The 44,265-nt window shown below is 48.1% G+C and carries 38 protein-coding genes and 2 pseudogenes; 23 read left to right on the top strand and 17 right to left on the bottom strand.

What is annotated here, in order from left to right:
* Positions 1 to 662 (bottom strand): AMP-binding protein (locus AC6R10_RS04375; RefSeq protein WP_500671570.1); only part of this gene is annotated, 662 nt, incomplete at its 3' end.
* A gap of 225 nt (positions 663 to 887) precedes the next feature.
* Between AC6R10_RS04375 and phhA the strand changes: the two genes are divergently transcribed.
* Both phhA and AC6R10_RS04365 read left to right on the top strand, forming a co-directional pair.
* Positions 888 to 1,682, top strand: a complete 795-nt coding sequence (gene phhA, locus AC6R10_RS04370; protein ID WP_500671569.1) for a phenylalanine 4-monooxygenase — start codon at positions 888 to 890, stop codon at positions 1,680 to 1,682.
* The gene (locus tag AC6R10_RS04365) at positions 1,672 to 1,998 is read left to right on the top strand and encodes a 4a-hydroxytetrahydrobiopterin dehydratase (RefSeq protein ID WP_334552079.1); all 327 of its coding nucleotides are present in this window, start codon (positions 1,672 to 1,674) and stop codon (positions 1,996 to 1,998) included. Before phhA ends, AC6R10_RS04365 begins: the two co-directional genes overlap by 11 nt.
* Positions 1,999 to 2,066: 68 nt before the next feature.
* Here AC6R10_RS04365 and AC6R10_RS04360 read toward each other — a convergent pair whose 3' ends face one another.
* Positions 2,067 to 2,381: a hypothetical protein gene (locus AC6R10_RS04360; RefSeq protein ID WP_334552078.1), complete on the bottom strand. Its 315-nt coding sequence runs from the start codon at positions 2,379 to 2,381 to the stop codon at positions 2,067 to 2,069.
* A 225-nt stretch (positions 2,382 to 2,606) separates the two neighbouring features.
* Here AC6R10_RS04360 and AC6R10_RS04355 point away from each other — a divergent pair, with 225 nt between their 5' ends.
* From AC6R10_RS04355 to AC6R10_RS04335, 5 genes are all read left to right on the top strand, one after another.
* Entirely contained in the window at positions 2,607 to 3,272 is a 666-nt protein-coding gene (locus tag AC6R10_RS04355) for an SH3 domain-containing protein (RefSeq protein ID WP_487902304.1), read from the top strand.
* Between the two features lie 241 nt (positions 3,273 to 3,513).
* Positions 3,514 to 5,289 (top strand): extracellular solute-binding protein, encoded by a 1,776-nt coding sequence (locus tag AC6R10_RS04350; protein WP_500671572.1) that lies wholly within the window; start codon positions 3,514 to 3,516, stop codon positions 5,287 to 5,289.
* Positions 5,290 to 5,330: 41 nt separating this feature from the next.
* Positions 5,331 to 6,419: a microcin C ABC transporter permease YejB gene (locus AC6R10_RS04345; RefSeq protein ID WP_334552076.1), complete on the top strand. Its 1,089-nt coding sequence runs from the start codon at positions 5,331 to 5,333 to the stop codon at positions 6,417 to 6,419.
* Positions 6,419 to 7,456, top strand: a complete 1,038-nt coding sequence (locus tag AC6R10_RS04340) for an ABC transporter permease (protein WP_334552075.1) — start codon at positions 6,419 to 6,421, stop codon at positions 7,454 to 7,456. The genes AC6R10_RS04345 and AC6R10_RS04340 overlap by 1 nt, the downstream gene beginning before the upstream one ends.
* A gap of 2 nt (positions 7,457 to 7,458) precedes the next feature.
* The gene (locus tag AC6R10_RS04335) at positions 7,459 to 9,051 is read left to right on the top strand and encodes an ABC transporter ATP-binding protein (RefSeq protein WP_500671568.1); all 1,593 of its coding nucleotides are present in this window, start codon (positions 7,459 to 7,461) and stop codon (positions 9,049 to 9,051) included.
* Positions 9,052 to 9,133: 82 nt separating this feature from the next.
* Here AC6R10_RS04335 and AC6R10_RS04330 read toward each other — a convergent pair whose 3' ends face one another.
* The gene (locus AC6R10_RS04330; RefSeq protein WP_500671567.1) at positions 9,134 to 10,912 is read right to left on the bottom strand and encodes an EAL domain-containing protein; all 1,779 of its coding nucleotides are present in this window, start codon (positions 10,910 to 10,912) and stop codon (positions 9,134 to 9,136) included.
* A gap of 303 nt (positions 10,913 to 11,215) precedes the next feature.
* On the opposite strand from AC6R10_RS04330, the gene AC6R10_RS04325 reads away from it, so the two are divergent.
* Complete coding sequence (locus AC6R10_RS04325) at positions 11,216 to 12,112, top strand: LysR family transcriptional regulator (protein ID WP_500630727.1); 897 nt, start codon at positions 11,216 to 11,218, stop codon at positions 12,110 to 12,112.
* An 11-nt stretch (positions 12,113 to 12,123) separates the two neighbouring features.
* On the opposite strand, the gene AC6R10_RS04320 is transcribed toward AC6R10_RS04325, so the two are convergent.
* From AC6R10_RS04320 to AC6R10_RS04300, 5 genes and pseudogenes are all read right to left on the bottom strand, one after another.
* Positions 12,124 to 12,738: a response regulator gene (locus tag AC6R10_RS04320; RefSeq protein WP_500671566.1), complete on the bottom strand. Its 615-nt coding sequence runs from the start codon at positions 12,736 to 12,738 to the stop codon at positions 12,124 to 12,126.
* Positions 12,739 to 13,174: 436 nt separating this feature from the next.
* Positions 13,175 to 13,412 (bottom strand): annotated as a pseudogene (locus AC6R10_RS04315) (RNA-binding S4 domain-containing protein); the annotation flags it as partial.
* Between the two features lie 95 nt (positions 13,413 to 13,507).
* Complete coding sequence (gene cueR / locus AC6R10_RS04310) at positions 13,508 to 13,894, bottom strand: Cu(I)-responsive transcriptional regulator (RefSeq protein WP_500637411.1); 387 nt, start codon at positions 13,892 to 13,894, stop codon at positions 13,508 to 13,510.
* Between the two features lie 170 nt (positions 13,895 to 14,064).
* Positions 14,065 to 15,192 (bottom strand): porin, encoded by a 1,128-nt coding sequence (locus AC6R10_RS04305; RefSeq protein ID WP_500671565.1) that lies wholly within the window; start codon positions 15,190 to 15,192, stop codon positions 14,065 to 14,067.
* A gap of 364 nt (positions 15,193 to 15,556) precedes the next feature.
* Positions 15,557 to 17,170 carry a putative bifunctional diguanylate cyclase/phosphodiesterase gene (locus tag AC6R10_RS04300; protein ID WP_500671564.1) on the bottom strand — a complete coding sequence of 538 codons (1,614 nt, stop codon included), beginning with the start codon at positions 17,168 to 17,170 and terminating at the stop codon, positions 15,557 to 15,559.
* Between the two features lie 377 nt (positions 17,171 to 17,547).
* Between AC6R10_RS04300 and AC6R10_RS04295 the strand changes: the two genes are divergently transcribed.
* Positions 17,548 to 18,741: an acetate/propionate family kinase gene (locus AC6R10_RS04295; RefSeq protein WP_500671563.1), complete on the top strand. Its 1,194-nt coding sequence runs from the start codon at positions 17,548 to 17,550 to the stop codon at positions 18,739 to 18,741.
* Positions 18,742 to 19,023: 282 nt separating this feature from the next.
* Here AC6R10_RS04295 and phnX read toward each other — a convergent pair whose 3' ends face one another.
* From phnX to phnW, 3 genes are all read right to left on the bottom strand, one after another.
* Positions 19,024 to 19,839 (bottom strand): phosphonoacetaldehyde hydrolase, encoded by an 816-nt coding sequence (gene phnX, locus AC6R10_RS04290; protein ID WP_500626696.1) that lies wholly within the window; start codon positions 19,837 to 19,839, stop codon positions 19,024 to 19,026.
* 76 nt (positions 19,840 to 19,915) lie between these two features.
* A complete protein-coding gene (locus AC6R10_RS04285; protein WP_500671562.1) occupies positions 19,916 to 21,295 on the bottom strand; it encodes an aspartate aminotransferase family protein in 1,380 nt (459 codons plus the stop codon).
* Between the two features lie 26 nt (positions 21,296 to 21,321).
* The gene (gene phnW, locus AC6R10_RS04280) at positions 21,322 to 22,425 is read right to left on the bottom strand and encodes a 2-aminoethylphosphonate--pyruvate transaminase (RefSeq protein WP_500671561.1); all 1,104 of its coding nucleotides are present in this window, start codon (positions 22,423 to 22,425) and stop codon (positions 21,322 to 21,324) included.
* A 266-nt stretch (positions 22,426 to 22,691) separates the two neighbouring features.
* Here phnW and AC6R10_RS04275 point away from each other — a divergent pair, with 266 nt between their 5' ends.
* The 9 genes from AC6R10_RS04275 (at position 22,692) to yjjG (ending at position 33,544) form a co-directional block, all read left to right on the top strand.
* Complete coding sequence (locus AC6R10_RS04275; RefSeq protein WP_005384363.1) at positions 22,692 to 23,702, top strand: putative 2-aminoethylphosphonate ABC transporter substrate-binding protein; 1,011 nt, start codon at positions 22,692 to 22,694, stop codon at positions 23,700 to 23,702.
* Between the two features lie 101 nt (positions 23,703 to 23,803).
* Positions 23,804 to 25,216: an FAD-dependent oxidoreductase gene (locus AC6R10_RS04270; RefSeq protein WP_500671560.1), complete on the top strand. Its 1,413-nt coding sequence runs from the start codon at positions 23,804 to 23,806 to the stop codon at positions 25,214 to 25,216.
* Between the two features lie 148 nt (positions 25,217 to 25,364).
* Positions 25,365 to 26,471 (top strand): putative 2-aminoethylphosphonate ABC transporter ATP-binding protein, encoded by a 1,107-nt coding sequence (locus AC6R10_RS04265; RefSeq protein WP_500671559.1) that lies wholly within the window; start codon positions 25,365 to 25,367, stop codon positions 26,469 to 26,471.
* An 8-nt stretch (positions 26,472 to 26,479) separates the two neighbouring features.
* Positions 26,480 to 28,204, top strand: a complete 1,725-nt coding sequence (locus AC6R10_RS04260) for a putative 2-aminoethylphosphonate ABC transporter permease subunit (protein ID WP_500671558.1) — start codon at positions 26,480 to 26,482, stop codon at positions 28,202 to 28,204.
* Between the two features lie 9 nt (positions 28,205 to 28,213).
* Positions 28,214 to 28,918, top strand: coding sequence for a phosphonate utilization transcriptional regulator PhnR (phnR, locus tag AC6R10_RS04255; protein WP_005442366.1), 705 nt, complete (start codon positions 28,214 to 28,216; stop codon positions 28,916 to 28,918).
* A 66-nt stretch (positions 28,919 to 28,984) separates the two neighbouring features.
* Entirely contained in the window at positions 28,985 to 29,887 is a 903-nt protein-coding gene (locus tag AC6R10_RS04250) for an EamA family transporter (protein ID WP_500626691.1), read from the top strand.
* A 16-nt stretch (positions 29,888 to 29,903) separates the two neighbouring features.
* Positions 29,904 to 30,602: an HAD family hydrolase gene (locus AC6R10_RS04245; protein ID WP_500671557.1), complete on the top strand. Its 699-nt coding sequence runs from the start codon at positions 29,904 to 29,906 to the stop codon at positions 30,600 to 30,602.
* A gap of 365 nt (positions 30,603 to 30,967) precedes the next feature.
* Positions 30,968 to 32,536: an ATP-binding cassette domain-containing protein gene (locus AC6R10_RS04240; protein ID WP_500671556.1), complete on the top strand. Its 1,569-nt coding sequence runs from the start codon at positions 30,968 to 30,970 to the stop codon at positions 32,534 to 32,536.
* 333 nt (positions 32,537 to 32,869) lie between these two features.
* Entirely contained in the window at positions 32,870 to 33,544 is a 675-nt protein-coding gene (gene yjjG / locus AC6R10_RS04235; RefSeq protein ID WP_500671555.1) for a pyrimidine 5'-nucleotidase, read from the top strand.
* A 33-nt stretch (positions 33,545 to 33,577) separates the two neighbouring features.
* On the opposite strand, the gene AC6R10_RS04230 is transcribed toward yjjG, so the two are convergent.
* Positions 33,578 to 34,945, bottom strand: coding sequence for an L-serine ammonia-lyase (locus tag AC6R10_RS04230; RefSeq protein ID WP_500671554.1), 1,368 nt, complete (start codon positions 34,943 to 34,945; stop codon positions 33,578 to 33,580).
* 220 nt (positions 34,946 to 35,165) lie between these two features.
* Between AC6R10_RS04230 and AC6R10_RS04225 the strand changes: the two genes are divergently transcribed.
* Positions 35,166 to 36,038: a YdcF family protein gene (locus tag AC6R10_RS04225; RefSeq protein WP_500671553.1), complete on the top strand. Its 873-nt coding sequence runs from the start codon at positions 35,166 to 35,168 to the stop codon at positions 36,036 to 36,038.
* A gap of 86 nt (positions 36,039 to 36,124) precedes the next feature.
* A pseudogene (locus AC6R10_RS04220) lies at positions 36,125 to 36,316 on the top strand (hypothetical protein); the annotation flags it as partial.
* 41 nt (positions 36,317 to 36,357) lie between these two features.
* Here the strand turns inward: AC6R10_RS04220 and AC6R10_RS04215 are convergent.
* The gene (locus AC6R10_RS04215; RefSeq protein WP_500626685.1) at positions 36,358 to 36,615 is read right to left on the bottom strand and encodes a putative hemolysin; all 258 of its coding nucleotides are present in this window, start codon (positions 36,613 to 36,615) and stop codon (positions 36,358 to 36,360) included.
* Between the two features lie 198 nt (positions 36,616 to 36,813).
* Here AC6R10_RS04215 and AC6R10_RS04210 point away from each other — a divergent pair, with 198 nt between their 5' ends.
* On the top strand, positions 36,814 to 37,746 hold the full coding sequence (locus tag AC6R10_RS04210; RefSeq protein WP_500671552.1) for an exopolyphosphatase: 933 nt from the start codon (positions 36,814 to 36,816) through the stop codon (positions 37,744 to 37,746).
* A gap of 152 nt (positions 37,747 to 37,898) precedes the next feature.
* Here the strand turns inward: AC6R10_RS04210 and AC6R10_RS04205 are convergent, their stop codons facing one another.
* Together AC6R10_RS04205 and AC6R10_RS04200 are read right to left on the bottom strand one after the other, a co-directional pair.
* The gene (locus AC6R10_RS04205) at positions 37,899 to 38,915 is read right to left on the bottom strand and encodes a GGDEF domain-containing protein (RefSeq protein WP_334552045.1); all 1,017 of its coding nucleotides are present in this window, start codon (positions 38,913 to 38,915) and stop codon (positions 37,899 to 37,901) included.
* Between the two features lie 184 nt (positions 38,916 to 39,099).
* On the bottom strand, positions 39,100 to 40,035 hold the full coding sequence (locus AC6R10_RS04200; protein WP_500671551.1) for a chemotaxis protein: 936 nt from the start codon (positions 40,033 to 40,035) through the stop codon (positions 39,100 to 39,102).
* A gap of 204 nt (positions 40,036 to 40,239) precedes the next feature.
* Here AC6R10_RS04200 and AC6R10_RS04195 point away from each other — a divergent pair, with 204 nt between their 5' ends.
* Positions 40,240 to 40,518, top strand: coding sequence for a peptidylprolyl isomerase (locus tag AC6R10_RS04195; protein ID WP_500671550.1), 279 nt, complete (start codon positions 40,240 to 40,242; stop codon positions 40,516 to 40,518).
* 53 nt (positions 40,519 to 40,571) lie between these two features.
* On the opposite strand, the gene AC6R10_RS04190 is transcribed toward AC6R10_RS04195, so the two are convergent.
* Positions 40,572 to 42,191 (bottom strand): methyl-accepting chemotaxis protein, encoded by a 1,620-nt coding sequence (locus AC6R10_RS04190; protein WP_500671549.1) that lies wholly within the window; start codon positions 42,189 to 42,191, stop codon positions 40,572 to 40,574.
* Positions 42,192 to 42,402: 211 nt separating this feature from the next.
* Positions 42,403 to 43,644, bottom strand: a complete 1,242-nt coding sequence (locus tag AC6R10_RS04185) for an MFS transporter (RefSeq protein ID WP_500671548.1) — start codon at positions 43,642 to 43,644, stop codon at positions 42,403 to 42,405.
* A gap of 125 nt (positions 43,645 to 43,769) precedes the next feature.
* Between AC6R10_RS04185 and soxR the strand changes: the two genes are divergently transcribed.
* Positions 43,770 to 44,234 carry a redox-sensitive transcriptional activator SoxR gene (gene soxR / locus AC6R10_RS04180; RefSeq protein ID WP_500671547.1) on the top strand — a complete coding sequence of 155 codons (465 nt, stop codon included), beginning with the start codon at positions 43,770 to 43,772 and terminating at the stop codon, positions 44,232 to 44,234.
* Positions 44,235 to 44,265 lie beyond the last annotated feature (31 nt).

Below are 44,265 nucleotides of genomic sequence, written 5' to 3'. Positions count from 1 at the left end.
ACCATAGAGTGGGTTTTGCCACCGAATTGATAGCCATTGCAGCAAAACAAGATCTTAGGTTGTACCTGACCAAAGCGCTCGACCACACTGTCTACGCCAAAATCAGGAGAGGTAGAGGTCCACACCGCGCCGAGGCTGGTGGTTGCCAGCATAGCAATCACCGCTTGAGGGCAGTGTGGTAGGTAGCCAGCAACCACGTCACCTCGCTCGACGCCATTGTGACGCAGCCACTGCTGTACGATGGAGACTTGATCGCACAAGGCTTGCCAACTCAGCTGCGTTTCTACGCCAGATTCATTGTGAAACCAAATCGCCGGACTATTTGGACGTTGATACGCATAGGCGAGTAAGTTTTCTGCGTAATTGAGCTGTGCTTGAGGGAACCAGATGGTGTCTCGACTGGCACTAAATTGACCGTGTTTCGCTAGACCTTCTCCCTTAATACACTCACCGCGATAGCCAATCACGTCACAGACTTGCCAAATTTCGAGCCAAAACTGGTTAGGGTTTTCAACAGACCAAGTATGCAAATCCTGATAAGACTCAATAGCTTGGCCTTGCATGTTGATGTGCTGAATGAATTGCGCCATGTTGGCGTTGCGTTGTCGCTCAGTCGTGGGTGACCAAAGCAGTTCGGGGGAGAGAGCAGAAGAGTCAGTCATTGGCGTATCCAGCGTGTTTATTGTTTTCGTTGTTTTGATTTTTGGTGCAAATATCGCCAAAGTCAAACCTTGCACTTCTTTTCATATCCATGAAAAACAAGTAAAAAATTGGGAAATGTAAAATATTTGTTACATTGGGTTGGGCGGTGATTGAACAAGCCATGATTGTCACTCAATGTCGGTATGGATACGCTTTATGTAACAAAATTGTTATGGATTAACATCATGACCTCGTATCACTCTAAGCCTGTCGATGCGCAAGGGCAGATCGACTGGACGGCAGAAGAACATCAGATTTGGCAAGCCCTGGTTGAGCGCCAGTTGGCGGTCGTACAAACCCGCGCATGCCAAGCCTACCTAGATGGCCTTAAGCTGCTGGATTTGCCCCGAGACCGAGTCCCGGCACTGAGCGACATTAACCGCGTACTCGCCAGAGAAACTGGCTGGCAAGTGGAGCCAGTGGCAGCGTTGATCAGTTTTGATAAGTTCTTTGCGCTCTTGGCGCAAAAGAAATTTCCTGTCGCGACGTTTTTACGCTCACGACAAGAGTTCGACTACCTCCAAGAGCCAGACTTTTTCCATGAAATATTCGGCCATTGCGCCATGCTTACTCATCCCGATTTTGCCGCTTACACGCACACCTATGGCCAAATGGGGTTAGCGGCAACACCAGAAGAGCGTGTCTATCTCGCAAGATTGTACTGGTTTACGGTTGAGTTCGGCTTAGTTAAAGAAGCCGGGGCCACCAAGATTTACGGCGGGGGGATTCTCTCTTCGCCTGGTGAAACTGTGTATGCATTGGATGACGCGAGTGCAAAACGAACCCCTTTTGATCTCCATACTGTGCTGCGTACGCCCTATCGAATTGACATCATGCAGCCACAATATTTTGTTTTAGAGGATCTTCAGCAGTTGTATACCCTGAGCAACATGGACTTAATGGCCCACGTCAAGCAGGCAATGCAAGCTGGCTTACTCCCTCCACTATTTGAACCAAAGGAAATCTCCCATGTTGAATGAATTGCGTTGTGAAGCGTGCCACAGTGATGCCACCCCCCTCGGCCCTGAGGAACGAAGATTGCTATTAACGGAGTTGGAGGGATGGAAAATCGTTGATCGAGACGGCATCCCGCAATTGGAAAAAGAGTATCGCTTTAAAAACTATCAACTGGCGTGGGCCTTCGCCAATAAAGTGTCTCAGCTTGCTGAAGAGGAGTTCCACCACCCCTCGCTACTGCTGGAGTGGGGAAAGGTCACCGTCACCTGGTGGAGCCATTCCATCAAAGGCTTGCACCAAAACGACTTTATCTGCGCGGCCAAGTGTGACCGCTTTTAACGGATAGCATAACGCCCCTCACTAGCATTCGGCTTGTGAGGGGCGTCGTCTTTTCTCAGTGCGGCGTATTAGTTTGCGGTCAGGTAACGCTGCTCTTTGGCGAGTGTTTTATCGCCATCAATAATTTCGAACGTGAAAGTGCGGCCGTTATCAAACAAGTTAGCGGCGTAGAATGTTCCTTTTGAACCACTGACGAAATGTTTGACACCGTTGCCACGGACTGTGACGTCAACACCACTGACGGGTTGTCCGTTGTCAAGTACCGTGACGATTGCGCCGTGATTTGCTGTTGCTACATCAAGGGTGTAGTTGTGGCTGTCGGCAGCAAATGCTGATGTTGCAGTAACCAAAGAGAGTGCAAGAGTGGTGATGATAGTTTTCATAGAGTATTCCTCAACAAGTAGGTGGAATTAAGTTTGCTGGAGTCTGTCTCAGCGCTTGATAGGAATATTAAATGTGATTTCGGTCACGAAAAATCATGGTTTTTAGTTGGACTAGTTCGAAAAAATTGAACGTAATTTTGTTTAACTTGTGTACAAAGCTAAAGAGTTACTGATAATGGTCGCTATACTCTTTACAGTAACGACAAAGCGCTTGCGTATGGAACTATGAAAAAAATCATCATGGTGTTGTTGCTGCTTGTCGGTATTGCTTGTGCCGGTGGCGGTTATTACATCTTTTATTATAAGCCTCAACAAGATGCGTTGGCACTCGCCGCACAAGAGTCGGAGCCCGAGGCACCAAAGCCTGTGGAAAAAAAAGCGCCACCTGAGCCAGAACCCGAGCCCATCACAGATTATTACGTGAACCCAGTCAAACTTGGGGTGCGTGAGCAACCCGATGAACAGGCGTTTATCGAGAGTGTTGTGTATCGCGGCGATAAACTGCATGTTTTGGAAAAAAAAGACGGTTGGGGACGCATTTCACCCTATTACGTGTATGAAGAAGGGGGGCCGGAAGTCGCTGAATGGGTGCCGATGGAGGCACTGCTCGAGGTTGCGCCCACGATTACTCGTGAAGAGCGTATTGAGACGGTCAGTGGCTACATCGAAAATTCCGACGATTTTAAAACCTTTTTTGACCGCTTTATCCAGTCCACCGACAGTTTGCTCAAAGAGGGGACGTGCTCGCCAGAAGACTTTGAAGAGTTGGGCGGTTGGGTGCGTTCTGTTACCTTCAGTAGCGACGATATCTACTTTGTCTATTGCGGCGGTTTGAAACAGGCGAACAAAATTTACCTCAACGCGCAAACGGGCGAAATTTTCTACCGCTGATCCCCAAACACATTGACGAAACCATGACGCACAGATGCTTACATCTTGGCGGGAGTTAGTTATATACTTATCCAAGTATTTGAATTGCTAAACTATGTGCTCTGAGTACGGTCTTGTGCTCGTGGTTTGATGGACATAGTAGTCTTAACGAGGTCGAGTTGGCCTCGTTGACAGGAAAGGATAATAAAGGGAGAGAACGATGGGCACGATCACGCGCACCCTAGTTGCCGTCGCGTTTGCGATGCACATGGCCACGTCATATGCGGCTATCATTGAAACCACGACACTGGTGGGATTTGGTGAAGCAAAATATCCGCAAGATTTCACCCACTTTGATTATGTCAATCCAGACGCCCCAAAATATGGCAAAGTGACGTATGGACAAGTCGGCACGTTCGACAACTTTAACCGTTACGCTTCTCGCGGGGTTGCGGCGGCGGCCAGTGGCGAGCTATACGATCCCTTAATGTTCTCTCCAAGCGATGAGATCGATGCTTATTACCCCTTAATTGCACAGCGTGTCCGATACTCGGATGACTACCGCTGGTTAGAGCTCGACATCAACCCGAAAGCACGCTTTCACGACGGTCAGCCTATTACTGCGCACGATGTCGCCTTTACCTTCGATAAGTTTATGAAAGAGGGGGTGCCGCAATACCGCGTCTATTATCAAGACATTCAATCTGTGACCGCTAAAGATGATCTCACGGTGCGCATTGAGATGGCGACGCCCAATCGAGAAAAGTTGTTTAGCTTTGCGCAGTCCACGCGCGTGCTGCCTAAACATTTTTGGCAGGACAAAAACCTCTCCGAACCATTATCGACGCCACCTATCGGCAGTGGTGCCTATCAAGTCACCGATTATCAATCTGGCCAGAGCGTCACCTATTCACTGGTAGAAGATTACTGGGCACGCGATCTTCCCGTCAATGTGGGGCGCGATAACTTTGCGCAAATCCAATACGACTATTACCGCGATGACACCGTGATGCTCGAGGCGTTTAAAGCGGGCGAATTTGATTTTCGTCTCGAGAATTCCGCCAAGTTTTGGGCGAATTCTTACACTGGGGTCAACTTTGATAAAGGATACATTGTCAAACAAGAGATCCCTCATGAGAAGCCAGAGAACACCCAAGGGTTCGTGTTTAACACCCAGCGTGATCTGTTCAGCGACCCTAAGGTTCGAGAAGCACTCTCTTACGCGATGGACTTTGAGTGGATGAACAAAAACATGTTCTATGGTCAATACAGTCGCACGCGCAGCTACTTTCAAAATACTGACTATGAAGCCAAAGGGCTTCCTGATGAGGGCGAATTAGCGGTGCTTGAACCTTATAAAACTCAAGTGCCGGCGCGAGTGTATACCCAGGAGTATCAGCCGCCAGTCACCGACGGCAGTGGTCGAATTCGCGCCCAGCTTAGAGTCGCGTTTAAACTGCTCGATGAGGCGGGTTGGGCACTTAAAGACAAAGTAATGACCAACAAAGAGACCGGTCAACCGCTCACCTTTGAGCTGTTGATTTATAGCCCAACCACGGAGCGTATTGCGATTCCATTGCAAAAAAATCTCAAGCTCATGGGCGTAGAGATGAACATTCGCTCGGTGGATACCACCCAATATATCAAACGCTTGCGTGACCGAGATTTTGACATGGTGTCCTCGTCTTACAGCGCCAATCCTTATCCAAGTCCGAACTTAATGATCGTTTGGAACTCCAACTACATTGACTCCACCTACAACACTGCCGGTGTGATGGACCCTGTCGTGGATGCGTTGACGCTTGAGATTTCCAACAGTCAGCAAGATACGCAGGCGTTGTTGTCACTGGGTAAAGCGCTCGATCGCGTATTGCAATGGAACTTTTATGTGATTCCACAGTGGCATGTTGGCGAGTACCGCGTTGCGATGTGGGATAAGTTTGGACGCCCATCTGTGACGCCCAAATACGACCTTGGCGTTGACACTTGGTGGGTCGATAAACAAAAAGCGGACAAATTGCCAGAAAAACGCCGCTAAACCTGTAGGGCGATATTGAGCAAGGCCAATTCGAGGGAAACATGGCAGCGTATATATTTCGACGACTTTTGTTGGTGATCCCCACCTTGTGGGCGATCATCACCATCAATTTCTTTATTATTCAAATAGCGCCAGGCGGCCCTGTCGAGCAAGCGTTAGCCCAGATGGAAGGGCTCGGTTCCGGTATTATGGAGCGTTTTGCCGGCGGTGGGAGCGAAGTCGACCTGAGTGTCTCCAATGACAATGCCGTGAGTGGTTATAAAGGCTCTCGCGGCTTGGATCCAGAAGTGGTGGAGGCGATTAAAGTCCAGTTTGGTTTTGATAAGCCGCTGCTTGAGCGCTATGTTGAGATGCTCAAAAACTATGCGACCTTTAATTTTGGTGAAAGTCTGTTTAAAGGCGGTAACGTCATTGATTTGATTGTCGAGCGGTTGCCCGTCTCCATCTCCCTCGGGCTTTGGAGTACGTTGATCATCTATCTGATCTCGATTCCTTTGGGGATTCTAAAAGCGATTCATCATGGTAGTCGCTTTGATATTTGGTCCAGTGCACTGGTGATCATCGGTTACGCCATTCCCGGTTTCTTGTTCGCCATCATCCTTATTATTTTGTTTGCCAGTGGCAACTACTTTAGCTGGTTTCCCTTGCGTGGTTTGGTGTCGGCCAACTTTGAGCAGCTGAGTTGGTATGAACAAATCCTCGACTATTTTTGGCATTTGGCGCTGCCGATTTGTGCGATGGTGATTGGCGGCTTTGCGACGCTCAGTATGCTGACCAAGAACTCGTTTCTGGATGAGATCAACAAACAGTATGTAGTGACGGCGCGGGCAAAAGGATTGGACGACCGCTCTATCTTGTACAAACACGTATTTCGTAACGCCATGCTTATCATTATCGCGGGTTTTCCTGCGGCATTCATCAGCATCTTTTTCACTGGTTCGATGCTGATTGAAGTCATGTTCTCTCTTGAGGGCATAGGTCTACTCGGTTTCGAATCGACCATACAGCGGGATTATCCGGTGGTGTTTAGCTCGCTTTACATCATGACGCTGCTCGGACTGCTGCTGAGTATTATTTCCGATCTGACCTATACCTGGGTTGACCCAAGAATTGATTTTGAGGCGCGCTAATGCAAGCGAAGAAAAGACGTAACCCGCTCAACGAAGCTCGCTGGCAACGCTTTAAGGCTAATAAGCGCGGATTTTGGTCGTTGTGGATCTTCTTGGTTTTATTTACCGTGAGTTTGTTTGCCGAGCTGATTGCCAACGATAAGCCATTGCTGGTGGAGTACGATCAGCAGTGGTATTTTCCTATCGTTCAACAATACGCAGAAACGGAATTTGGCGGTGAGTTTGAGACCGAAGCCGATTACACCGATCCGTATGTGATCGAGCTTATTGAAGAGAAGGGCTATCTGATTTGGCCTCTGATCCGTTTCAGTTACGATACGATCAATTTTGATATTTCCGGTAGCGTGCCATCGGCGCCCGATAGCGTCAATTGGCTCGGCACAGATGACAAAGGCCGCGACGTACTGGCCCGAATCATTTATGGTTTTCGAATTTCGGTGCTGTTTGGTTTTGTGTTGACCATCATTTCCAGCGTGATTGGTGTTGCCGTCGGCGCGACGCAAGGCTACTACGGTGGTTGGCTGGATCTGTTGGGTCAGCGTTTTATCGAAATTTGGTCCGGAATGCCGACCCTATTTTTACTGATCATTTTGTCGAGCTTTGTCGAGCCGAATTTCTGGTGGTTACTGGGGATTATGGTGGCCTTCAGTTGGATGAGCTTAGTCGGCGTGGTGCGCGCCGAATTCTTACGTTGCCGAAATTTTGATTATGTCCGCGCCGCGCATGCGATGGGCGTCAGCGACGGGCGCATCATGCGTCGCCACATGTTGCCCAATGCGATGGTCGCCTCACTGACCATGATGCCGTTTATCTTATCCGGTTCGGTCACAACATTAACCTCGCTTGACTTCCTTGGCTTTGGTTTACCGGCCGGTTCGCCATCACTGGGTGAGTTACTGGCGCAAGGTAAAGCCAATTTGCAGGCGCCGTGGCTCGGTTTTTCGGCCTTCTTTGTTCTCTCTATCATGCTAACCTTGCTCGTTTTCGTCGGCGAAGCGGTACGTGATGCGTTTGACCCCCACCACCAAGGACGATAATCATGAGTGCTCCTATTTTACACATAGACGGTTTATCGGTGGGCTTTGGCGCCGGTGATGCGCCTCTGACCGTCACCCATCAAGTGTCACTCAATGTCGCCAAAGGGGAGACGCTCGCCTTGGTCGGCGAGAGCGGCTCAGGTAAGTCGGTGACAGCCAATTCGATTCTCAAGCTGTTGCCAAAAGGTTCAGCCCATTATCTAGAAGGCCGTATTCAGTTTGATGGCATTGACATGCTCAGTTGTTCGGAGCGTCAGTTACGTGGTATTCGCGGCGGTCGAATAGGGATGATTTTCCAAGAGCCTATGGTGTCGTTAAATCCGCTACATAAGGTGGGCAAACAACTGGTTGAGACCTTAGCGATTCACCGTGGCATGCGTACGACTCAAGCGCAACAGCGAGCCATTGAGTGGCTAGGAAAAGTCGGAATTCGTCATCCTGAGCAAAAAATACAGGCCTATCCGCATGAGTTGTCGGGGGGAGAACGTCAGCGCGTAATGATTGCGATGGCGTTAATTAATGAGCCTGAGCTGCTGATTGCCGATGAGCCTACAACAGCGCTCGATGTCTCTGTCCAAGCGCAAATTCTGGATCTGCTCAAAGCGCTGCAACAAGAGATGGGCATGGCGATGCTGTTTATCACTCATGATCTGAGTATCGTTCGCCGTATTGCGGACCGAGTGGCCGTCATGCAACACGGACATTTAGTCGAGACGGGGGAGTGCAAAGCGATCTTTCAAAACCCGACCCACCCCTACACGCAAAAGCTGATTCACTCAGACCCGAGAGGCTTACCTGTTCCGGTTGAACCTGACTCGCCCGCTTTGTTGACAGTGGATCAGTTGAGAGTGTGGTTTCCCATCACGGGTGGTCTGTTTAAGCGGGTAGTGGATCACGTGAAAGCCGTGACAGAGATGAGCTTTACTTTACGCAAAGGTCACGCCATTGGATTGGTTGGCGAGAGTGGCTCGGGGAAATCGACCACAGGTATGGCGATTCTCAAACTGGTCCACTCGCAAGGGCATATTGAGTATCAAGGACACGCATTGGACACGCTCGATCGCGCGGGTATGCTGCCGTTTCGCAGCAAAATGCAAGTGGTGTTTCAAGACCCATTCTCTGCGCTTAACCCCAGAATGTCGGTGGCTGAGGTGATTGGGGAAAGCCTGCGCGTGCACAAGCAATGGAGTGATGAAGAGATAGACGAACAAATCTGCGCAGTGATGAAAGAAGTGGATTTGGATCCGAACACTCGTCACCGTTACCCCAATGAGTTTTCCGGTGGGCAGCGTCAGCGTATCGCCATCGCTCGGGCGTTGGTACTCAAGCCAGAATTCATTTTACTTGATGAGCCGACCTCATCACTCGATAGAACCGTGCAAGCTCAAGTGCTCGATTTGCTCAAATCGCTGCAAGAGAAGTATCAGCTGAGCTATTTGTTCATTAGCCACGATCTCAATGTCGTGAAATCCTTGTGCCATTACACCATAGTGATGAAACAGGGGCAGATTGTCGATCAAGGGGAGACGCAGCAGCTGTTTACCTCTCCCGCTCACCCTTATACGCAGGAGCTGGTCTCGCTGTCGTCGTTTTAGCGAGTCAGCGTGTTTTATATAGCAAGCTATTGGGGCCAGTATCAGTGGGCTGGCCAAACGATGTAGTACCGCCCTGTCGCGATTAAATGGTGGTGTAGCGGCTGGCGCTTGCCAGAGAGAGCGGTTTTGAAAACCAATAGCCTTGCAAGTAGGACGCGCCCATATCTGTGAAGATTCGCTGCATTTCGGCGCTCTCTATTCCCTCAATGACAATATCGACGCTGTAGCTTTTGCACAGCTTAGTGATGAAGGCGAGATACTCGAAGGTGGCAGGATTTTGCAGTGAGCGCCACGCGATGGATTTGTCGACTTTGATCTGTTTTAGCGGCAGGTCAAAAAAGCTATTGAGAGAGCTGTAGCCGGATCCGAAATCGTCTAACGAGAGTAAGAAACCATAACCGTTGAGGCGATAAAGTTGGTCAAAAGCGCTCTGATTACCATCTAGGATGATGGTTTCTGTCAGTTCTAGCACAATGCTGCTGGTAGGCACGCCGTAGTGGTCTGCCATGGCTTTAATTTTTTTCGGAAAATCCTGTTGCAGTAACTGCAATACGGACACGTTGATGTTCACCCGAACGCCCGATTGATGCTGCTGTGAGTAGGCTTTGATGAACTCGCAGGCTTTGGCAAACACAAAGTAGCCCAATTCAGACACTAAGCCTTTCTTTTCCGCTAGCGCTATAAACTCGTCGGGGTAAATTTCCCCCATCTCGCGGCTTTTCCAGCGTACGAGTGCTTCAAAGCTGGCCACGCGGTTTTGCTGGGTACAAATAATAGGCTGAAACTTCACGTTCAGCGTTTCACCTTGAATTGCCTCACCAAGTTCACGTTCGATGTAGAAGTGGCGATCGACCTTATCTTTGGTTTTGTCATCATAAACGCTGATGATTCCGTCACCTTGTTCCACTGCAAAGTGGCAGGTACGCGCAGCGATTTTAAGGGTATCTTCTGGCGCGGCATCGGTAGGGAAGTTAGGGTAGATGCCTATCACCATATCACGGCCGTACAACACGCCCTGTTCGTTGAGCGCATCTTGGTACTGCGTAATAATGCGCTGGGCGAGATCGTTCAGTGCACCGGTGGTGTAGTCACCTTTACACAGAATCACAAAGTCATCGGAACGAATACGGTAAATATCCACCAACACATCAGGCAATGTTTTTAGGCTGATCAACAGATGATTGAGCACATCGCGCATACTCTGTGAGCCATACAGGCTAAGGTAGGTACGCAGATCGCTAACATGGATATTCAGTAGATGATACTGTTCGCCCTCCGGCGCGGTCAGCTGGTTAAGATCGAGTGTCAGTTTTTGCTCGTTGGCAAGGCCCGTCGGAATATCAAACAGCGACGTGTGACGTAAAAACGCTTCCATATCTTTTTGTTGTGAGATGTCTTTGTGGCACCCAACCATAAAACGCTTACCGTTGATGGTTTTGGTGATAGACGTCGCTTCTAGCCAAACGTAGTCGCCGGTGGTAGCGCGAATACGATATTGCGTGGTCATTTTGAGGTTGTCTTGCGCGATATGCTCATCGACGCGACCATCGAGCATTTCTCTGTCCAATGGATGCACCAGTTTCAGCCACTCATTCAAACAAGAATGGCCAGTATTGATGCCAAATCGGCGATAAAAGGAGGGGCTATAAAAGCAGACATGTTCATTGTCGGACATATAAAAGATACCGTCATTAAACACATCAAACATGTGCTTAAAGTGGTTGTCCATTAGGCCGTCGAGCTGAGCGCCAGAGAGAGGATGCTCAGCGTCGTGGTCAATCGACTCTACCGCACCGCCGCTTTCAGCCTCTTCTGCAGCTTTGAGCGTATCAAACAGACTGTGGATGGTGTACTTAGACATATCGAAATAAAGACCTAACCTTAGATTGCTTAATCATTGATTTTATTGTGGTTATCTGCGTTAAGCAAAAATTTTGAACATTGTTTCATACATTTGATGCTACTGCCAACAAGAAGCGCGTTAACTGATAACGATTCTCTATTAATTTTGATATAGATGCAGTGAATAGACCATATTATTGAGTGATTATTCAATAATATTGATGAATGTGTGAAGAGAATCACCTAAGGCGCTGCGCATTGGCGAGTATAGTGGATTGTGCTACGGTGGCATTATCCAAAACTATCAAACTCGTCTCTTATTATGAAGTCTCAGCTTGATCTCAATTTACTTAAAGTATTGCTGCTGTTGGCGAAACATAAGCAGTTAAAACCGGTCGCAAAAGAGTTGGGAAAAACCGAAAGTGCAGTTAGTAAGCATCTCGCTAAGTTGCGAGAGCAGCTTGGTGACCCTTTATTTGTCAGAGGAGCACACGAGTTTGAGCCCACTGAGTTCACGCTCAAGCTTTTGCCTGGTGTTGAGCAAGGATTGGAGCTTATCCAATATTCGGTACAAGACAAAACGTTTGAACCTCAGTTGTATCAAAAGCCGATAAAAATCGCTTTGCCGAGCGTGGTGCAATATTTGGTAGGTAAAGATCTTCTGATTGACTTGCTCGACACGTTCCCACGCGCGCCGATTGATATCACCACTTGGAATGACTATTCGGTCAGCCACATTCTTGACGATAAAGTCGATATTGGCGTTCAATACTTTAACGGTGACTTGACGAAGAACCTCTACCAGCACAGGCTCGGGCAGTGTGATGCCAGTATTATCTGCGCCAAGCGCTATGCTGGGCGAACTCTAGACGATTTGCTTGCGATGCCGTTTGTATTAATGGAAATGAAAGGGTGGCAGCATTCGAAAGCCGCCACCAAAGTGGCATTGGCAGAGCGCGGCATTGCCATTAATGACATCGCGACCGTAGACAATATGACCTGTTTGTTTGAGGTACTTGATGAAATCGAGTGCGCTGCTTTCTTACCTAAGCTTCCCGCGCTGACCAAGCGGCCAAATCTGGCGGTGACTGTGCTCCCTGACAGCCTTATGGGAACGCCGCTGCCCCCGATTGTCAGCATATCTCGCTTAAAGAATCGAGGGAGCCCATTACACGATCTGCTGGTGAGTAAACTCAAGCAGCACGTGTTCTCCGGTTAAATCTATCGTACTTAGGCGGCGAGCTGACTTTGCAGACGAGTCAACTCGATGATGGACTCAACTTGGTATTTATCGAGAATGCGGGTCTTATAGGTGCTAATGGTTTTCGAGCTCAAAGAGAGCAGCTCAGAAATCCGCTTGTTCGAGTAGCCTTGAATCAAGTAGTTGAGAACGATGGTTTCTCGACTTGAAAGCGCCGGATGTTTTGCACTTTGCTCAGCGTCTTGCTTGAAAACCAAGTAGCCACGCACCACACTATTGATCGATTCGGCAATAGTGGTACTCGATTCTGTTTTTAGTACAAAGCCATTGGCGCCAACTTTATGCGCCGTATCGGAATAGAGTGGGTGATGGTGGCCCGAGACAAACACAATTTTGCCTGTGTAACCGCGAGCTCGGGCGCGGCGGACAAATTCAAAACCGTCAGAGTTGTCGAGTTCAACATCAAGCACCACCAAATGGCAGGGGTGTTGACGCAAATATTGCAGTGCGCTGAGTGACGAGCTGGTCGCTTCCACCTGTGCATTCGGAAAAAGTGTCTCAATGACCTGAGTAAGCGCTTCTTGAAACATGGGCTGACGGTCGATGATGAGTGTGGTAAACGGTGTGTTGAGCTGTGCGTTCATCTTTTATCTCTCTTATTGATTTACGTGAAACGCATCCATGCACTAATCGATGGCGTTAATGTAATCCAAATCTGAAAGACGGTGTGGAAAAGAGGAATTTCCGTTTCGGAAAGTCAGTCAGCGGCATGTCAACGGGTCAACATGCCGACCTTATCAATCTCTTAGAAGAAGTCGATCGACTTACGTCCGCCACTTTTGCTTGGTGCTGGCTTATCGGGTGTCGATGATGTTTGTGCGCTCGCTGGTTCAGGCTTGCGTGAAGGGCTCTGTTCAGTGGCCGTTGCTGACGCCCGATTCGGGGAGACGGATCGGTCTTCCTCAAGTTCCAGTGCGCTTGGCTGCGTGGCATCCATCGAATGCTCGATGTCGTGCTCTTCGCCTGTGTCATCAGCGTAGTAGTAGTCGTTGACACCGCTATTTTCACCATCAGCACAAATGATGATGTAGTACTGCTGATTGAACTCAATCAAATCGCCGTCCATGATCTTGCGGCGTTTGCGCGTTTCTATTTCACCATTCACCGCGACATAGCCTTCAGAGATAATGTGCTTGGCTTCACCGCCACCACTGACGAGATTGGCGATTTTAAAGATCTTATAAAGCTCAATAGGTTGCGAGTCGATTTCAATACCGATCGCTTCAATTTCAATCTCTTCTGACTCATACTCAGACATAATGGGTTCTCACAAATCCTGATGCTACACGTTTCTTGCATCACTATTACTACAATCGTGCCGCGCAGTGTACTGGCATCGACCAAAGATGCAATCTATTGCGTTAAATCTTTAATGATCGGGCATTCACTGCTCGCATCTCCTGGGCAAGCAGCGACCCACTCTTTGAGCTGCTTTTCAATCTCTTGCAACTGGCGAAGCTTGTTTTGTACTTCATCCAGTTTGACTTGTGCTCTGGCTTTCACTTCACTGCTTTTACGCTGCGGGTTGTGCGCCAGTTGGACGAACTCCTTACATTCTTGCAAAGAGAAACCGGCGTTTTTTGCTCTCGAGATTAAGTTCAGCTCTTGAACCTGTTGTTCGCCATATTCCCGATAGCCGGAATCACTGCGACTTGGCGGGGTAATGAGGCCTTTTTCTTCATACAGGCGGATAGACTTGCTGGATAGGCCAGTCAGTTCTGCGACGCTGCCAATGTTCATGCGCTCTCCTTTCGTCTCATGTTTGGCTATGTTGTACTACGAAATGATCGCTGATGCACCTATCTAGTGCCCAAAATATCTTGGGCCCAAAACGAAAAAGCTCACCCCGAAAGGGATGAGCATAGCTAGCAATATTCGCCAGCAAATAAGGACAGTCGTTTACCTAGAACTTATAGGTAGATACGTGCGCCGATAACCCACATGTCGTTAGTTTCAACTTTCACGTTTTGTGGCTTGTCGTTTAGGTCAAACTGGTAAGCAGTGTAACCTACGAAGTTTGGCTTGAAGTTGTATTCAACTTGTAGAGCCATCTCTTCGCGAAGGGTTTCTTTGCTAGAGCTTGATTTATCTTCTTTGCCTTCAACCATTTCGTAGTTGATGCTGAAGTTTAGGCTGTTTGGTAGAGCGTAAGCTACAAGGAACTCGTATGCTGTACTTTCTTCCATAAGGAAACGCTCTACACCTTTAGCAGTGTCGTTTTTGTATGTTTCAGAGCCTGATTGCATAAATTCATTTGAAGCGTAAACACCTGCAACATACAAGCCTTTACCGTAGGTGCCGTACGCAGCTGATACTACGTGAGACTGAGCTGTCTCCGTTTCACCAAACATTTTGATGTCGCCGCTGTTGTATGCATAACCTAGTTTTGCACCCATTAGCTCGTAACTTACTGTAGCTTGAACGCGATCTTTAACTTGAGTTTTGTAGCCAACTTTTACAGACGCGTTAGTGTCACCTGTTACATCTGACACCTCGTCAGTGTAGATGTCGTAAGTGGTTTGGCTGCCTTGCCAAGCAAGACCAAAGTTTAGTGCGCCTGCTTCATCTAGATCAATACCGTTACGGTAAGAGATCATGTTTTCGCCACGACCAGTACCAAATACACCGTGGTTGTCGTAGATAAAGTCGTTAGCAAACGCGATTGGCATATCTGCAACGCCTGCTACGTCGTAGTAAGGTGCCCACTGAGTACCTGCGACTGCGCGGCCGAAATCTTCATGAGTTAAACCAACGTAACCAAGACGAGTTGTGAAAGTGTTGTCACCGCCGTCTAGGTAGTTCAGTTGCCATTCGCCGCGAGCGTCAGCTGTGAAGCCGTTGCCTAGGTCTTGAGTAGCGGTGAAGTTGATGCGTGGAGAGTTCGAGCCAACGCCAGTGTCGCCTTGCTCAGAACCGTTAAGGTTAACTGATACGTGGCCGCCAACTGCGAAAGTCGTGCCGTCGTTGTTGTAAAGCTCAACTGCCATTGCTGTTGAAGAAAGAGATGCAATGGCTACTGCAAGAATCGTTTTTTTCATCATAAAGTCCATATTGAATCAGCCCATTCGATAAACGTAACGAAATGAGCGGGTTATCACGTTTGATTACGTGGGATGCACTTTATCTTGAAAGTTCGATGAAGCTCTCAAAAACATGATAAAACGTTAGATATTTGAAATTGCATTCAAAAACAATAACTTACTGGTGTTGTTTTGTGTTTTTATATTTTTTATTGGTTATTTTTAGAATGTTTTTAGGTGAAGGTGAATATGGTGGGTTTTGTGCTGCTTTTTTCTCATCTGAGCCATGAATGAGTGGGTGCGAAATTTTACCTTTAGCTAACTGGTTGTACCTGTCAATCTCTACAAACATAACCTTTTGAACGGTGGTTTGAGCCCCTTGCTAGAGGCTATGGGATTGAGTGAGTGGGGCAGCCGTCTGAGTCGTGTGGTCTTGAGTCCAACGAATGGCTTGGTCAAGCGCCATGGCTGGGCTGTAATAATACCCTTGGATATAGTCGCAGCCATAGCCTTTCAGTGTGCGAAGCACAGATTGATCTTCCACGCCTTCGGCAACCACGGTATACCCTAAACCGTGCGCTAACGTGATGGCGTTGGCGACAATAGAGTCGTTGCGATCATTGGTGTCCAGTTGATACAAAAAAGAGCGGTCGATTTTGATTTGATCGACGGGCAAGTCACGCAATAAAGAGAGAGAAGAGTAGCCGGTACCAAAGTCATCCAAGCTGATTTTGAACCCTAACGCCCGAATCGAAGAGAGCAGTTTCTCTGGGCTGTGCAAACGGTTGATGGCGGTACTTTCCGTTATTTCCAGTACGATGTAATCGGTCATCGCTGGGTGTTCGTCGACCAATTCACGCAGTTGATTGACCAAACCTTGGCCCATCAAATCTTTGGCGGACAGGTTAATGTGAACAGGATAATGAATGCCACTTTGCTGAAATTGCGCAATATCCCGCGTCACTCGTTTTAGCACCCAATTGGTGATTGAAACGATTTTGTGGCTCTGCTCGGCAATAGGGATAAAGTCGACGGGGCTAATCACCGTACCGTCATCTTTTATCCAACGAATCAGGGCTTCATAACCACACACAGCCTCTTTTTTACTATTGATGATCGGTTGATAGAAAATTTGGAACTCGTTGCTTTCGAGTGCCGCATCAATCTGACGTGAGATCTGCAGCTTTTGTTTCGCCCCTTGGTACATCCGCTCATCATAATGGGCAATAAGGTTGCCGTTATTTTTCGCCCAATACATCGCCATATCAGCGGATTTCATCAGCGCTTCGGCGCTAAGCCCATGATCGGGAAAGCGGCTTATGCCAATCGCCGCGCTGCTTGTCAGCTCAAACCCTTCGAGCAGAAAGGGTTGGCTCAACGCTTTGTTGATCTTCTTGGCCAATTTAAGCCCTTCTGTGCGATGCTCGAGCTTGGCAATCACCGCAAATTCATCACCACCAAGACGCGCCAACATCGCATCTTGGCCCATCAAGGCACTCAATCTGTGACCGATTTGAATCAAGAGTTGATCACCACAAAAATGGCCCATGCCATCATTGACTTGTTTGAAGTTGACAATATCGAGCAGCAGAAACTGAAAAGTGCGCCCGTTGACAATGTATTCATCCAAGGCGTCGATGCAGTACTTGCGATTGGGCAACCCGGTGAGCGAGTCATGCAGTGAGTTGTATTTCTCTTGCTCGGCCAAATCCTTTAGGCGAGAAATACTGCTTAAACTAAAACGCGTCACCATAAAGACGAACACACTGCCGGCAAAAAGAATGCTGCTGAGTGCAAACATCACATGACCGACATCACTGTCATTAAGCAAAATAAGGAAAATGGCACTATAGCCAGCGATAAATAGAAAGATCAGTAATGTCAGCAACCGCCAACCAATGTAGCGAGTGTTGTTGCAGATCTCACGCGCGGTCGCAAGGCTCGCGGCGAGTAGGAGAATGCCAAGGGCAATAAAGCTTATCGCAATGGTTGACACATTTATCTCTCATCAGCGGATTAACAGCAAAGTAGGGCAGCATCACGGGTACGCAATTGACTGAACACTGCTTTTTTAAAGTGTAGGCATGTTCTCGCGGGAATACCAAACGGCGTCTCATCCGATGTTTGCAACATTTAGGGTTTACGCTTGCCTTTTGTCAGATAAGAACACTCTATAGAGCCTAAAGTCGGTGACAATTTGTATTAATTTTTAGCTAAGAAAAAATTCAGACTTTGCGGCAGATCAATAAATTTTATCTGATTTGTTTAATGTTGATAAATTTAGTTGAAAGATTAAAAAAATATTGAATAATGATTTTAAGTAGATGAAGCAGACGGCTTTCCCCACTCACGTTGAAACAGGAACTCTCCCCCATGTCTAATTCGTACGTTCTAGTGATTAACTCTGGCAGTTCTTCACTAAAATTCGCAGTGATTGATTCTGCCACTGGTGACGCAATCGTTTCCGGTTTGGGTGAATGCTTTGGATTGCCCGAAGCGACCATCAGTTGGAAGTTTAATGGCGAGAAAATAGAAGAAGTGATTGACGCGCCAGACAACCATCATCAGCATGCAATTAATCGTATTGTATTACTCATCGAGTCGCTAGGTCTGGACAAGGATTTGGTCGCTGTGGGTCACCGCATTGTTCATGGTGGTGAGAAATTCACCTCAACGGTTCGTATTGATGCAGACGTGCTGGCAGAGATCGAAAACCTTTCTGATCTTGCTCCACTGCACAACCCTGCTGGCGCGAAAGGCATTAAAGCGGCGATAGACGCTTTCCCAGCACTGCCACAGTTTGCCGTGTTCGATACTGCGTTCCACCAAACCATGCCACAAAAAGCGTTTACAGGCGCAATTTCCAACGAATTGTACAAACAATACGGTATTCGTCGCTACGGCTTCCACGGTACGAGTCACTACTTCGTTAGCCGAGAAGCGGCAAAAATGCTGGATAAACCCGTCGAGTCGTGCAGCTTCATCACCGTTCACTTGGGTAACGGCGCGTCTGTGTGTGCCATCAAAGATGGTCAATCAGTCGATACCTCAATGGGTTTCACTCCGCTAGCGGGCCTTATGATGGGTACACGTTCCGGTGACCTAGACCCAGGTATCATCGAGTTCCTAATGAAAAAAGGTTGGACCCAAGAGCAAGTTTTTGAAACGCTGAACAAGAAATCAGGTTTCTTGGGCGTATCGGGTGTGACTTCTGACGCGCGCGGTATTCTTCAAGCAATGCAAGAGGGCCACGAAGGCGCGAAATTGGCATTCGAGGTATTCACCTACCGCGTTGCCAAATACATCGGTTCATACCTGATCCCACTCGACCGTCTAGATGCGGTCATTTTCACCGGTGGTATCGGTGAAAACGCGCTGGATATCCGCCGTGAGATCTTAAACAACCTAGGTCTACTTGGCTTTGTCGAAGATGTGAAGGGTAACGAAGACGCACGCTTTGGCAACGCGGGTATCATTGGTAAGTCTGAGCTGCTTAACGCACTCGCCCTAGTGATTCCAACCAACGAAGAATTTGTTATTGCTCAGCAGTCGGTTGAGTTGCTGTAATTAATCACAAAAACAGATAGTTAAAAGCGAGCTTGGTGCTCGTTTTTTTGTTTCTTAATGTTGGATCAACCATCGCAAAGTCCGCTAATGGCGAGCACTCATCACTCGCTTTATTGATGTCTTTAAATCGCAGTAAGGATGAGTTTAGATAGTGGTAGTTTGGTGATTAGTATGAAGCATCAGAGTTACTCACTTTGATTGCGGATGCAGCGCCTTCAGTCAAAGTGGGTAACTGTCTTCTTTTGAAATTGAAGTATCAGATCTAGTCAGAACCAATACACACTAAGGGCGTTCACCAACGTACAAACGTCTCTCGATATCTTTAATCACACTAGGGAGGTCTGCGATCGTATCGATGAGGTAGTGCGGCGAGCTCTTGAGCAATTTTGCTCGCGCTTTTTCACGAGCAGCATTAAGCGTTGCTTCGTCCGCGGCTTGGTATTCTTCGAACGTTAGACCTGCTTCGTTACCAGAAAGCAGTAAGCCAACGGTCCACATACCGGCGTTGTGACCTTCGTCGATACCCGGTGCTGCGTCATCCACTTTGATACACGCATTAACGTCAGTAACATTCAGCTCAATCACGTTCTTCAGTGCCATAAATGGTGCAGGGCGACCACCTTGCGGCAGATCATCCGTTGCTACTACGTAATCTGGCTTGTAGCCGTAATCCGCTGCCACTGGAATCAGCACGTCCATCACTTCGCGAGGGTAACCAGAACAAGAACCGATCTTGATGCCTTTGTCTTTCAGACCGTTCACAACTTCAATCGCATTAAGGATTGGGTCTGCATGGTCAGCCACTTTTGCTTTTTGCAGAGGCATAAATGCTGCGTAGATAGCGTCGATGTCTTCGCTGGTCATTGAGCGACCAAACTTCTCATTCCAACGCTTATCAACCGCAGGAATACGACCCACAGCTTGGATGTGATCCCACTTACCAAGACCCATTGGTTCGCGCGCTTCTTCAAGGTCGATTTCAAAATCAAAGCCTTGTTTGAATGCTTCCACAAAGATGCTGGTTGGCGCAAAAGAGCCGAAATCGACGATAGTGCCAGCCCAGTCAAAGATCACTGCTTGAATTGGTGAGTTGCTCATGTTCAATCCTTTTTTTTGCTTGCCAGAGCGCTTGCCTACACGTCGGAACTGCGCTCTGAATCAATTGGTTTTGAGGTTAGAAGTAGTTAAAGTCTTTGCACACTTTGGCGATGGCTTCTTCGAAGATCGCCAACGCTTCTGTCAGTTGTTCGCGAGTGATGATCAGCGGTGGGCTGAGTTGAATCACATTGCCTTGCGATACCTTGAAGCTCAAGCCATTGTTGAGGCATTGGTAAAGCACAGCTTCCGCTTCGTCATACGCGCGTGCTTTGCTTTCGTGGTCGGTGACCAGCTCAATGCCCCACAACATGCCGATGCCACGCACATCACCAATCACTGGGTACTTGGCTTTCATCTCTAGCAGCTTTTCGCGCATGAACTGGCTGTCGGCTTTGGCTTTATTTAGCAAGCCGTCTTGTTCAATGGCTTCCATGGTTGCCAGTGCTGCAGCACAACCGATAGGGCTTTTCTCATGAGTGTAATGACCCATGGAGATTTGCTCGGCGGTGTTGTATTTGTCTTTGGTTACCATGGCTGCGATAGGCACTAAGCCTCCGCCCAAACCTTTACCGATGCAGAGCATATCTGGCTCGATGTCGTAGGCTTGGTAGGTAAACCATTCACCGCTGCGACCCATGCCGTTAGGGATATCGTCGATGATCAGCATGACATTGTGTTTGTCACAGATTTCACGGATGCGTTTCCAGTAGGCTTTGCTCGGCACTTGAACATCCGTGTTTCGAACTGCTTCTGCGATAAACGCGCCCACGCCGCCTTCTTTCTCAATCACGTATTCAAGGTAGTCGGCATAATGCACATCGCTACCGTCGGCAACTGGGAAAGCGCCACGGTAAGATACGGCTGGTGGAATGCGCTCAACACCTGCCATTAATGGTCCCATACCTTGGCGGAAACACGCTTCGCCACCTACTGAAATGGCATCCAATGATGCACCGTGGAAGGAATCCCACAACGACACCACCTTGTAGTTGCCCGTGATGTGGCGTGCTAATTTAAGAGCCATACCAACCGCAGATGTGCCACCCGGAGCAAACAGCACGCGGTTCAATTCGCCGCCACAGATTTGGGTGAGTTTTTCGGCACATTCAATCGCAGTTTCATTGGTAAAACGACGTGGTGAAAACGGCAGTTTGGCAATTTGCTCTTGCACACGTTGAATCACATGCGGATGACCATAGCCTATCTGGTGGACGTTATTGCCATGAAAGTCCATGTACTTTTTGCCGGTGGCATCTTGGATGTAGATGCCTTCTGCTGCTTCCAAGGTATCTAAGCAAGGCGTCGACATGGCTTGATGAAGAAAGACCTCCGAATCACGCTTCAATAATGCTTGCGTGCGTTCGTCGTCCATCGATGCATCCCAAGCTTGGCGCGCTGGTGTTGTGTTGACATCGCCTTCACTACGAAAATGAGTCGATTTGATATTCTGAGTCATAACGCTCTCTCAATCAGAAGGCTGCTTTACGCAACTTGCCAGTACATTGCTTTTTCAATCGCACCGATTAAGCGCTCGATATCTGCTGGGTAAACTTCGCCAATGTTGCCGATACGGAAGCAATCTGCGTTCGATACCTTACCTGGATAAATCACAAAACCTTGCTCTTTCAAACGCGTGTAGAACGCTTTGAATTGGTAATCACTGTGCGTCGGAGAGTAGAAAGAAGTGATAATTGGCGAGTGCAGATCATCACTCAGTAGTGGTTCGAAACCCAGAGAACGCATACCTGCAACCAGTGTTTTCTGGTTAGTTTGGTAACGGTGATGACGAGCCTCAATGCCGCCTTCTTGTTCCAGCTCTAGTAATGCTTGGTAGAAAGCGCGAACCGTGTGCGTTGGAGACGTGAAACGCCATTTGCCGTGGTTCACTTCCATGCAGTGCCACTGGTCGTAAAGATCAAGGCTTAAAGAACGTGCCTGACCTTGGCACTTTTCGAGCTCAGTTTGTTTTGCAATCACAAAGCCAAAACCCGGTACGCCTTGAATACATTTGTTTGCAGAGCTGATCATAAAATCGATGCCTAGCTCTGCGATATCGATAGGAATGCCACCAAAGCTTGACATGGCATCGAGAATCACTACTTTACCGTGTGCTTTTGCCGCAGAAGCAAATGCTTCAATTGGGTTCAGCATGCCAGTCGTTGTCTCACAGTGAACAATTGCCACGTGTGTGATCGCAGGATCCGATGCCAATGCAGTTTCCACCTCGTTCAAGTGTGGCTGTGATGTTTCGCCAGGGGAAACGACATGGCATGGAATATTTAGGTATTCAGCGATCTTAGCGATACGCGCACCGTAAGCACCGTTGTCGACAACCAACAACTTTCCATCTTTGCCAATGGCACTGCCAATCGTTGCTTCGACTGATGCGGTGCCGCTACCTTGCATTAGTACGCTGGTGTAGCCGTCTTGCTCCGTCGCCAGTTTTACAAGCTTAGTGCGGATCACTTCTACAATGTCTTTGTTGTATTCATCATCCCAAGTACACCAGTCTTTTAGCATGGCTTCACGTACCGTTTCAGAAGTAGATAGAGGACCTGGAGTCAGTAGTAGGTATTCGTTTTTCATCTCGATTTCCATCAGAATAGATTAATTGGTCTACACCAAGCTTCGAGTTCACTCTAGCGAGGAAGAAAAGGGCAGTAAATAGGCGAATCTCCAATTTCATAAAACTTTAATATCCAGAAAATGGCGGATCAATTGAACGATTATTCATCGAAAATTTTCGTAAAACTGCCATTTAATGGTCATAATTTCGTCACAAAGGCTCAGTAGGGTGGTTATCGTCAACTGGTACAGACCAAATTAAAACTTAGCCAAATTAACTGGAGAAAATGATGAAAAACCGTTTGATGAAAGGATCGCTGGCTGCACTTGTCTCTCTGCTAGCTACGAATGCAATGGCAGCACAGGAAGTCACGGTTTACACCGCTTTCGAAACTGACATTCTTGCTAAATACAAGTCTGCGTTTGAGAAAGATAACCCAGATATCAAGATTAAGTGGGTTCGCGATTCAACCGGTATCATGACGGCGAAATTGCTGGCAGAAAAGAACAACCCTCAAGCGGAAGTGGTTTGGGGTCTGGCTGGCTCGTCAATGGCACTGCTTAAAGATGAAGGTCTTCTTAAGCCTTACACACCAAAAGGTTTGGAAGAGCTCCACGCGAACCTAAACGACCCTCAATCAAACCAAGCTTGGTTTGGTAACGATGCGTTCTTTAACGCAGTTTGTTTCAACGAAGCGGTAGCGAAACAACTTAACCTGCCTAAGCCAACGTCTTGGGAAGACCTAACAAAGCCGGTTTACAAAGGTCACATTGCAATGCCGAACCCAGCTTCTTCTGGCACTGGCTACATGCAGGTTTCTGCTTGGCTACAAAACATGGGTGAAGATCAAGCATGGAACTACATGCGTGACTTAGACAAGAACATTGCACACTACACGCATTCTGGCTCTAAGCCATGTGTTCAAGCGGGTATGGGTGAAGTGGCTATCGGTATTTCTATGGCAAGCCGCGGCGCGAAGCTGAAAACACAAGGCGCACCACTAGCGGTTATCACACCAAAAGGCATCGGCTGGGAATCAGAAGCAGTCGGTCTAGTAAAAGAGTCGGATGCAGCGAAGCGCGTTGTCGACTGGTCAATCTCTAAAGCGGCAAACGAGCTTTACGTAGAAATGTACCCAGTGGTTGCACATAAAGAAGTTAAAGCGACTGTGTCTAACTTCCCTAATGTTCAAGAGAACATGGCGAAGATGGACTTCGCGCAAATGGGCAGCAAGCGTGCAGAGATCCTAGCAGCATGGTCTGAGAAGTTTGACGCGAAATCGGAGCCAAAATCGTAGCCATTTATCTATTTGCCCTCTTACCAATAAAGGAAGACATTATCTTCCTTTATTGGTCGTTGAATCACCACTCACTCTGCACTTCGCCTGGAATATACAAAATGAAACAACACCATTCTTATTGGTTTAAGCAAGCCATTGAACAGGAATTTGGGTCCTTCGAGCGAGTCACTTACACCCCGCTCAAAGAGGAGCTGTCTTGTGATATTGCGATTGTTGGTGGAGGGTATACTGGGTTATGGACCGCGATACTATTAAAGCAACAACAACCCGATAAAGATATCGCAGTGATTGAAAAATCGCTCTGTGGGAGTGGAGCTTCAGGTGCGAATGGCGGCTGTATGCTAACGTGGTCGACCAAGTACCCGACTCTAAAAAAACTGTATGGTGAGCAGCAAGCGAAGTGGTTGGTCGAGGAGTCTGAAAAGGTCATTTACGAAATTGAAGAATTTTGTGTTCAGCATGGTATTGATGCGCACTTGAACAGAAGTGGTACGTACTATACCGCAACCAATCAGGCTCAAAGAGGAGCAATGCAACCTGTCGTTGATGAATTAACGCGGTTAGGTATCAACAGTTGGCAAAAGTGTGGAGAGGAGGTAGCCAAGAAAGCAGGCTCTGATCGTCATGTCGAAGGGTATTACTCACCCGCTGCCGCTAGTGTTCAACCCGCTCTTTTAGCTCGAGGTCTGAGAAATGTCGCGTTAAAAATGGGGATCCAAGTTTTTGAGAATAGCCCAATGACCAAGCTAGACTATGGTCAACCAGCTAAATTAACGACCCCCAATGGTGCGTTGGTTGCTGATAAGGTGGTCATTGCTCTAAATGCTTGGATGGTAGAACATTTCAGAGAGTTTAAACGAAGCATAGTAGTTGTGTCTTCCGATATGTTGATCACCGATCCGATCGTAAAACGCCTGGAAACAGACGGCCCGGAAAAGGGGGTGACAGTTGTCGATTCAAGGATATTTGTACACTACTATCGGGATAGTCGTGATGGACGCTTAATGCTTGGTAAAGGTGGAAATAAGTTCTCATTCGCCAACCGAGTCGATTCGATGTTTCACCAGCCAAGCAATTATCTACCTTTATTGAATCGATCTTTTCAAAAGTTATTTCCTAAGTTACAGCAATCGTCTTTTGCTTATCATTGGTCTGGCGGTTCAGATAGGTCTGTTTCCGGTTTGCCATTTTTCGGTAGGCTCAATAATCAATCAAACATATTTTATGGCTTAGGGTATTCGGGGAACGGTGTTGCTCAAACACGTATTGGCGGAAAAATATTATCGTCATTGGTTTTAGGTCTTGATAATTCATGGACACGGTGTGGTATGACAAATGGTCCATTAGGTCATTTTCCACCAGAACCATTGCGTTGGATCGGAGCGATGATTGTACGTGACGCTGTTCGTAGGAAAGAAAATGCCGAAGATGAAGGGCAAACGCCACTGTGGATAGATAAACAATTAGCTAAGTTAGCGGGTCCAGCAGGAAAGGCGGATAAAATCAGTTAACTATTACCGGAGTTGAAGCAGCATCTCTTTCAGGTGCAGCTTTTTCTTTTGTGTCGATGTTACATTCGTCATTTTTTGTCTATAAATCTGTCATTGTGATGTAACACTCCAAAACTAAATTTGGTATATACCATCTGGAGCGTGTGTTATGTCAACTAACCAACATTACCTAAATATTGAAAATGTAGTGAAGCAGTTCGGACAGTTCACTGCATTAAAGAAAATCTCTCTAGCGATCGAAAAGGGCGAGTTCGTTTGTTTTCTTGGTCCTTCTGGCTGCGGTAAAACCACTCTATTACGTGCCATTGCAGGCTTAGACCTACCAACATCTGGTGCAATCTTTCAAAACGGTCAAGAGACCACATTCCTACCACCAGAGAAGCGCGATTTCGGCATCGTATTCCAATCTTACGCGCTGTTTCCGAACCTAACTGTGCAAGAGAACATTGCAGTGGGTTTGAAGAACCAAGGCATGTCGACCAAAGAAGCGTTAGAGAAGGTGGATTACTGGTTAGAAACCATTGGTCTTCCAACCTCTGGCGAGAAATTCCCTAACCAACTTTCTGGTGGTCAGCAGCAGCGTGTCGCTTTGGCTCGGGCGTTGGCGCTGTCACCGGGTCTACTGTTACTTGACGAGCCGCTGTCAGCGCTGGATGCAAAAGTACGTGTTCACTTACGTGACGAGATTTGTAAGTTGCAACGCAAGCTGGGCATCACCACCATCATGGTTACGCACGATCAGGATGAAGCGTTGTCGATGGCGGATCGTATTGTGGTAATGAACCATGGTGTGATTGAGCAAGTCGGTACGCCTCAAGAGATCTACCAGCAACCAGCCACGCGCTTTGTCGCTGAGTTTGTCGGCAGCATGAACTTTATTGAAACCTCAGTCGCAACCGACTCCCAAGTGCGCATTGCTGAAACCCTGATACCAGCGCCCAACTTGACTAATCGTAAGATCCAACGTGGTGACCGCTTCGACCTTGCAGTGCGTCCTGAAAGCATCAAGTTTGTTGAAAATTACACCAACTCTTTACCAGTGCGAGTTACGGCTACCGAGTTTTTGGGGGCGTTTTTCCGCATTGATTGCGTATTGCAAAACGACAGCTCAACGAAAACCATCGTCGTGGATGTGCCTGTGGAAACGGTTCAAAAACTCAATATCAAGGCGGGCGATGTACGTTACATCCAGTTTGCTGAAGAAGGGCTGCATGGTTACGCCGTGCCCTCGGTTGATAAAGCGCTAGCGGCGTAGGTGTAAACATGGATGCGAAGACAATGACGATGAATAGCCTGACCACACAAGACAAAGCAAAATCCTTACTCGGACGTGTCAGCCGCGATAACCTAGTGTTGTTCGGTTTGCTCGCTGGTTTGTCGACCATGATGGTGCTGTTCATCTTAATGCCGCTTTGGGCAATGTTGACCAAGAGTGTGCAAAATACCAATGGCGAATTTGTCGGGTTGGCAAACTTTGCGACGTACTTTTCCTCTTCAAGCTTGTGGGTGTCGGTGGGTAACACCTTCACTTTAGGCGTGATTGTGACCTCGGTAGTGGGTGTGCTTGCGTTTGGCTATGCCTACGCGCTGACTCGCTCATGCATGCCGTTTAAAGGTTTGTTTCAAATCCTAGGCACTGCGCCAATTCTTGCGCCTTCGTTGTTGCCGGCGATCAGTTTGATCTTCCTTTTCGGTAATCAAGGCATTGCCAAAGAGATGTTGTTAGGAAACTCGGTTTACGGCGTGATTGGTATCTCGATGGGTTTGATTTTCTGGACCTTCCCTCATGCATTGATGATCTTAACCACTTCGCTGCGCACTTCAGATGCCCGTTTGTATGAAGCAGCCCGCGCACTTAAAACCTCACCCATCAAAACCTTCTTTATGGTGACGTTACCTGCGGCGAAATTCGGTTTGATCAGTACGCTTATCGTCGTCTTTACGCTGGTTATCACGGACTTTGGTGTGCCGAAAGTGATTGGGGGCAGCTACAACGTTCTGGCGACTGACATCTTCAAGCAAGTGGTGGGACAGCAAAACTTTGCTATGGGTGCGGTGACCAGCATTATGCTGTTATTCCCTGCGGTAATGGCGTTCGGTGCAGACCGTTGGGTACAGAAAAAACAGAAGAGCTTATTCGACACTCGCTCGGTGCCTTATCAGCCAGAACCCAACAAAGCGCGCGACAGCATTTGTTTGGTTTACTGCAGCATCATTTCTATCGCAGTGTTGGCTGTGCTTGGCATGGCCGTGTATGGCTCATTAGTTACGTTCTGGCCTTGGAACAAAGCGCTAACGTTGAACAATTACAACTTTGCCGAAATGAGCACTTACGGTTGGAGCCCATTCTTCAACTCGTTAACGCTGGCAGGTTGGACGGCATTTATTGGTACAGCCATCATCTTTGTCGGTGCTTACTGCATTGAGAAAGGGCGTGCGTTTGGTCCAATTCGTCAAGTGATACAAATGCTTAGCGTGGTGCCGATGGCGGTTCCTGGTATGGTGCTTGGCTTGGGTTACATCTTTTACTTCAATGATGCGAACAATCCTCTGAACGTGCTGTATGGCACCATGGCATTCTTAGTAATTAACACGGTAGTCCATTACTACACAGTAGGTCACATGACTGCCCTGACAGCGCTAAAGCAGTTGCCATCGGAGATTGAAGCCACAGCAGCATCGGTGAAGCTTCCTCAATACAAGTTGTTCTTTAAAGTGACATTACCTGTGTGTTTACCTGCGATTTTGGACATTGCGACTTACTTGTTTGTTAATGCATTGACCACCACTTCTGCGGTAGTATTCCTTTACTCAACCGATACGATTCCGGCTTCGGTCTCGATTCTGAATATGGACGATGCAGGTCAAACTGGCGCTGCAGCGGCAATGGCAGTGATGATCATGATGGCTGCCGCAATTGCGAAGATTGTTCAGATGACTTTGGGTAAATTGCTAGAGAATCGCACACAAGCTTGGCGCAAAAGATAAGGACACTTCGTGCAATACGTAAAAATTAAAGATTCGATTGTTGAACAGATTGAAGCGGGCATGCTATCGCCGCGTCAAAAACTGCCAGCAGAGCGTAAGTTGGCGGAGTCGTTCGATACTACACGCGTCACTCTGCGTGAAGCTTTATCATTGCTAGAAGCGGAAGGTCGAATCTATCGCGAAGATCGCCGAGGTTGGTTTATCTCACCTGAGCCATTGCGTTACGATCCAACTCAAACTCTGAACTTCCCGAACATGGCGAAAGCGCAAAATCGCGTGCCAAAAACGGAGTTGGTCGCAGCAAAAGGAACCTTGGCAAACAAACAAGCCGCGCGCTTGCTGGACTTGCAACCTTTCTCGGACGTGTATCGAGTCGACCGTGTGCGATACCTTGAAGACAGACCTGTGGTGTTCGTAACAAACTACATTCGCCCAGAGCTGTTTCCGAACCTGTTGGACTACGATTTATCAAATTCGCTGACGGACATTTATCGCGATCATTATGGCGTGACGTATCAAAAGATTCGCTACCGCATTTCAACCAGCACTTTGTTGGGGGAAATGGCTCAAGCATTGCGCGCGACAGCCGGCACGCCAGCGATGGTGGTGGAGCGCATCAACTATAACCAGCACGGTGAGTTGATTGATTGCGATATCGAGTATTGGCGACACGATGCCATCAGCATTGAATCTCTGGCGGAACTCAATCGTTAAGTGGATTTTCTCATTATCTAAGGCTCCATCTCGGGGCCTTTATTTTATTCAGACAGGAACATTGAAATGGATTTGTTGGCGATTGTTCTCGTCGTTTTTTCTGCTGTTCTCCATGCGGGCTGGAATATCCTTGGTAAAAGTAACTCAGGCTCTGGACTTGCGTTTACGATGGCGGCCAGCTTTTCTGCCTGTGCCATTCTTACCCCTTATCTGATTTGGTATTTGGCGACCATTGGCTGGACATCATTACCGAGTGAATTTTGGGGATTGCTGTTCATTAGCGGCATTTCACAAATGGTCTATCTGGTCGGTTTGATTGTCGCTTATAAGCACGCAGACGTGGGTGTGGTTTATCCGATTGCTCGGGCACTGCCTGTGATGATGGTTGGCGCAATCAGTGTGGCATTGGGGCATGAATTATCCAGTCAGCAGTGGCTCGGATTCTTGCTGATTACCTTTGGTTGTATGCTGGTACCACTGACAAACTTTCGCCAAATGACGCTGGGCTCTTATTTGAACGTTGGTGTGTTCTGGGCATTGATTGCCGCAATAGGCACAACGGGTTACTCGGTGGTCGACAAAGAAGCGCTGAGTTTACTCACAGAACAAGCATCAGAGATTTTGAATGATCAGTACAGTGCGATCTTTTACTTAGGCGTGCAGTTTTGGGCGATAGGTATTCCTGCCCTTGTGTGGTGCTTGGTTACAGGCAAGCCAGATGAGATTAAGACAGCGTGGCAGATCCGAAAAACAGCCAGCATGGCAGGGGTAATGATGGCATCCACCTACGGCTTGGTGTTGTATGCGGTGACCATGACAGACAATGTGAGTTTAGTGGTGGCACTGAGGCAAATCAGCATTGTGTTTGGACTGTTTATGGGGATCTATATCTTGGGAGAGAGGTGGTATCGAACTCGTTCTGTAGGAATCGTCCTAGTGATAACAGGTTTGATTCATGCTCTGAAATGACTAATTGGAGAAAGAAATGTCTAAACCTTTGTATGTATTTGATTTGGATGAAACTCTCATCAATGCCGACTGCTCTATGATTTGGAACGAGTTTTTAGTCGAGAAAGGTATTGTAACGGATCATAACTTTATTGACGAAGACAAGCGTTTAATGAATCTATATGCAAAAGGAGAGTTAGATATGCAGTGTTACTTAGATTTTTCTTTAGCACCGCTTACGGCTATTCCAAAAGCGCAAGTTAGTGATTGGGTTGAAGAGTGTGTACAACGCTATATTCTTCCCAAGCAGTTTACGCAATCTAAGGTACTAATTGAAAAACTAGTACGCGAACACGCAGAGTTGATCATTATTTCAGCTAGTGTCACTTTTCTAGTCGAAGTTATAGCGCGTTGCTTAGGTATTAAAACTGCTCTGGGTATTGATTTGGTAGAGCAGCACGCTTGCTACAGTGCACAAATAAACGGCATAGCGACGTATCGCGAGGGTAAGGTCGCTCGACTAGAGCAGTGGGTGAAGGAAACGAAACAGTCTTTTTCGGAGATTCACTTTTTTACAGACTCCATAAATGACTTGCCATTGTGTGAGTATGCGGACTACACCTACCTTGTTAATCCATGCCCTAAACTAAGAATCATAGGGGCAGAGCGCAATTGGCCCATATTGTGTTGGGGGACCCAATATGGGCGTAATACTTATGGTGTGGTTGCCAAATAATCGATGAGCGGCTGTAAGCATGCCGCTCATCGAATGGAGAAAAGCGAGCCTATTGCTCGCTTATTCTCAGTGGTGGCTCACGACTCTTCCAGTGGCTCATTCACAAGGCTTGACCCAACTTTGGTCATTGGGCTACTCTTCCCACATCACTTCTATCGGAGATTGCGCCGCGATGAACAACTAAACCTGCTTCCATATCACATCGGTTTTTTGGATTCACAGGGTTAGTCGGCGTAGCTCACTATCAACTATTTGCTGTTCGTGTCGTTTAGGATTTCTATCCTCAAAGAACGAATTCGCTTATTGCACACATTCGGTTATCTATTGCTGCGGCGAAGGCCCCTGTTACAACAGGAGGCATTGTTATGCCATTTTTACGAGCAAGTTCAGTGAGTTACCAATTTGAAAATGGTGAGCCACTGTTTGATTCTTTAACTTTTTCGATGACCAAATCCCGCGTTGGGCTTGTCGGGCGTAATGGGGTCGGAAAATCCATGTTAGCCTCAATTCTGTTAGGTGAGGTAGCGCCTAGCTCTGGCCATGTGATGTCTCCGCAAAAGACAGCAATCTATCGCCAACACGCGGGCGGACTAGTGAGCGGGGAGCTTACCATTGCCCAATTTTTGGGTAAGCACGCCATTTTCGAGGCGCTTGAGCGGATTGAAAATGGCGAGTGCGACACGCAGTGGTTTGAACAAGTCGGTGAGGAGTGGGACTTGCCGCAGCGCCTATCTGAGCAACTGGTTCTATTGGGCTTGCCACCTAAGCCACAGATGCTATGTGCTCAGCTTAGTGGTGGTCAATTGGCTCGTCTTCAGCTTTGGCAACGGTTTGAATCACAGGCGGAATTATTGATCCTCGATGAGCCCTCTAATCACCTCGATATCAAGGCGAAGCGATGGCTAATTGCGCAAATCAGGCAGTATTCAGGGGCGGTGTTAGTCATCAGTCATGACCGTTCGTTATTGCGGGAGATGGATGAAATATGGGCGCTATCGAGCCTAGGGATGAATATCTATGGTGGTAATTGCGATCACTATGCCGAGCAGCAACGCGTTGAAAAAAATGCGGTTGAGCGGCAATTATCCCATCTCAAAAAGCAGCAAAAACAGCTCAAGGAGGAGGCGCAACGTAACCGGGAGAAAGCGGAGCAAAGAGCCGCACAAGGCAACCGGCTTCGCCGCGGTGGCAGTCAGCCTAAGATTTTGCTCGATGGTAAAAAGGACAAAGCGACGGCTCGTGCCTCAAACCGTAATAAAAATGAGCAGCACCGACAAACCTATCTCGATGAGACGCAGCAAGCGCTAACTTCAAGGTATGAGGAGAACCGAGCGCAGACATTTTATCTCACCGAGAGAAAGGTTCGCGATAAATCGGTCGTGATGATGGAAAATGCCGTCTTAGCGTATGGTCGCTCAGAGCCGATGACACTGCGCTTAACCGCTAACGATAAGGTACGGCTAGTTGGCGACAATGGCAGCGGCAAATCAACCTTGCTCAAAACCCTACTCGGTGAGTACGCACTGCGTGACGGGCAGCTTAGAATCAATACTGAGTTCTATTATCTAGACCAGCACTTTGCGGCGTTAAAAGGCGATCGCTCTATGCTTGATAACCTGTTAACACAGTGCCAGGGTATGACGGAAATGAAGGCTCGCACTCTGTTGGCTGGTGTAGGTTTTCGGCGTGACACTGTCTTTCGGTTGGCGGATGTATTAAGCGGCGGCGAGAAAATGAAACTGGCGATGTTAATTGTCAGTCACCAACTCAATCAGCCCTTTCTTCTGCTTGATGAACCTGACAACCATCTTGATCTCGACTCGAAACAAGATTTATCGCGTGCACTCAATGAGTATCCCGGGGGATTTTTATTGGTGACTCACGATGACGATTTTGCTTCGGACGCAGGGGTTGAATGGCAGATTGGTGAGTAGCGCGCCAAGTCAGAGAGCTGCATCAACTTAACATAGAGAGGGATGAGCGTTAGGCGCTTTCCTCTTTTCGTTCTTCTTGGTTTGTGTTCTCCAGAGGGGCAAGGTTTTGATCCTCCTCTTCTTGTGGTTCATAGTATTTAACAACAAACGGAGTAAGCATAACACTGGATGGAAGAAAATGTTTCATACTAGCTGCTCATGTTAATAAAAGGATAGGTCGAGTGTTTACCACACTGAAGGGCAGGGTATTGAGCTAAGTCATAGAAGTCAATTTAGCAGCTGCATTTATGCCAAAACAATCTACACTAGCGGCCAACGAGAGAGGAGAGAAGAATGAAATACGATTGGATCTTGTTTGATGCCGATGACACCCTGTTCCATTTTGATGCCTTCAAAGGCATGCAATTGATGTTTTCGCGTAAGGGTGTAGTGTTTACCGAGCAGGATTATGACTACTACCAAGCCATCAATAAGCCGCTTTGGGTCAAGTACCAAGAGGGGCAAATTAACGCTGATGAGCTGAAACACACACGATTTGTTGAGTGGGCGCAAAAACTGAACACCACTACCGCAGAGCTTAACCGTGCGTTTCTTGAAGCGATGGCAGATATCTGCACATTACTTCCCGGCGCAAAAGAGCTGATGGAAGCGCTGAATGGGCGCGCAAAGCTTGGCATCATCACCAACGGCTTTACCGAGTTGCAAGCGATTCGACTTGAACGCACTGGCATGAGTGAATACTTTGAACACGTGATCATCTCGGAAGAAGTCGGCGTAGCCAAACCTGATCTGGCGATCTTTGCGCACGCCCATGAAAAAATGGCGCAGCCGTGTAAAAGCAAAGTCCTTATGGTGGGCGATAACCCTCATTCAGACATCTTGGGCGGAATCAATTTTGGTATTGAGACTTGTTGGCTCAACACACATTGCTTACCGAGCGTAGAAGGCATTACGCCAAACTATACCGTAGAGTCTCTGTTTGATCTCAAAGCGATATTGTTGGCGTAATAGGGCATTCAGAGTGGAGACTTAGCCTTAGGGCTATTCACACGGCGCCATGTGAATCACAGCCAAACCACCGAGTGAGGTTTCGCGATATTTACGATTCATGTCTTTGCCGGTTTGATACATGGTCGCAATCACCTTATCCAGAGAAATCAGGCATTTGCTGGTTCGCTTGAGCGCCATTCTAGAGGCGTTAATGGCCTTCATTGCACCCATGGCGTTGCGCTCGATACATGGGACTTGCACCAAACCGCCAATCGGGTCGCAGGTCATACCCAAGGAGTGTTCCATCGCGATTTCGGCCGCAATGCAAATCTGTTCATTGCTGCCTCCTCGAAGCGCGGTTAAGCCCGCCGCCGCCATGGACGACGATACGCCGACTTCACCTTGGCAGCCCACTTCTGCACCTGAAATGGACGCATTGGTTTTATACAAAATGCCGATAGCGCCGGACACGGCCAAGAAGTCTTTGATCTGTTTGAGGTTTAATTCCTTGATAAAACGGTGGTAGTACATGAGTACGGCGGGAATGACGCCTGCTGCGCCGTTAGTTGGCGATGTCACCACTTGGCCACCGGCGGCGTTTTCTTCACTGACAGCGAAGGCAAACAAGTTGATCCAATCCATGATTTCCATTGGGTCATTTTCCACGGCGGCGTTGGCTTCCAGCTTTTTAAGCAAGTTTGGCGCGCGTCTCGTTACGTTCAGGCCACCTTCAAGGATGCCTTCGGTATCAAAGCCTCGTTGCATGCACAGCGTCATCACTTTCCAAATTTGCTCGGCTTTTTCGTCAATCTCTTGGCCAGAGAAGAAGCACAATTCATTTTGCAGCACCATTCCACCGAGGCTCAATCCATGTTGCTCCGCCATCTGGAGCATTTGATCGGCGCTCTTAAAAGGAAACGGCACGGTAACGGGGGTTGTTTTGCTACCGTTGGTCAGTTCATCTTCCGTTGCGATAAAGCCGCCGCCTATCGAGTAGTAGGTCTCTTTAAGCAGTATGGCGCCCGTTTCATCGAAAGCAGAGATGGTCATGCCATTTTCATGCAAAGGCAGGCTGTCATCGTGGAACAGAATATCCCCTTGGTAATGAAACGCGATGGTTTGGCGACCCGCAAGTAATAGCTGTTGCTCGTCCATCGCTTGTTGCAATAAGGCTTTGGCGCTGGTCATTTTTATGGTGTCGGGGCGGTTACCCAGTAAGCCGAGAATGACGGCCTTATCCGTGTGGTGGCCTTTACCCGTCAATGAGAGTGAGCCATATAAGTCCACCTGCACCCGAGAGGTGTGGTTGAGCTGCTCGTCTAACGCTTGGGTAAATTGATACCCCGCTAGCATGGGTCCGTTGGTGTGTGAGCTCGATGGGCCCACGCCAATTTTAAATATGTCGAAAATTGACAGCATGTTCATCACTTCCTATTGACCTGTGGTTTCAGGCTCTCTTATTGTTGTACTCGTTGTGCCACGTTCTCCAGCGGTGCGCCGTGAGTAAGCTGTACGAGTATCACTGATCTTTACTTATTCTAGCTGCTTTTAGAATAGTCTGCTTTACGCTACGCACTGAGCGAAACTTTGTACAGAGATTATTAATATCTAGAATAAAAAGTTGAGAAGTTAACGATTGATGAATATATCTCATGCCGTCATTGTGTTGGGAAAGCGCTTGGTCAACAATCAGTTGACGCTCGAAGGGCAATCAAGAATCGATGCGTTGATCCATCAGGCAGAACAATTGAACCTTGCGCAGAGTGTCGTGGTGCTCTGTGGCGGTCGAACGTCAGGGCAAACGGCCTCAGAGGCAAACGCGATGTGCGAAGCACTCGGTCAGCGTGCGCCCGATTCGTTTTGGGCCAGCCTGCCTAAAGATCGGCTCTTGGTTGAGGATACATCCACCAATACCATCGAAAATGTTGCCAATGCCGCGAACACCTTGGTGAAAAGTGGCTTAGTAGGGGGAAGTACTCCTCTCAACATTTTATTTGTCTCCACCGATTATCACCTCAAGCGTATTTTTGAGATTGAACACTGGCTCCCTGAGCAGGGTCTGCTAGGCATGATGACGCGAGAGTGTGCTCGGCAAGGACTAAGCATCACTATTTGCCCGCAAGCGGACGCTCATGTCTTGGCACCGTACCCATACCCAAAACAAGGTGACGGGTTTTTGCTCTGTGATGCGTTGACGACCTACCGTGTTTACTTAGAAGGGGTAGTGGCAGGCAAGATTGATTTTCATCCTTGTCCGAGGCGTCGATATTGTGAGCAACAGGCGCATCAAGCACTCGAACAGCTCCAATCGTTGACGCGAGACAGAGTTGGGGCGGCGCTGTTATCTCAGTTAGAGGAGGCGCTGCGCTTCACGAGAGAGGCGACCTCTATTTTGCAGCTTAATGGTGCGTTAAATTGCTTTGATCAGTCCCTTAAAGCGCTCAATTGCCATTGGGATCCAGAACAATCACATGACTTTAGCGAGCTTTCTTTCCCGGACAAGGGCGCTTAAACTGACAGCGAAACGAAGAGGGAGAGGGAGAAGGGAGAGAAAGTGCAGTACGTAACCATTAAGCAGGCGATTGTCCAGCAGGTAGAGAAAGCTACGCCATTCGTATGAGCGCGCTGCATGGTGAGATCGCTCAAGCCCTACGCGCAACGGTTGGTACGTCCGCGTTGGTGTTAGAGAAGGTTTATCTGAATAGTGCAGGAGAGCCGGTTTTCACTGATATTGAGTATTGGCGTCATGATGCGATTGCGATTGAGTCTAGCTTGCCCTATCTGAAATAAAGAAGAGCGCCTAATCTAGCGCTCTTCTCCTAAGGAGGCGTTTACTGGCTTTGCTGTTGCTGACTCTCTCGATAGTATTCCCATTGCTCTTGTCGACTGCCATCTGGCAACACACAGTAGGTAACGCGTTTGTCGTTTTCGCTCACGGTATCTAGTTCACCTTGCTGCTGAACACAGTAGACAGCGGCTGGATTTGCGATGGATGTGTACTCTTTCACTTCATATTCGTCGGGTTCATTGGCACAACCGGTGAGCACAGCGGCGCCAAGCAATGTCAAAAGCAAAGCGGCATTTCTCATGTAATATCTCCAAATTTCAATTAGATGCATATCGAGTATAGAAGATTACCTAAAGAAACGTGTCTTAACTTTGCCAAAAGGATGTTTTACTCCAAATTTTATTAAGTTAACGGTTTTCATCCTTGCTCTGTTGGTACTAAAGTTTAAGAAGCAGCAGGGAAGGTCTTCCCATTTAGACAGTAGGCAAAGGAAACCAAGATGTCCGAACAAACATATCGACTTGTTACTCGCAGTGATTTTGATGGTCTAGTATGCGCGGTGTTATTGAAGCAGCTTAATTTGATTGACGATATCAAGTTCGTACACCCAAAAGACATGCAAGATGGTCTTGTTGACATAACTCCAAACGATATTGTGACGAACTTGCCCTATGTGGCAGACGCTCATTTGATTTTTGACCACCACTTGTCCGAGACGATTCGCAACGCGGGCGAGCGCCCCAATCATATTATTGACCCTAATGCGCCTTCTGCCGCGCGTGTGGTGTGGGATTACTACGGTGGGGAGGCGGTCTTCCCATCACACTGGACAGATATGATGGAAGCCGTCGATAAGGGTGATTCCGCTCAATTCAATCGAGATGAGGTGTTAGATTCGACCGGATGGAACTTGCTCAATTTCCTCATGGATGCCCGCACGGGCTTAGGCCGCTTTCGCGAGTTTCGCATTTCCAATTACAACCTAATGATGGATCTGATCGAATACTGTAAAAATCACACTATTGACGACATTCTTGCGCTGCCTGATGTCAAAGAGCGTATTGATTTGTATCGCGAGCACGAAGCCCTGTTCAAAGAGCAGATCATGCGCTGCGCCACGGTTTACGACAACTTGGTGCTGCTTGACCTCACCAATGAAGAGACCATCTATGCGGGCAACCGCTTTATGATTTATGCGCTATTCCCACAATGCAACATCTCGATTCACAAGATGTGGGGATTCAAAAAACAAAACACCGTCTTCGCGACGGGCAAGTCCATCTTTGACCGCAGCTCTAAAACCAATGTCGGTGAACTGATGCTGAAATACGGCGGTGGTGGCCACAAAGCGGCTGGAACCTGCCAAATCGACAATGACAAAGCCGATCAAGTCGAACAGGCACTGATCGCGGCGATCACTGCAGACGGTTAGGGTTAAAGGTTGATCACGATAGGTAGATAATACAAGCCCCGCTACGTAGAGCGGGGCTTGTCATTAGGCGTTACGTGTTATCGAAAACCCGTTGCCAACAAGATGAACAGTGTCAATCAGGAGAAGGGACACGCACACAGATCATCCAGCGCTTAAAGCGGCATCACACGGTTGCGTCCGAGCTGTTTTGCTTCGTAGAGCAGGCCGTCGGCTCGGCCAATTAACGACTCTGCACTTTCACCCACTTCAAACTCTGCAACGCCGAGTGACATGGTAATGTTACCTACCGGTTTGTTAGAGCGCTTGTCACGGATAGAGAGCTTTTCTACCGCGCGGCGTAGGCTATCGGCGAACTGTCTGGCGATCCTTAGTGACTTATTGGGTACGATCAAGGCGAACTCTTCACCGCCAAAGCGATAGGCATGGATTCCTTCTCGGCAGCTTAATTGGATGCGCTTTGCGATGCCTTTGATGACCGTGTCACCAAACAAGTGGCCGTAGGTGTCGTTATAGCCTTTAAAATGGTCAATATCGGCCAGAATTAGGCACATACTCTGCTCGGAGCGAATAAGGGTACGAAGATCATTATCAAATGCGCGCCGGTTGTAGAGGCTCGTGAGTGAGTCAAACAGGGCGTCTTGCTGCACTTCGGCCAACTGTGCTTTGAGCAAATTGATTTCAGCGGTCGCTGTCTCAAGTTGGCTGTTTAAAAAACGGGTTGAATGACGAATTTCATGGGAGTCCGACACCAATTGGCGCACCACTTTCATCACTTCGTCGATGGTCATCGAGTTACCATCGACTCGCTCTAAGCTCTCAAAGCTTTTGTCTATCATTTGCGAAAACTGAGAGGTGTCGGTGAGCGTATCGCTGACTGAGCTCGCTACCTCATTGACCAATATTTCGATATTGGCTCGCAGGTTGCTCATGTCGGTTTCGACTTGGCCTGCCACATGGGTTTTGTAGAGTTGCTCGCAGGTAGCGGGTGGGCAGATGCCATAGTTTTCTAGCACGGCATCGAGTTCACGATTCAATCTGGGAATCGCATTATCTACATAAGTGTACCAAAGCGCATAGTTTGAGGGCGTGGCCGCAACATGATGTTTCATCATCAGGGGCACCGCTTTTTTCAAATTCGCCGTCGACTTTTTGAAATCTTCGTCTGTCATCGTTGTTGTATAGTTCTTAGCCGTAACAGGAGTCTTAAAATAAGATTAGTGGATATTAATGAATGATGCCTAAATTTATTAAAATTAACGAGTTTTTATTTAGGCCATTCATGAAAATGCGTGATGCATACCGGGTAAAAATAACAGCCGAATTGAGCGCTTGGCGTTTAAATCATCACTTTGCTCATATACTGACCGCATCGGCGTTGCGCACGTTTCCCTCTTCCAGTTTGGCCGCCCCGCGCAGCATCGCCTTAATCAGGTCCGCGGCATTGAACTTCTCTAACGCTTCATGGGCGCCGACTTGATGCGCTCTATCAACACAGATTTCACTCGATAAAGAGGTATGCAAAATAATATACACTCGGCTAAGCTGCTGCTCGCTTTGCGTTTCAAACGCCAGTTCGTAGCCATCCAGGCCCGGCATTTCGATGTCGCTCACCAAGAGTTCAATCGGTTTGCCGCGCGCGGCCTCTTCACGCATCAACTGCAATGCATCGAGTCCATTGTTACAAATCTTGTAAGGGATATTTATGCTGTCGAGCGCATCCCCCAGTTGCTTACGTGCAATGGAAGAGTCATCCACCAACAAGATATTGAGCGCTTTCAGGCGCTCGCGCTCAATGTCTGTGAGCATTGGAATTTTGGTTGATTCGTACTGCGGGTAAATCTTGGCGAGCAGCAGCTCAACATCCAACATCTGCACAATTTTGTCTTGATAGCGTGTGATCCCCGTGACAAACACATTGTTGCCGGCACTTTTGGGTGCCGATTCGATTGCCTTCCAGTCACATTCGATAATTTTTTCAATCGAGCGCACCATAAACGCCACGACAGTACGCAGACAATCGGTCACGATCAGGTAGCAATCGTTGTATTCCTCCGGCTGAATAGGACGAAAGCCAATCGCGGCCGGCATATTAATCACAGGAATGGTCTTGTTGCGAATGGTCACAGTGCCAATCACATGATGATGCGAGTAGGGTATTTGAGTGGTTGGCTGAAAAGGGACGATTTCGCGTACTTTTAGTGTGCCGATCGCAAACAGTTGTTTGTTGCTGGTCAAGGTGAACATCAACATGCCTTGTGACTGGTTTGCTTTACTCGGAGTTTTCACCATTTACTTCATACTCTCGTTGGGTCTCTACCTAATAAATGGTAATGGATCTTGAGGTAGGTTCAATGATATCGGGCAAATTTAGTCTTACTTGAATGGCATTCGCAGTATTAATGACACTCAAGGTTCAAACATGGGGTGAAGATCTCATTTTGTTTGGTTACAATCACGCTCCGTTGAAATCTACCTAACATTGAGGTTTGGACTATGGCCAACACTGCCGCCGCACTCCACATTCTGGTTAAGCACAAAGAGCAAGCCGAAGACATCATTAAACAGTTGAAAAAAGGCGCGAAATTCCAGACGCTGGCAAAGAAGTACTCCACCTGTCCATCTGGCAGACGCGGCGGTGATCTTGGTGAATTCCGCCGCGGTCAGATGGTGCCTCAGTTTGACAAAGTCTGTTTTCAGGGTGAGACACTGGTCCCGCACCTAGTGAAAACCAAATTTGGTTGGCACGTGGTGAAAGTGCTATACCGGACCTAATTTGTTGCTTGTTATAACTCAGCGATGCATCGAACTGATCCTACCTAACACACCTACACCTTAAAATACTGCAACTGCGCCGATAAATGTTCGGCAGTTTCGGCCATGTGTTGACTGTCTTTTGCGAGCGATTGTGAGGCTTGCATCACTTCGTTGGCGGCAAGATGGATACCGGTGACGTTTTCATTCATCTCGGTGGCGACGGAACTTTGCTGCTCGGACGCGGCGGCGATTTGTGCGACCCTGTCGTTGGCGTTGTGCATTTCATCGAGAATGGTTTTGATCTGCTCACGTGTTTTCACCGAGGAGGCCACGCTTTGTTCGACCATCTTGTTGCTGTTTTGCATGGCTTCAAAGGTGCGTTGCGCTTGTTGGGTTAATTTCGAGATAGTGTCTTGCACCTCATTGGTCGATTGTTGTGTGCGACTGGCTAGATTGCGCACTTCATCGGCGACAACGGCAAACCCTCGGCCTTGTTCTCCGGCGCGCGCGGCTTCAATGGCGGCGTTGAGCGCGAGGAGGTTGGTCTGCTCTGAAACATCACGAATCACTTCGACCACTTTACTGATCTCATCGACGCCCGATTGAAGTTCGGTGACGAGCGCGTGAGAAGTAGCGATGTCGTGAGACACGGCAGAAATCGCTTCAGAGGTTTGTGCCATCGTGCGATCGTTCTCTGTTGCGTGATTGACGACTCGCAACGTGCTGCTTGAGGTGTTTTCTGCGTTGTTGGCCACATCGGATATGGTCGCAGACATCTCCGTCATGGCAGTCGAGAGCATCTCCAGTTGCGTGTGTTGAGCGTTGACGCTGGTGGCGGCTTCCTCACTCGCTTGGGCGATGTGGCTCGCCATCGTGCTCGATTGAGTGGCTGAGTCATGCGCTGCGCGTAGGGTTGCTTGCAGTTTGTCGAGCATTTTATCGATTTGCTGACTGACATCGCCCAGTTCATCTTTGCGTGTCATGTTCATGCGTATGCGCAGATCACCGTCGGCGATCTTATGTGTGCTATCAATCAAAGTGGTGAGTGGCATTAGAATATTGCGTGATACGGCAAAGCCGGACATCAACAGCAGACCAAAAATGACGACGGCGACACCGCCTTGTTTGGTGGCCGTTGCGTAGAAAGCGTCATCAATGTCTGCGACTAACAGGCCAGAGCCAAGGATCCAGTTCCACTCTGGGAACAACTGCACGTAGGAGATCTTATCCTTGAGCTGTTTTTCTGGGCTTAGCCATTGGTAGTCGAGAAAGCCTTTTTGTGCCGGGGTACGTGAGATGTCGACCATTTCTCGCCAGTGATATTTACCGCCGCCATCTTTGAAATCTGCCGCGCTTTTGCCGTCAAGTTCCGGTTTTATAGGGTGCATGACGACTGTTAGTTGCTGATTTAATACCCAGAAGTAGTTGTCTTGATCGTAACGCAGTGCTTGCAGCGCGCTCAGCGCTTGTTGTTTGGCGCGCTCGTCCCCCAGTTCTGTGCGCTGCTGATAATAGTGATCGACAAGAGACACCGCCGCTTCCACTTGTGCACTGAGTTTGTCTTCGCGCTCGAGTAGTGACGTCGTGCGCTGCAATTGCAAGTTGTAGACGCAAGCGATCAGGATAAGGAGTATGGAGAGCAAAACGACCGAGGTCAGTTTTGCCTTAATCGACAGGTTGCTTAATTTCATGGTTAGCCACTTTCGTTGTTAATTATCTAAGAGTGTTGTTTGTATCGGCTTGGGCGCTTAGTTATCTCTTTGCGCCGTGCTGATAACGTATTTTTTGCATGGTTTTTTACCATGATTTTGTAGCATGCTAACCATGTGCTAGCTGGGCATATTGTTTTGTGTCATGTTTTAAATGCTTTTGCATAATTGCACAGCAATAAGTTGCTTTTGATCACATTGCGGTGGCAGACACCTCTCCTCTCTTAATAGACGCGTTCATAACGCTGGACTCTGGTGCATGAGTCAGTAGCCAACGCATGGCGAGGGTCGCTCCGCCCATGGTGATTGCAGCGAGTAAGAACCCCAGTTCGATCCACTGGGCATGACTGAGCAAAGCGATCAGCACATAGCTCATACTCTGGGTTAGAGTGGCAAACATTTGCAATGCACCGTCGGCGCGGCCTCGTTGATGGATGGCGATGGTGTGGTGCATCCAGTTCGTTCGCGCGATTCGATTTAACGCATTAAAAAGGCCAAATAACAAGGTGAAGACAAGCAAGGTCGCTGGGCTTAATGAGATGCTCATCCCTAGCACCATCACACTACTGAACGACATGGCAAGCAGCATGGTGCGGGGTAAGGCGCGACGGGTCAGTAATTTGTGTACGATGAGTCCCGTGAGCAGCGAGCCAATCCCAAACGCCATGTTGTAGCCCGCGAGCCAGTGCCCAGCGATGTTCTGCTGTGCAAACCAGATCGGCACCAACTTTCCCAAGTAAGTCAAAATGGGGTAGGAGAGAGAAGAGAGCATCAAGAAGGCGTAAAAGCGTGGTTCAGAAAGCACAATGGAGCGGCTTTCGACCAGTTGTTGCCAAAAGCGTACTTTACGTTCGGCGCGAAACGCTTGTCGATAGGGTGTCACCAGGTAACTGATACCCGCCAATGTGGATGCCAAGATGGCAAAAGCTGAGAATTCGATAATTCCCCATTGCTCGAGGAGCACAATACCTAACGCGCCAGCACCTAGCGTGGTGCCTTGCATTATGATCTCTTGTTGTCCTGAAATTGCGGCGTACTCATGGTGATCATAATTTTCTTGGGTAAACGCATTGTTGGTAGACCAAGCCAGATTGCTCGAGACCCAAAACACCAGTTGCGCGAGTGCCAATAGCCATGGGGATTGCATGCCGTGGTATGACAGGATCATCACCAGCGCGGCGCAGATGGCTTGCACCCATTGGACCATCACTAAGATTGTTTTGCGTGAATGGCGGTCAATCATGGTTGAAAAGAAGGGCGTTAAGAAAAATGAGAGACCAGTACAAGTGAGTGCCACTAAGGCGACAAAGGTGCCCATATTGTCCGATTGCAGCATGAGCCAAGGCAGAGCCATCATAAATAGCCCAGAAGAAATGCCATCAAAAAAGCGTCCGGTTAGGTAGGGAGTGGTCTTATTGCGTCCGTGTAATGTCATTGTGGTGTTCCTTTCTGTGTACCAATATTGATCAGTTGCTGCTACTATAAAACCTCAAGTTAACTTTAGGTAAAGCGTTATTTTTCATTTGAGTCGATAACGTTCGAGTGAATTAAGGAGCCAAGATGGAACTGACGGTCGGAGAGGTCGCTAAACGTTCAGGTGTTGCGGTGTCGGCGTTACATTTTTATGAGCAGAAAGGGCTTATCTTCAGTTGGCGTAACGCTGGGAACCAGCGCCGATATCATCGAAGTGTGCTGCGACGTGTTGCCATCATTAAAGCCGCTCAGCAAGTTGGACTGACCTTGGAGGAGATCGCGGCATCGTTTGCCCACCTTCCACACCACCAAGCGCCCAATCGGCAACATTGGCAAGTGATGGCGTCAGGGTGGCATCAACTGCTTGAGCACCGCATCTTGCAGATGAAAGCGCTGCAACAGGACTTAGGTGGGTGTATTGGTTGTGGCTGTTTGTCGATGGAGAGTTGCGCTATTTACAACCCAAGTGACATTCGAGCGCAAGCATCGCCGAGTGAAACGCGGCTGACCGATCCTGAAAACTGGTCACCTGTGTTAGATGACGAGCGCTAAAGGCGGACAATTCCCATCATTTGGTCACACA

It is taken from the genome of Vibrio sp. R12-SG2-ISO1, assembly GCF_059834045.1.
This window is presented reverse-complemented; position numbering and strand designations above follow the sequence as displayed.

Bases quoted from the DNA above. Each gene is read 5' to 3' on its own strand.
- AC6R10_RS04200 (WP_500671551.1), bottom strand. From the start codon at position 40,035: ATGGTGAAAACTCCGAGTAAAGCAAACCAGTCACAAGGCATGTTGATG.
- AC6R10_RS04260 (WP_500671558.1), top strand. From the start codon at position 26,480: ATGGATGCGAAGACAATGACGATGAATAGCCTGACCACACAAGACAAA.
- AC6R10_RS04295 (WP_500671563.1), top strand. From the start codon at position 17,548: ATGTCTAATTCGTACGTTCTAGTGATTAACTCTGGCAGTTCTTCACTA.
- AC6R10_RS04215 (WP_500626685.1), bottom strand. From the start codon at position 36,615: ATGAGAAATGCCGCTTTGCTTTTGACATTGCTTGGCGCCGCTGTGCTC.
- AC6R10_RS04340 (WP_334552075.1), top strand. From the start codon at position 6,419: ATGCAAGCGAAGAAAAGACGTAACCCGCTCAACGAAGCTCGCTGGCAA.
- AC6R10_RS04335 (WP_500671568.1), top strand. From the start codon at position 7,459: ATGAGTGCTCCTATTTTACACATAGACGGTTTATCGGTGGGCTTTGGC.
- phhA (WP_500671569.1), top strand. From the start codon at position 888: ATGACCTCGTATCACTCTAAGCCTGTCGATGCGCAAGGGCAGATCGAC.
- AC6R10_RS04230 (WP_500671554.1), bottom strand. From the start codon at position 34,945: ATGCTGTCAATTTTCGACATATTTAAAATTGGCGTGGGCCCATCGAGC.
- yjjG (WP_500671555.1), top strand. From the start codon at position 32,870: ATGAAATACGATTGGATCTTGTTTGATGCCGATGACACCCTGTTCCAT.
- AC6R10_RS04285 (WP_500671562.1), bottom strand. From the start codon at position 21,295: ATGACTCAGAATATCAAATCGACTCATTTTCGTAGTGAAGGCGATGTC.
- AC6R10_RS04250 (WP_500626691.1), top strand. From the start codon at position 28,985: ATGGATTTGTTGGCGATTGTTCTCGTCGTTTTTTCTGCTGTTCTCCAT.
- AC6R10_RS04205 (WP_334552045.1), bottom strand. From the start codon at position 38,915: ATGACAGACGAAGATTTCAAAAAGTCGACGGCGAATTTGAAAAAAGCG.
- cueR (WP_500637411.1), bottom strand. From the start codon at position 13,894: ATGAACATTGGCAGCGTCGCAGAACTGACTGGCCTATCCAGCAAGTCT.
- AC6R10_RS04355 (WP_487902304.1), top strand. From the start codon at position 2,607: ATGAAAAAAATCATCATGGTGTTGTTGCTGCTTGTCGGTATTGCTTGT.
- AC6R10_RS04345 (WP_334552076.1), top strand. From the start codon at position 5,331: ATGGCAGCGTATATATTTCGACGACTTTTGTTGGTGATCCCCACCTTG.
- soxR (WP_500671547.1), top strand. From the start codon at position 43,770: ATGGAACTGACGGTCGGAGAGGTCGCTAAACGTTCAGGTGTTGCGGTG.
- AC6R10_RS04275 (WP_005384363.1), top strand. From the start codon at position 22,692: ATGATGAAAAACCGTTTGATGAAAGGATCGCTGGCTGCACTTGTCTCT.
- AC6R10_RS04265 (WP_500671559.1), top strand. From the start codon at position 25,365: ATGTCAACTAACCAACATTACCTAAATATTGAAAATGTAGTGAAGCAG.
- AC6R10_RS04240 (WP_500671556.1), top strand. From the start codon at position 30,968: ATGCCATTTTTACGAGCAAGTTCAGTGAGTTACCAATTTGAAAATGGT.
- AC6R10_RS04320 (WP_500671566.1), bottom strand. From the start codon at position 12,738: ATGAACGCACAGCTCAACACACCGTTTACCACACTCATCATCGACCGT.
- AC6R10_RS04195 (WP_500671550.1), top strand. From the start codon at position 40,240: ATGGCCAACACTGCCGCCGCACTCCACATTCTGGTTAAGCACAAAGAG.
- AC6R10_RS04350 (WP_500671572.1), top strand. From the start codon at position 3,514: ATGCACATGGCCACGTCATATGCGGCTATCATTGAAACCACGACACTG.
- AC6R10_RS04325 (WP_500630727.1), top strand. From the start codon at position 11,216: ATGAAGTCTCAGCTTGATCTCAATTTACTTAAAGTATTGCTGCTGTTG.
- phnW (WP_500671561.1), bottom strand. From the start codon at position 22,425: ATGAAAAACGAATACCTACTACTGACTCCAGGTCCTCTATCTACTTCT.
- AC6R10_RS04330 (WP_500671567.1), bottom strand. From the start codon at position 10,912: ATGTCTAAGTACACCATCCACAGTCTGTTTGATACGCTCAAAGCTGCA.
- AC6R10_RS04245 (WP_500671557.1), top strand. From the start codon at position 29,904: ATGTCTAAACCTTTGTATGTATTTGATTTGGATGAAACTCTCATCAAT.
- AC6R10_RS04270 (WP_500671560.1), top strand. From the start codon at position 23,804: ATGAAACAACACCATTCTTATTGGTTTAAGCAAGCCATTGAACAGGAA.
- AC6R10_RS04360 (WP_334552078.1), bottom strand. From the start codon at position 2,381: ATGAAAACTATCATCACCACTCTTGCACTCTCTTTGGTTACTGCAACA.
- AC6R10_RS04190 (WP_500671549.1), bottom strand. From the start codon at position 42,191: ATGAAATTAAGCAACCTGTCGATTAAGGCAAAACTGACCTCGGTCGTT.
- AC6R10_RS04365 (WP_334552079.1), top strand. From the start codon at position 1,672: ATGTTGAATGAATTGCGTTGTGAAGCGTGCCACAGTGATGCCACCCCC.
- phnX (WP_500626696.1), bottom strand. From the start codon at position 19,839: ATGAGCAACTCACCAATTCAAGCAGTGATCTTTGACTGGGCTGGCACT.
- AC6R10_RS04185 (WP_500671548.1), bottom strand. From the start codon at position 43,644: ATGACATTACACGGACGCAATAAGACCACTCCCTACCTAACCGGACGC.
- AC6R10_RS04210 (WP_500671552.1), top strand. From the start codon at position 36,814: ATGTCCGAACAAACATATCGACTTGTTACTCGCAGTGATTTTGATGGT.
- AC6R10_RS04305 (WP_500671565.1), bottom strand. From the start codon at position 15,192: ATGAAAAAAACGATTCTTGCAGTAGCCATTGCATCTCTTTCTTCAACA.
- AC6R10_RS04225 (WP_500671553.1), top strand. From the start codon at position 35,166: ATGAATATATCTCATGCCGTCATTGTGTTGGGAAAGCGCTTGGTCAAC.